General features: G+C 67.7%; 62 protein-coding genes and 1 tRNA gene (2 of these 63 cut by a window edge). 57 read left to right on the forward strand and 6 right to left on the reverse strand.

Annotation, left to right across the window (positions count from 1 at the left end):
- The 6 genes from C8250_RS25405 to C8250_RS25430 form a co-directional block, all read left to right on the forward strand.
- On the forward strand, window positions 1–198 hold the final stretch of the coding sequence (locus C8250_RS25405; protein ID WP_138352873.1) for a MaoC family dehydratase N-terminal domain-containing protein. Its footprint begins 255 nt before the window's first position; 198 of the gene's 453 nt are visible here — the last part of the coding sequence; its start codon lies beyond the left edge, outside the window; the stop codon is at window positions 196–198.
- 5 nt (window positions 199–203) lie between these two features.
- The gene (locus tag C8250_RS25410; RefSeq protein ID WP_138352874.1) at window positions 204–638 is read left to right on the forward strand and encodes a MaoC family dehydratase; all 435 of its coding nucleotides are present in this window, start codon (window positions 204–206) and stop codon (window positions 636–638) included.
- A 90-nt stretch (window positions 639–728) separates the two neighbouring features.
- On the forward strand, window positions 729–1,349 hold the full coding sequence (locus C8250_RS25415; protein WP_232484678.1) for a TetR/AcrR family transcriptional regulator: 621 nt from the start codon (window positions 729–731) through the stop codon (window positions 1,347–1,349).
- 125 nt (window positions 1,350–1,474) lie between these two features.
- Window positions 1,475–2,941, forward strand: a complete 1,467-nt coding sequence (locus C8250_RS25420; RefSeq protein WP_138352875.1) for an MFS transporter — start codon at window positions 1,475–1,477, stop codon at window positions 2,939–2,941.
- A gap of 81 nt (window positions 2,942–3,022) precedes the next feature.
- On the forward strand, window positions 3,023–4,078 hold the full coding sequence (locus tag C8250_RS25425; protein WP_138352876.1) for a UDP-N-acetylmuramate dehydrogenase: 1,056 nt from the start codon (window positions 3,023–3,025) through the stop codon (window positions 4,076–4,078).
- A 170-nt stretch (window positions 4,079–4,248) separates the two neighbouring features.
- Window positions 4,249–5,424 (forward strand): hypothetical protein, encoded by a 1,176-nt coding sequence (locus C8250_RS25430; protein ID WP_138352989.1) that lies wholly within the window; start codon window positions 4,249–4,251, stop codon window positions 5,422–5,424.
- Here C8250_RS25430 and C8250_RS25435 read toward each other — a convergent pair.
- From C8250_RS25435 to C8250_RS25445, 3 genes are all read right to left on the reverse strand, one after another.
- Complete coding sequence (locus tag C8250_RS25435) at window positions 5,378–6,478, reverse strand: low temperature requirement protein A (protein WP_138352877.1); 1,101 nt, start codon at window positions 6,476–6,478, stop codon at window positions 5,378–5,380. The genes C8250_RS25430 and C8250_RS25435 overlap by 47 nt on opposite strands.
- A gap of 85 nt (window positions 6,479–6,563) precedes the next feature.
- Window positions 6,564–7,583: an adenosine deaminase gene (locus tag C8250_RS25440; protein ID WP_138352878.1), complete on the reverse strand. Its 1,020-nt coding sequence runs from the start codon at window positions 7,581–7,583 to the stop codon at window positions 6,564–6,566.
- A 117-nt stretch (window positions 7,584–7,700) separates the two neighbouring features.
- Window positions 7,701–8,939 (reverse strand): pyridoxal phosphate-dependent aminotransferase, encoded by a 1,239-nt coding sequence (locus C8250_RS25445; RefSeq protein WP_138352879.1) that lies wholly within the window; start codon window positions 8,937–8,939, stop codon window positions 7,701–7,703.
- A 182-nt stretch (window positions 8,940–9,121) separates the two neighbouring features.
- Here C8250_RS25445 and C8250_RS25450 point away from each other — a divergent pair.
- From C8250_RS25450 to tuf, 14 genes are all read left to right on the forward strand, one after another.
- Window positions 9,122–9,194: transfer RNA gene (locus C8250_RS25450), tRNA-Trp, on the forward strand.
- 97 nt (window positions 9,195–9,291) lie between these two features.
- Window positions 9,292–9,570, forward strand: coding sequence for a preprotein translocase subunit SecE (gene secE, locus C8250_RS25455; RefSeq protein ID WP_138352880.1), 279 nt, complete (start codon window positions 9,292–9,294; stop codon window positions 9,568–9,570).
- A gap of 71 nt (window positions 9,571–9,641) precedes the next feature.
- Complete coding sequence (nusG, locus tag C8250_RS25460) at window positions 9,642–10,547, forward strand: transcription termination/antitermination protein NusG (protein WP_138352881.1); 906 nt, start codon at window positions 9,642–9,644, stop codon at window positions 10,545–10,547.
- 145 nt (window positions 10,548–10,692) lie between these two features.
- Window positions 10,693–11,127, forward strand: a complete 435-nt coding sequence (gene rplK / locus C8250_RS25465) for a 50S ribosomal protein L11 (RefSeq protein ID WP_138352882.1) — start codon at window positions 10,693–10,695, stop codon at window positions 11,125–11,127.
- Between the two features lie 77 nt (window positions 11,128–11,204).
- Window positions 11,205–11,927 carry a 50S ribosomal protein L1 gene (gene rplA / locus C8250_RS25470; RefSeq protein WP_138352883.1) on the forward strand — a complete coding sequence of 241 codons (723 nt, stop codon included), beginning with the start codon at window positions 11,205–11,207 and terminating at the stop codon, window positions 11,925–11,927.
- 422 nt (window positions 11,928–12,349) lie between these two features.
- Window positions 12,350–12,910, forward strand: coding sequence for a 50S ribosomal protein L10 (gene rplJ / locus C8250_RS25475; protein ID WP_138352884.1), 561 nt, complete (start codon window positions 12,350–12,352; stop codon window positions 12,908–12,910).
- A gap of 84 nt (window positions 12,911–12,994) precedes the next feature.
- Complete coding sequence (gene rplL, locus C8250_RS25480; protein WP_138352885.1) at window positions 12,995–13,375, forward strand: 50S ribosomal protein L7/L12; 381 nt, start codon at window positions 12,995–12,997, stop codon at window positions 13,373–13,375.
- 536 nt (window positions 13,376–13,911) lie between these two features.
- Window positions 13,912–17,397, forward strand: coding sequence for a DNA-directed RNA polymerase subunit beta (gene rpoB / locus C8250_RS25485; RefSeq protein WP_138352886.1), 3,486 nt, complete (start codon window positions 13,912–13,914; stop codon window positions 17,395–17,397).
- A gap of 95 nt (window positions 17,398–17,492) precedes the next feature.
- Window positions 17,493–21,392 (forward strand): DNA-directed RNA polymerase subunit beta', encoded by a 3,900-nt coding sequence (locus tag C8250_RS25490; protein ID WP_138352887.1) that lies wholly within the window; start codon window positions 17,493–17,495, stop codon window positions 21,390–21,392.
- 197 nt (window positions 21,393–21,589) lie between these two features.
- Window positions 21,590–22,063, forward strand: coding sequence for a DUF1707 and DUF4190 domain-containing protein (locus C8250_RS25495; RefSeq protein WP_138352990.1), 474 nt, complete (start codon window positions 21,590–21,592; stop codon window positions 22,061–22,063).
- Between the two features lie 295 nt (window positions 22,064–22,358).
- Window positions 22,359–22,730, forward strand: a complete 372-nt coding sequence (rpsL, locus tag C8250_RS25500; RefSeq protein WP_138352888.1) for a 30S ribosomal protein S12 — start codon at window positions 22,359–22,361, stop codon at window positions 22,728–22,730.
- Window positions 22,731–22,732: 2 nt separating this feature from the next.
- The gene (gene rpsG, locus C8250_RS25505) at window positions 22,733–23,203 is read left to right on the forward strand and encodes a 30S ribosomal protein S7 (protein ID WP_138352889.1); all 471 of its coding nucleotides are present in this window, start codon (window positions 22,733–22,735) and stop codon (window positions 23,201–23,203) included.
- A 38-nt stretch (window positions 23,204–23,241) separates the two neighbouring features.
- A complete protein-coding gene (gene fusA / locus C8250_RS25510) occupies window positions 23,242–25,377 on the forward strand; it encodes an elongation factor G (protein WP_138352890.1) in 2,136 nt (711 codons plus the stop codon).
- A gap of 184 nt (window positions 25,378–25,561) precedes the next feature.
- Window positions 25,562–26,755 carry an elongation factor Tu gene (gene tuf / locus C8250_RS25515; protein ID WP_138352891.1) on the forward strand — a complete coding sequence of 398 codons (1,194 nt, stop codon included), beginning with the start codon at window positions 25,562–25,564 and terminating at the stop codon, window positions 26,753–26,755.
- 273 nt (window positions 26,756–27,028) lie between these two features.
- Here the strand turns inward: tuf and C8250_RS25520 are convergent, their stop codons facing one another.
- Complete coding sequence (locus C8250_RS25520) at window positions 27,029–29,122, reverse strand: PIG-L family deacetylase (protein WP_138352892.1); 2,094 nt, start codon at window positions 29,120–29,122, stop codon at window positions 27,029–27,031.
- Window positions 29,123–29,251: 129 nt separating this feature from the next.
- On the opposite strand from C8250_RS25520, the gene C8250_RS25525 reads away from it, so the two are divergent.
- Entirely contained in the window at window positions 29,252–30,550 is a 1,299-nt protein-coding gene (locus C8250_RS25525; protein ID WP_198357082.1) for an MFS transporter, read from the forward strand.
- The gene (locus C8250_RS25530) at window positions 30,547–31,566 is read left to right on the forward strand and encodes a PD40 domain-containing protein (RefSeq protein ID WP_138352893.1); all 1,020 of its coding nucleotides are present in this window, start codon (window positions 30,547–30,549) and stop codon (window positions 31,564–31,566) included. The genes C8250_RS25525 and C8250_RS25530 overlap by 4 nt, the downstream gene beginning before the upstream one ends.
- A gap of 35 nt (window positions 31,567–31,601) precedes the next feature.
- Here C8250_RS25530 and C8250_RS25535 read toward each other — a convergent pair whose 3' ends face one another.
- A complete protein-coding gene (locus C8250_RS25535) occupies window positions 31,602–33,182 on the reverse strand; it encodes a N,N-dimethylformamidase beta subunit family domain-containing protein (protein WP_138352894.1) in 1,581 nt (526 codons plus the stop codon).
- A 480-nt stretch (window positions 33,183–33,662) separates the two neighbouring features.
- On the opposite strand from C8250_RS25535, the gene rpsJ reads away from it, so the two are divergent.
- From rpsJ to truA, 32 genes are all read left to right on the forward strand, one after another.
- Entirely contained in the window at window positions 33,663–33,971 is a 309-nt protein-coding gene (rpsJ, locus tag C8250_RS25540; protein WP_138352895.1) for a 30S ribosomal protein S10, read from the forward strand.
- Window positions 33,972–33,984: 13 nt separating this feature from the next.
- Window positions 33,985–34,629 (forward strand): 50S ribosomal protein L3, encoded by a 645-nt coding sequence (gene rplC / locus C8250_RS25545; RefSeq protein ID WP_138352896.1) that lies wholly within the window; start codon window positions 33,985–33,987, stop codon window positions 34,627–34,629.
- A 4-nt stretch (window positions 34,630–34,633) separates the two neighbouring features.
- Complete coding sequence (gene rplD, locus C8250_RS25550; protein ID WP_138352897.1) at window positions 34,634–35,311, forward strand: 50S ribosomal protein L4; 678 nt, start codon at window positions 34,634–34,636, stop codon at window positions 35,309–35,311.
- Window positions 35,311–35,646 carry a 50S ribosomal protein L23 gene (gene rplW, locus C8250_RS25555; protein WP_138352898.1) on the forward strand — a complete coding sequence of 112 codons (336 nt, stop codon included), beginning with the start codon at window positions 35,311–35,313 and terminating at the stop codon, window positions 35,644–35,646. Before rplD ends, rplW begins: the two co-directional genes overlap by 1 nt.
- A 39-nt stretch (window positions 35,647–35,685) precedes the next feature.
- On the forward strand, window positions 35,686–36,522 hold the full coding sequence (rplB, locus tag C8250_RS25560) for a 50S ribosomal protein L2 (RefSeq protein WP_138352899.1): 837 nt from the start codon (window positions 35,686–35,688) through the stop codon (window positions 36,520–36,522).
- A gap of 12 nt (window positions 36,523–36,534) precedes the next feature.
- Window positions 36,535–36,816, forward strand: coding sequence for a 30S ribosomal protein S19 (gene rpsS / locus C8250_RS25565; protein WP_138352900.1), 282 nt, complete (start codon window positions 36,535–36,537; stop codon window positions 36,814–36,816).
- 43 nt (window positions 36,817–36,859) lie between these two features.
- The gene (gene rplV, locus C8250_RS25570; RefSeq protein ID WP_138352992.1) at window positions 36,860–37,207 is read left to right on the forward strand and encodes a 50S ribosomal protein L22; all 348 of its coding nucleotides are present in this window, start codon (window positions 36,860–36,862) and stop codon (window positions 37,205–37,207) included.
- Window positions 37,207–38,046: a 30S ribosomal protein S3 gene (gene rpsC, locus C8250_RS25575; RefSeq protein ID WP_138352901.1), complete on the forward strand. Its 840-nt coding sequence runs from the start codon at window positions 37,207–37,209 to the stop codon at window positions 38,044–38,046. The genes rplV and rpsC overlap by 1 nt, the downstream gene beginning before the upstream one ends.
- A 4-nt stretch (window positions 38,047–38,050) precedes the next feature.
- Window positions 38,051–38,470, forward strand: a complete 420-nt coding sequence (gene rplP, locus C8250_RS25580; RefSeq protein ID WP_138352902.1) for a 50S ribosomal protein L16 — start codon at window positions 38,051–38,053, stop codon at window positions 38,468–38,470.
- Window positions 38,470–38,697: a 50S ribosomal protein L29 gene (gene rpmC / locus C8250_RS25585; RefSeq protein ID WP_138352903.1), complete on the forward strand. Its 228-nt coding sequence runs from the start codon at window positions 38,470–38,472 to the stop codon at window positions 38,695–38,697. Before rplP ends, rpmC begins: the two co-directional genes overlap by 1 nt.
- Window positions 38,697–38,981 (forward strand): 30S ribosomal protein S17, encoded by a 285-nt coding sequence (gene rpsQ / locus C8250_RS25590; protein WP_138352904.1) that lies wholly within the window; start codon window positions 38,697–38,699, stop codon window positions 38,979–38,981. The genes rpmC and rpsQ overlap by 1 nt, the downstream gene beginning before the upstream one ends.
- Before the next feature lie 97 nt (window positions 38,982–39,078).
- Window positions 39,079–39,447, forward strand: coding sequence for a 50S ribosomal protein L14 (rplN, locus tag C8250_RS25595; RefSeq protein WP_073492414.1), 369 nt, complete (start codon window positions 39,079–39,081; stop codon window positions 39,445–39,447).
- Between the two features lie 3 nt (window positions 39,448–39,450).
- Entirely contained in the window at window positions 39,451–39,774 is a 324-nt protein-coding gene (rplX, locus tag C8250_RS25600) for a 50S ribosomal protein L24 (RefSeq protein ID WP_138352905.1), read from the forward strand.
- The gene (gene rplE, locus C8250_RS25605) at window positions 39,774–40,331 is read left to right on the forward strand and encodes a 50S ribosomal protein L5 (RefSeq protein WP_138352906.1); all 558 of its coding nucleotides are present in this window, start codon (window positions 39,774–39,776) and stop codon (window positions 40,329–40,331) included. Before rplX ends, rplE begins: the two co-directional genes overlap by 1 nt.
- 2 nt (window positions 40,332–40,333) lie before the next feature.
- On the forward strand, window positions 40,334–40,519 hold the full coding sequence (locus C8250_RS25610) for a type Z 30S ribosomal protein S14 (RefSeq protein ID WP_073492416.1): 186 nt from the start codon (window positions 40,334–40,336) through the stop codon (window positions 40,517–40,519).
- Between the two features lie 220 nt (window positions 40,520–40,739).
- Window positions 40,740–41,138, forward strand: coding sequence for a 30S ribosomal protein S8 (rpsH, locus tag C8250_RS25615; RefSeq protein WP_138352907.1), 399 nt, complete (start codon window positions 40,740–40,742; stop codon window positions 41,136–41,138).
- 21 nt (window positions 41,139–41,159) lie between these two features.
- Window positions 41,160–41,699 (forward strand): 50S ribosomal protein L6, encoded by a 540-nt coding sequence (rplF, locus tag C8250_RS25620; protein WP_138352908.1) that lies wholly within the window; start codon window positions 41,160–41,162, stop codon window positions 41,697–41,699.
- A gap of 2 nt (window positions 41,700–41,701) precedes the next feature.
- Window positions 41,702–42,085, forward strand: a complete 384-nt coding sequence (gene rplR, locus C8250_RS25625; RefSeq protein WP_138352909.1) for a 50S ribosomal protein L18 — start codon at window positions 41,702–41,704, stop codon at window positions 42,083–42,085.
- 43 nt (window positions 42,086–42,128) lie between these two features.
- Complete coding sequence (gene rpsE / locus C8250_RS25630) at window positions 42,129–42,731, forward strand: 30S ribosomal protein S5 (protein WP_138352910.1); 603 nt, start codon at window positions 42,129–42,131, stop codon at window positions 42,729–42,731.
- The gene (rpmD, locus tag C8250_RS25635; protein ID WP_138352911.1) at window positions 42,731–42,913 is read left to right on the forward strand and encodes a 50S ribosomal protein L30; all 183 of its coding nucleotides are present in this window, start codon (window positions 42,731–42,733) and stop codon (window positions 42,911–42,913) included. Before rpsE ends, rpmD begins: the two co-directional genes overlap by 1 nt.
- Before the next feature lies 1 nt (window position 42,914).
- The gene (gene rplO, locus C8250_RS25640) at window positions 42,915–43,379 is read left to right on the forward strand and encodes a 50S ribosomal protein L15 (protein WP_138352912.1); all 465 of its coding nucleotides are present in this window, start codon (window positions 42,915–42,917) and stop codon (window positions 43,377–43,379) included.
- A gap of 316 nt (window positions 43,380–43,695) precedes the next feature.
- Entirely contained in the window at window positions 43,696–45,009 is a 1,314-nt protein-coding gene (gene secY, locus C8250_RS25645) for a preprotein translocase subunit SecY (RefSeq protein ID WP_138352913.1), read from the forward strand.
- Window positions 45,009–45,668 carry an adenylate kinase gene (locus C8250_RS25650; protein WP_138352914.1) on the forward strand — a complete coding sequence of 220 codons (660 nt, stop codon included), beginning with the start codon at window positions 45,009–45,011 and terminating at the stop codon, window positions 45,666–45,668. Before secY ends, C8250_RS25650 begins: the two co-directional genes overlap by 1 nt.
- 90 nt (window positions 45,669–45,758) lie before the next feature.
- Complete coding sequence (map, locus tag C8250_RS25655; protein WP_138352915.1) at window positions 45,759–46,595, forward strand: type I methionyl aminopeptidase; 837 nt, start codon at window positions 45,759–45,761, stop codon at window positions 46,593–46,595.
- 287 nt (window positions 46,596–46,882) lie between these two features.
- Entirely contained in the window at window positions 46,883–47,104 is a 222-nt protein-coding gene (gene infA, locus C8250_RS25660) for a translation initiation factor IF-1 (protein WP_014047798.1), read from the forward strand.
- A 59-nt stretch (window positions 47,105–47,163) separates the two neighbouring features.
- Window positions 47,164–47,277 (forward strand): 50S ribosomal protein L36, encoded by a 114-nt coding sequence (gene rpmJ, locus C8250_RS25665; RefSeq protein ID WP_003956441.1) that lies wholly within the window; start codon window positions 47,164–47,166, stop codon window positions 47,275–47,277.
- Window positions 47,278–47,450: 173 nt separating this feature from the next.
- Window positions 47,451–47,831 (forward strand): 30S ribosomal protein S13, encoded by a 381-nt coding sequence (gene rpsM, locus C8250_RS25670; protein WP_138352916.1) that lies wholly within the window; start codon window positions 47,451–47,453, stop codon window positions 47,829–47,831.
- Window positions 47,832–47,930: 99 nt separating this feature from the next.
- Window positions 47,931–48,335 carry a 30S ribosomal protein S11 gene (gene rpsK / locus C8250_RS25675; RefSeq protein WP_138352917.1) on the forward strand — a complete coding sequence of 135 codons (405 nt, stop codon included), beginning with the start codon at window positions 47,931–47,933 and terminating at the stop codon, window positions 48,333–48,335.
- A gap of 26 nt (window positions 48,336–48,361) precedes the next feature.
- Entirely contained in the window at window positions 48,362–48,988 is a 627-nt protein-coding gene (gene rpsD / locus C8250_RS25680) for a 30S ribosomal protein S4 (RefSeq protein WP_138352918.1), read from the forward strand.
- 116 nt (window positions 48,989–49,104) lie between these two features.
- The gene (locus C8250_RS25685) at window positions 49,105–50,127 is read left to right on the forward strand and encodes a DNA-directed RNA polymerase subunit alpha (RefSeq protein ID WP_033177813.1); all 1,023 of its coding nucleotides are present in this window, start codon (window positions 49,105–49,107) and stop codon (window positions 50,125–50,127) included.
- 152 nt (window positions 50,128–50,279) lie between these two features.
- The gene (gene rplQ, locus C8250_RS25690; RefSeq protein ID WP_138352919.1) at window positions 50,280–50,798 is read left to right on the forward strand and encodes a 50S ribosomal protein L17; all 519 of its coding nucleotides are present in this window, start codon (window positions 50,280–50,282) and stop codon (window positions 50,796–50,798) included.
- Between the two features lie 106 nt (window positions 50,799–50,904).
- Entirely contained in the window at window positions 50,905–51,750 is an 846-nt protein-coding gene (gene truA / locus C8250_RS25695; RefSeq protein ID WP_138352920.1) for a tRNA pseudouridine(38-40) synthase TruA, read from the forward strand.
- A 10-nt stretch (window positions 51,751–51,760) separates the two neighbouring features.
- On the opposite strand, the gene C8250_RS25700 is transcribed toward truA, so the two are convergent.
- Entirely contained in the window at window positions 51,761–52,984 is a 1,224-nt protein-coding gene (locus C8250_RS25700) for a hypothetical protein (protein ID WP_187144983.1), read from the reverse strand.
- 124 nt (window positions 52,985–53,108) lie between these two features.
- Between C8250_RS25700 and C8250_RS25705 the strand changes: the two genes are divergently transcribed.
- The 3 genes from C8250_RS25705 to rpsI all read left to right on the forward strand — a co-directional run.
- On the forward strand, window positions 53,109–54,728 hold the full coding sequence (locus tag C8250_RS25705) for an ATP-binding cassette domain-containing protein (RefSeq protein ID WP_138352921.1): 1,620 nt from the start codon (window positions 53,109–53,111) through the stop codon (window positions 54,726–54,728).
- Window positions 54,729–55,007: 279 nt separating this feature from the next.
- Complete coding sequence (rplM, locus tag C8250_RS25710) at window positions 55,008–55,451, forward strand: 50S ribosomal protein L13 (RefSeq protein ID WP_138352922.1); 444 nt, start codon at window positions 55,008–55,010, stop codon at window positions 55,449–55,451.
- 42 nt (window positions 55,452–55,493) lie between these two features.
- Window positions 55,494–55,818, forward strand: the 5' portion of a protein-coding gene (gene rpsI, locus C8250_RS25715) for a 30S ribosomal protein S9 (RefSeq protein WP_138352923.1). 224 nt of this gene lie beyond the right edge of the window; the window shows 325 of its 549 coding nt (coding positions 1–325); the start codon lies at window positions 55,494–55,496; its stop codon lies beyond the right edge, outside the window.

The following is a 55,818-nucleotide window of genomic DNA, read 5'->3' on the forward strand; positions in this document are numbered from 1 at the left end:
CACGGCGACCAGCGGTTCGTCCACTCGCGCCCGGTGCGTGCCGGGGACCGGCTCACGGTCGTCTCGCACATCGATTCGATCAAGTCCCTCGCGGGGAACGACGTCCTGTCGGTCCGTGGTGAGGTGCACGACGAGAACGGTGAGCATGTCGTGACGGCGTACACGATGCTCGTGGCCCGCGCGCAGGAAGGGGTGTGATCCGGATGACAGCGAAGATCTCCTACGACGAGGTCGAGGTCGGCACCGAGCTCCCGGCGCAGACGTTTCCTGTGAGCCGCGCCACGCTCGTGCGGTACGCGGGTGCGTCCGGTGACTTCAACCCGATCCACTGGAACGAGCGGTTCGCGAAGGAGGTCGGACTGCCGGACGTCATCGCGCACGGCATGTTCACGATGGCCGCCGCGATCCGTGTGGTCACCGACTGGGTCGGCGACCCGGGTGCGGTCGCCGAGTACGGCGTCCGGTTCACCAAGCCCGTCGTCGTCCCGGACGACGACAAGGGCGCGGTGATCGAGGTCTCGGCCAAGGTCGCGGTCAAGCTGGACGACGAGGCCCGCACGGTCCGCGTGGACCTGGTGGCCACCGCCGCCGGCCAGAAGGTGCTGGGCCTGTCCCGCGCCGTCGTCCGACTGGCCTGAACACGCTCCGGAACGGGAGGGCTTCCTCGGAAAGGAAGTCCTCCCGTTTTCCGCTTGACGAAGTTAGTTAGTGGTCACTACCTTAGAGACATGGCGAAGACGAGCATGCGGATGAGCGCGGAGGACCGGCGCGAGAGTGTCACCCGCGCCGCGATGACCGAGTTCGCCAAGGGCGGTTATTTCGGAACGTCCACGGAAGCGATCGCCCGCCGGGTCGGGGTCTCGCAGCCGTATCTGTTCCGGCTGTTCCCCACCAAGGTGGATCTGTTCAAGGCCGCCGCGAACCGCTGTTTCGACCGCACCATCGCCACCTTCGAGCAGGCCGCGGAGGGCCTGGAGGGGGAGGGCGCGCTGGAGGCCATGGGGCAGGCCTACGGCGAGATGATCGAGGAGGACCGTGATGTCCTGCTCATGCAGATGCAGCTCTACGTCGCCGCCGCGGCGTCGGGCGACGGTGACGTGGCCGAGCTGGTCCGCCGCCGGTGGCTCGACATGTGGGACATGGTGCGCGCCCGCACCGGTCTCGACGACGAGTGGATGAACAAGTTCTTCTCGACCGGGATGCTGATCAACACGCTGGTGTCGCTGGGGATCCCCTCGGACGACCGCTGCTGGTTGGGCTTCCCGTTCGACGAGTCGACCGAGCAGGCGGAGCCGGCCGAGTCGAACAAGTCGGCCGGGCCGGCTGATCCGGCAGAGCCGGCCGCCTGACCCCCCGGACCCCCCTGACCCCCGGGATCGCCGGACCTCCGGCGGACAGCAGCAGATCAGCGCAGATCGCCGCACACGTGTACCCACAGAAGTTAGTGACTGATAACTAATCCCCGGGAGGGGTCATGCAGGAGCAGGAGCACCAGCAGCAAGAGGCAGGACAGGAGAAGGGACCCCGGCGCGGTACCGCCGTATGGGCCCTGATCATCACCAGCCTCGCCGGCTTCATGGCGAGCCTCGACAACCTCGTCGTCACCACCGCGCTGCCCTCCATCCGCAAGGACCTCGGCGGGGCGCTCGAAGACCTCGAATGGACGGTGAGCGCCTACACCCTCACCTTCGCGGTCCTCCTGATGTTCGGCGCCGCCCTCGGCGACCGGTTCGGCCGCCGCCGGCTCTTCACCGTCGGCCTCGGGCTGTTCACCGCGGCCTCCGCCGCCGCCGCGCTCGCCCCCGGCATGGGCGAGCTGATCGCCGCCCGCGCCGCCCAGGGCGTCGGCGCCGCGATCATGATGCCGCTGACCCTCACCCTGCTCTCCGCCACCGTCGCGCCGGAGCGCCGCGGTATGGCGTTCGGCATCTGGAGCGCGGTCAACGGTCTCGCCGTCGCCACCGGCCCGCTCATCGGAGGCACCCTCACCGAGCACTTCTCCTGGCAGTGGATCTTCTGGCTGAACGTGCCGATCGGGCTGCTCCTGCTGCCCCTCGCCCGGCTCCGCCTGAACGAGAGCCGCGGCCCGAACTCCCGGCTGGACGTCCCCGGCACCGCGCTCGCCAGCGCCGGCCTCTTCGGCATCGTCTACGCCCTCATCCGCGGCAACGCCGACGGCTGGACCAGCCCCTCCGTCCTGACCGGGCTGATCGCCGGCGCCGCGCTCATAGTCGCCTTCGTCGCCTACGAGAACCGTGCCGCGCACCCCATCCTGCCGATGCGGCTCTTCCGCAACCGCGCCTTCAGCGCGGTGAACGCGGCCAGCCTGCTGATGTTCCTGGGCATGTTCGGCTCGATCTTCCTGCTCAGCCAGTTCATGCAGAACGTGTCCGGCTACTCGCCGATGGAAGCCGGCGTCCGGATGCTCCCCTGGACGGCCATGCCGATGATCGTCTCGCCCATCGCGGGCATCCTCTCCGACCGCATCGGCGGCCGCCCGATCATCGCCGCCGGGCTGGCGCTCCAGGCCGTGGGCCTCGCGCTCTTCGCCCTCGTGGTCACGACGGACGTCTCCTACACGGCCCAGCTGCCCGCGCTGATCATCAGCGGTATCGGGATGGCGATGTACTTCGGCCCCACCGCCAACGTCGTGATGTCCAGCGTCCGCCCCGAGGAACAGGGCATCGCCTCCGGCGCCAACAACGCCTTCCGTGAGCTCGGCGGCGCCCTCGGCGTCGCGATCCTCGCCTCCGTCTTCTCCTCCCAGGGCGGCTACGAGTCCGCCGGCCGCTACGTGGACGGCCTGGTGCCCGCACTGTGGGTCGGCGCGGTCGCGGTCGGCCTCGCGGCGGTCGCCGCGGTGCTCATCCCGAGGCGGCGCAAGGCGACGGCCACCCCGGCCGACGCCCAGCCGCAGCGCACCCTGGAGCCGGTCGCCTGACCGGCGGGGAGCACGCGGAGAGAACACCCCCTGGGGACCGGCCGACCGGTCACCGGGGGGTGTCCCCGTAGGGTGGACGGCGTGCACGTAACCCACGACACCCCCCTCGCCCCCCTGACGACCTTCCGGCTCGGCGGCCCCGCGGCCCGCCTCGTGACGGCCACCACCGACGCCGAAGTCGTCGAGGTGGTCCGCGCGGCGGACCGCGCCGGCACGCCGCTCCTGGTGATCGGCGGCGGCAGCAACCTCGTCATCGGGGACGCCGGATTCGACGGCACCGCGCTGCGCATCGCCACCACCGGCTTCACCCTCGACGGCACGGCGCTGGAACTGGCGGCCGGCGAGGTGTGGAGCGACGCGGTCGCCCGGACCGTCGAGGCCGGCCTGGCCGGTGTCGAGTGCCTGGCGGGCATCCCCGGATCCGCCGGGGCGACGCCGATCCAGAACGTGGGGGCGTACGGGCAGGACGTCTCGGCGACCGTCACCGAGGTCGTCGCGTACGACCGCCGCAGTGGCGAGACGGTGACGATCCCCGCCGCCGACTGCGGCTTCGCCTACCGCGACAGCCGATTCAAGGCCGACCCGGAGCGGTACGTCGTGCTGCGGGTGCGCTTCGGCCTGGAGGACGCCGGCGGGCTGTCGGCGCCGGTGAAGTACGCGGAAGTGGCCCGCGCCCTGGGCGTCGAGGCCGGCGACCGGGTCCCGGTGGCCACCGCCAGGACGACGGTGCTGGCGCTGCGCGCCGGCAAGGGGATGGTGCTGGACGCGGCCGACCACGACACCTGGTCGGCGGGTTCGTTCTTCACCAATCCGATCCTGACGGAGCGGGAGTTCGCGGAGTTCGTGAGCCGGGTGCACGACCGGCTCGGCGCGGACACCGAACCGCCCGCCTACCCCGCGGGGGACGGCCTGCGGAAGACGTCGGCTGCCTGGCTGATCGACCGCGCCGGGTTCGCCAAGGGGTACGGGGACGGCCCGGCCCGCATCTCCGGGAAGCACACCCTGGCGCTGACCAACCGCGGCCAGGCCAAGACCGAGGACCTGCTGGCCCTCGCCCGTGAGGTCCGCGACGGAGTGCGATCCGCCTTCGGAGTCACGCTCGTCAATGAACCGGTCATGGTCGGAACCCGTCTGTGAAGCAGGGAAGAGTCTCGGAGAGACCTCCCGGCGGTTTCCGCGCGGGCTGGTGACGAGGTCCGAGAGAGGGAATTGCCGCCCCGGCGAACGCAGTTGACGGAAGCTGACGGTAAGGGCGGAATGTGCGCAGGGCGGGGACGACCAGGGCCGCGACCGGAGCCACCGACGGGGTGGCGGCGTGGTTCGGCCGGTGGCCCGTCCGGCGGCACACCGTGGCCCTCACGCTCTGGACCGTCTGCTGGTTCGTGGTCACGTCCCGCAACGGCGGCGTCTCCTGGCACTACCTGAGGACCGGTGGCCGGCTGCTGACCGGCGGCGGCCCGGGCGGCGGGCTCGCGATCTACCAGAACCACCCGGAGCTGCAGATCGGCCCGGTCAGCTTTCTGACCGCCGCGCTCTTCGAGCCCTTCCCGCCGGGAGTGGGGGAGCGGCTGGCCGAGGCGTTCATGTCGGGCCTGGGCCTGTACATGCTGGTCGTGGTGGGCCGCACGGCCGCGGACTTCTACGCCGGCACCGGCATCAACCACCGCAGGCTGCAGCAGCGGGTGCTCATAGCCGGGCTGGCCTTCATCCCGATGTGGGTGGAGGTCTCGGTGCGGTTCGCGCACCTGGACGACGTACTGGCGCTGTTCTTCACCGCCCTGGCGGTGCGCGCCCTGGTCCGCGGCCGGCCGGCCGCCGTCGGCATCCTGCTGGCGCTGGCCGTGGACTCCAAGCCCTGGGCGCTGTCCTTCCTCCCGCTGCTGCTGGCGCTGCCGCGCGCGCACTGGCGCTGCGCCGCCTGCTGGCTGGTGGCCCTCGTCGCGGTGGCCTGGCTGCCGTTCTACGTCACCCACCTCGGCTCGGCCGCCGCCGCGCGGTTCGCGATCCCCAACCAGCCCGCGTCCGCGCTGCGCTGGTTCGGGGTGGCCGATGCCGTCACCCCCGGCTGGGACCGTCCCGCGCAGGCCCTGCTGGGCCTCGCGCTCGGCACGGTGGCGGTGCTGCGCGGCCGCTGGCCGGCCGTCGTGCTGCTCGGCGCGGACGCCAGGATCGCCCTCGACCCGAGCGTCTACACGTACTACAGCGCGTCGGTCCTGCTCGGGACGCTGCTGTGGGACGCGGTCGGGCAGCGCCGCCTGGTGCCCTGGTGGAGCTGGATCGCGCTGCTCTCGCTCTACGGGAGCGCGCTGCTGGTCCCGTCGGAGTCGGCGCAGGGGCTGATCCGGCTCTCGTTCGCGGCCGTGTCGGCGGCGTACGTCCTGCTGTGGCCCATGAAGAAGCGGACGAGACCCCGGGCGGGCGGCCGGCGCGCCGCCGCTACAGGGAGCCGGCGCGGCGCACCCGCTCCCATTCGAGGACGTTGAGGGCGGCTATGAGCAGCGCGAGCAGCCCGAGCGCGCCCACCGCGGGCAGCCGCGCCGCGAGCGGCAGCACGGCGAGGACGACGGCGGAGGCCGCCAGCCGCGTCGTCGACCACAGGCGGAACATCCGCCACCGGGTGTAACCGAAGACGGCCAGGAAGAGCGCGCAGCCCCCGAAGAGCAGCCCGGCCACGCCCGTGCCGAGCCGGGCCGCCGGGTGCGCGACCGCGTCGTGCATGCCGACCGCCACCGCGATCACCCCGCCGAGGAATCCGACGTGGGCGTAGGACAGCACCTCGCGGATGGTGTCGGTCTGCCGGTCGGAGGTGGCCAGGGCGTGCTGGATGGCGCTCGCCGCGAACGCGAAGTACACCCACCACAGGCCGGCCGCGAGGGTGAAGGCCGCCGCGACGGCGGTGAGCTCGGCCGCGTCCAGGTGCGCGGCAGCGGACGCCGGGGCGCCGATCGCCACGATCGACTCACCGAGCGCCACGATCAGGAACAGCCCGAAACGTTCCGGCAGATGCCCGGGGTGGAACCGCACCCGGGACAGCCGGCGGCGCAGCAGGAACGGCATCGACAGGTCGATCAGCGCGGCCGACCCCCACAGGGCGGTGCGCGCCGGGCCGTCGAGGAAGCCGCCCGCCAGCAGCATCGGTCCGGTGAGGCAGGCGCCGACGGCGAAGGCGCTGAGCCGTACGTCCTGCCAGCGCAGCACCAGCGCCCAGAGCACCAGCCGGGCCGCCCAGTACGAGGCCCCGTAGAGCACTCCGCGCCCGTCGTAGGCCAGCGGCAGCGCCAGCCCCATGAACAGCGCGCTGAGTCCGACGGCGAAGATCCCGATCCGGTCCAGCGGATTGTCGACGTCCTGCCGGTTGGCGTGCAGGGACATCCCCACCCAGGCCCAGTACGGCGGCACGAACACGATGAGCGCCCGCCCGACGCCCGCCCAGGAGTGGTCCTCGTGCAGCAGCGCGCTCACCTGCGTGATCGCGAACACGAACACCAGGTCGAAGAACAACTCCGCCCAGGTGACCCGCTTTTCGGCCTCGGCCATCCCCGCCCCCGTAACACTCACCGCCCCGACGGCGCACGACTGTACTGCGGGGGCCGGGCCGTCGAGTAAACCGTCCGGCGGGCGGTCAGGCCGGCAGCGCCAGCCAGTCCTCGATGCCGGCCAGCAGCCGCTCCCGTACCTCCGGCGGCGCCGCCGAGCCCCGTACCGACTGCCGGGCCAGCTCCGCCAGCTCCTCGTCCGTGAAGGCGTGCGAGTCCCGGGCGATCTCGTACTGCGCGGCGAGCCGGGAGCCGAAGAGCAGCGGGTCGTCGGCGCCCAGCGCCATCGGTACGCCCGCGTCGAAGAGCGTGCGCAGCGGCACGTCCTCCGGCTTCTCGTAGACGCCCAGCGCCACGTTGGACGCCGGGCAGACCTCGCAGGTGATCTGCCGCTCGGCGAGCCGTCTCAGCAGCCGCGGGTCCTCGGCGGCCCGTACGCCGTGCCCCACGCGCCCCGCGTGCAGGTCGTCGAGGCAGTCGCGGACGCTGCTGGGCCCGGCGAGCTCACCGCCGTGCGGGGCGGCGAGCAGCCCGCCGTCCCGGGCGATGGCGAAGGCGCGGTCGAAGTCGCGGGCGAGCCCGCGGCGCTCGTCGTTGGAGAGACCGAAGCCGACGACGCCCCGGTCGGCGTAGCGCACCGCGAGCCGGGCGAGGGTGCGGGCGTCGAGCGGGTGCTTCATGCGGTTGGCGGCGACGATGACGGCCATCCCGACGCCGGTGTCCCGGGAGGCGGTCGCCACCGCGTCCAGGATGATCTCCATGGTCGGGATGAGGCCGCCCAGCCGGGGTGCGTAGGACGTCGGGTCGACCTGGATCTCCAGCCACCCGGAGCCGTCCCTGGCGTCCTCCTCGGCGGCCTCATGGACCAGCCGCTGGATGTCCTCGGCGGTGCGCAGACACGAGCGCGCGCTGTCGTAGAGCCGCTGGAAGCGGAACCAGCCCCGCTCGTCGGTGGCCCGCAGTTTCGGTGGTTCGCCCGAGGTCAGCGCCTCGGGGAGGTGCACACCGTGCTGGTCCGCGAGGTCCAGCAGGGTCTCGGACCGCATGGAGCCGGTGAAGTGCAGATGGAGATGGGCCTTGGGGAGCAGACGGACATCACGTGCCATCCGAAGATCCTGCCGTACGGGTGACGCTGTCCGGTACCGGTTTCACCGAACGGGGACTTGCCCGAAAACAGAAACGGGCCCCCGGCAGCAGCCGGGGGCCCGTCAGAGGGAGAGCCGTCAGTCGCGGGCCTCGCCGAGCAGCTTCTGGATCCGGGAGACGCCCTCGACCAGGTCCTCGTCACCCAGTGCGTAGGAAAGCCGCAGGTAGCCGGGGGTGCCGAAGGCCTCACCCGGGACCACGGCGACCTCGACCTCGTCCAGGATGAGGGCCGCCAGCTCGACCGAGGACGCCGGGCGCTTGCCGCGGATCTCCTTGCCGAGCAGCTCCTTCACCGAGGGGTAGACGTAGAACGCGCCTTCGGGAGTGGGGCACACCACACCGTCGATCTCGTTCAGCATCCGCACGATGGTCTGCCGCCGCCGGTCGAAGGCGGTGCGCATCTCGGCGACCGCGTCCAGGTTCCCGGAGACCGCGGCCAGCGCGGCGATCTGGGCGACGTTGCTGACGTTGGAGGTGGCGTGCGACTGGAGGTTCGTCGCGGCCTTGATGACGTCCTTGGGGGCGATCATCCACCCGACGCGCCAGCCGGTCATGGCGTACGTCTTGGCGACGCCGTTCACCACGATGCACTTGTCGCGCAGCTCGGGAAGGACCGCCGGCAGCGAGGTGAAGGTCGCGTCACCGTAGACGAGGTGCTCGTAGATCTCGTCGGTGAGCACCCACAGGCCGTGCTCGACGGCCCAGCGGCCGATCGCCTCGGCGTCGGCCGCGCTGTAGACGGCGCCGGTCGGGTTGGACGGCGAGACGAAGAGCACGACCTTGGTCCGCGGGGTGCGGGCCGCCTCCAGCTGCTCGACCGTCACCCGGTAGCCGGTCGTCTCGTCCGCGACGACGTCGACGGGCACGCCGCCCGCGAGCCGGATCGACTCGGGGTAGGTGGTCCAGTACGGCGCCGGGACGATGACCTCGTCGCCCGGGTCGAGGATCGCGGCGAAGGCCTCGTAGATGGCCTGCTTGCCGCCGTTGGTGACCAGCACCTGGGAGGCGTCGACCTCGTAGCCCGAGTCGCGCAGCGTCTTGGCGGCGATGGCGGCCTTGAGCTCCGGCAGCCCGCCGGCCGGGGTGTAGCGGTGGAACTTCGGGTTGCGGCACGCCTCCACCGCGGCCTCGACGATGTAGTCGGGGGTCGGGAAGTCGGGCTCGCCGGCACCGAAGCCGATGACCGGACGCCCGGCGGCCTTGAGGGCCTTCGCCTTGGCGTCCACAGCGAGTGTCGCGGACTCGGAGATCGACCCGACGCGGGCCGACACCCGACGGTCGGAGGGGGACTGTACGGGGGGAGTGGCAGCGGTCATGAGTGCATGGTCCCAGACGGCGTACCGCCCCGGCACCGCGGTTTGCGGAGTGGACACCCCGGTGTTTACGGAGTGGACGGCGGGGCCTGCGGCGGAGCCGTTCGACGACCGGCCTGTGAACACGTACACTCATCCGTCGATGGCCCTCTCGCGAACTGCGGTACGTTGAGGGGCGTCTTCAAAGGGTCGTAGCTCAATTGGTAGAGCACTGGTCTCCAAAACCAGCGGTTGGGGGTTCAAGTCCCTCCGGCCCTGCTAAACGCGTCCTCACCAGGATGCGGGCAGGTAATTGCACTCGCCGTACCGCGCGACGGGCGCGGTATGGCCACGACCCGGAGTCAGGTGAAGACGAGTGACTGAAATCACGGACTCCATCGAGGTCCCTGAGCCTGACGCATCCCAGGACAAGAAGGCCCGCCGCGGAGGTAAGCGCGGAAAGAAGGGCCCCCTGGCCCGTCTCGGCCTCTTCTACCGGCAGATCGTCGCCGAGCTCCGCAAGGTCGTCTGGCCTTCGCGTCACGACCTCACGACGTACACGAGCGTCGTAATTGTCTTCGTTGTCGTCGTCATCGGGCTTGTGTCCGTGATTGACTTTGGCTTCGCGAAGCTCGTCTCGTACGTCTTCGGATGATCCTGCGGACGACGCCCCTGCGGCGCCTTTCCGCATGTTCCACCCCTTGAAGTCAGGAAGAAGCAGTCACCGTGTCTGACCCGAACGTGTACGACGCCGACGAGTCCGTCGAGGGCGACGACACTGCGCTCGACATCGTCGAGGCAGCCGACGGCGACATCGACCAGGCCGAAGCTGCCGATGAAGCCGCGGGCGAAGCCGCCGAGCAGGCCGCCGTCCACGTCATCGACGAGACCGGTGCGGCAGTCGCCGAGGACGCCCAGGACGAGACCGAGGCGGCCGTCGACGAAGAGGCCGACGCCGTGCTTGCCGAGGCCGACGCCGAGCTGGCCGAGGACGCCGAGCCCGTCGAGGAGCCGGAGCCGGTCGACCCCGTCGCCGCCTTCCGCGAGGAACTCCGCACTCTGCCCGGCGAGTGGTACGTCATCCACACGTACGCCGGCTACGAGAACCGCGTGAAGTCCAACCTGGAGCAGCGCGCCGTCTCGCTGAACGTCGAGGACTACATCTACCAGGCAGAAGTGCCCCAGGAAGAAGTAGCCCAGATCAAGAACGGCGAGCGGAAGACGGTCAAGCAGAACAAGCTTCCCGGCTATGTGCTCGTCCGCATGGACCTGACGAACGAGTCGTGGGGTGTCGTCCGCAACACGCCGGGCGTCACCGGCTTCGTGGGCAACGCGTACGACCCGTACCCGCTGACGCTGGACGAGATCCTCAAGATGCTCGCTCCCGAGGTCGAGGCGGCCGCCGAGGCCGCCGCCGCCGCGGACGGCACGGGTCCGGCCCGCAAGATCGAGGTCCAGGTGCTGGACTTCGAGGTCGGCGACTCGGTCACCGTCACCGACGGCCCGTTCGCGACGCTGCAGGCGACGATCAACGAGATCAACCCGGATTCGAAGAAGATCAAGGGCCTCGTCGAGATCTTCGGCCGTGAGACCCCGGTCGAGCTCAGCTTCGACCAGATCCAGAAGAACTGACTTTTTTACACGTCCGACCAGGTCAGACCGGATTTCATCGCCGGTCTGGCCTGTTTGGTTTCAGGCCACGCCGCGATACCCGTTATCGTGGTGCGGTATGCCTGCTAGCAGGCGAAACAACTCTCACTAGGACCCGGAGAGAGCAATGCCTCCCAAGAAGAAGAAGATCACGGGGCTTATCAAGCTCCAGATCAACGCGGGCGCGGCCAACCCCGCCCCGCCCGTCGGCCCCGCACTGGGCCAGCACGGCGTCAACATCATGGAGTTCTGCAAGGCCTACAACGCCGCGACCGAGTCGCAGCGTGGCATGGTCGTGCCGGTGGAGATCACGGTCTACGACGACCGCTCCTTCACCTTCATCACCAAGACTCCGCCGGCCGCGAAGCTGATCCTCAAGGCCGCGGGCGTGGAGAAGGGCTCCGGCGAGCCGCACGTCAAGAAGGTCGCGAAGCTCACCGCCGCTCAGGTGCGTGACATCGCCACCGTCAAGATGCCGGACCTGAACGCCAACGACCTGGACGCCGCGTCGAAGATCATCGCCGGCACCGCCCGTTCCATGGGCATCACGGTCGAGGGCTGACACCCACCCCGAAGCACGTCTGTGGAAGGGCCGCGCGCGGTCCGTACCACGACTCCACTCACCATTGAGGAGCAGCAGTGAAGCGCAGCAAGACTCTCCGCGCTGCGGACGCGAAGATCGACCGGGAGAAGCTCTACGCCCCGCTCGAGGCCGTCCGTCTCGCCAAGGAGACCGCAGCGACGAAGTTCGACTCGACCGTCGAGGTCGCCATGTGCCTGGGTGTCGACCCGCGCAAGGCCGACCAGATGGTCCGCGGCACCGTGAACCTCCCCCACGGCACCGGCAAGACCGCCCGGGTCCTGGTCTTCGCGACCGGTGACCGTGCCGAGGCCGCGCGTGCCGCCGGCGCCGACATCGTCGGCTCCGACGAGCTCATCGAAGAGGTGGCCAAGGGCCGCCTCGACTTCGACGCCGTCGTCGCCACCCCGGACCTCATGGGCAAGGTCGGCCGCCTCGGCCGCGTGCTCGGTCCCCGTGGCCTGATGCCGAACCCGAAGACCGGCACCGTGACCCCGGACGTGGCCAAGGCCGTGACCGAGATCAAGGGCGGCAAGATCGAGTTCCGCGTCGACAAGCACTCGAACATGCACTTCATCATCGGCAAGGTGTCGTTCGATGACGCGCAGCTGGTCGAGAACTACGGCGCGGCCCTGGACGAGCTCCTTCGTCTGAAGCCGTCCGCCTCCAAGGGCCGGTACATCAAGAAGGCCGTCATCAGCACCACGATGGGCCCCGGTATCCCGGTGGACCAGAGTCGTACCCGCAACCTCCTCGTCGAAGAGGACCCGGCCGCCGTCTGATTCTGACGACGCCGCCGCGTACGCGACTCGGGCCGGGCCCCGCTCCTCTCCGGAGCGGGGCCCGGCCTGTCAGCTGTCCCGGCCCTGTACGCCCCTGTCCCGCCCGGACGGGGGCGCCGGCGCCCCCACGGCGTTCCGGCCCGAACGCGGCCGCTGAGCGGCCCGTTGAGGCGATTTGCCGGATCGCGACCCGTTCGCGTACGCTACCGAAGAAGCCAAAGACCGCTGGTCGCTGCTGTGCCCTCGTTGAGGAGCGCGGCGGCCGAAGGATCCGCTAGCTGCGGACGACCCGCTCAGGTTGCTGTGGAAGAACTCCTGGAATTCATTCTGGTTGAGTAACGCCCCGTGCGCCTGCGCCGGGGCGTTCGTGTTGCCCAGCCCCTTCCGTGCGGTCCGAATCACCCGGAAGGAGGCCGAGACTCATGGCGAGGCCCGATAAGGCTGCTGCGGTTGCCGAGCTGACGGACAAGTTCCGCAGCTCCAATGCCGCAATGCTGACCGAGTACCGCGGTCTCACCGTGGCGCAGCTCAAGACGCTGCGCCGTTCGCTCGGTGAGAACGCTCAGTACGCCGTGGTGAAGAACACGCTGACCAAGATCGCGGCCAACGAGGCCGGGATCAGCACGCTGGACGACCTGTTCGCAGGTCCGACGGCGGTTGCCTTCGTCACCGGTGACCCGGTGGAGTCGGCGAAGAGTCTGCGTGACTTCGCCAAGGACAACCCCAACCTCATCATCAAGGGCGGTGTCCTTGACGGTAAGGCGCTGACCGCTGATGAGATCAAGAAGCTCGCGGACCTCGAGTCCCGCGAGGTTCTGCTCGCCAAGGTGGCCGGTGGCATCAAGGCGTCGATGGCCAAGGCCGCGGCGACTTTCCAGGCCCCGCTCACGGAGTTCGTCCGCACTGCGGACGCGCTTCGCGCCAAGGTCGAGCAGGGCGGTGCCGGTACGCCGGCTCCCGCCGAGGCCGAGGTGGCGGAGTAACTCTCCGCCCCTGGTCGCAGCGGGCGCCTCACGCCCGCCTTCATGTACACCCGGCACCTGCCGAATAGTGGAAGGACGCCAATCATGGCGAAGCTGTCCCAGGAAGAGCTGCTCGCGCAGTTCGAGACCCTGACCCTCATCGAGCTCTCCGAGTTCGTCAAGGCGTTCGAAGAGAAGTTCGACGTCAAGGCTGCCGCCCCGGTCGCCGTCGCCGCCGGTGGCGCTGCCGCCGTCGCGGACGCCCCGGAGGAGCAGGACGAGTTCGACGTCATCCTCACCGGTGCCGGCGAGAAGAAGATCCAGGTCATCAAGGTTGTGCGTGAGCTCACCTCGCTGGGTCTGAAGGAGGCCAAGGACCTCGTCGACGGCGCTCCGAAGCCGGTCCTCGAGAAGGTCACCAAGGAGGCCGCCGAGAAGGCTGCCGAGTCCCTCAAGGCCGCTGGCGCGGGCGTCGAGGTCAAGTAAGTCCCAGCCCCTCTCCAGGGGGCTGAACAGCCGCAGGGCGGCCACCCGAAAGGGTGGCCGCCCTCGGTCGTTCCCGGGGTCCTCCAGGGGACCTGTAGCCGCCCGGGGGTAAGGTGATCATCCCCGCCGGGCCAGGGGGGCCGTGCGGATCTCCGGGGGGCTGAGGCCTTGACGAACCGCACGCGGCGCGCAATTCTCAGGACGCGTCGTAAGTTCGATCCGGGGTCCGAGGCATGGATCGACCGCGATGCGGGAATGCCTAGCGTCAAGCACAGATCCGGTGCCGAGACCGGGTCGACAACAGTGGCGAGGGGGCAATGATTCGGTACTCCGAATCTCTGCCTGGACATCAGTGTGCCGAGTGGCTACACTGACCCTTTGCGCTGCCTGTTAGCTGTAGCCTGGCCCGTCACCAGGGACAGCCCCAAGCCTGAGCACTGAATGAAGAGATGTCCCGCTTTGAGGACATCCCTGTGTGCTCGGGGGCGGACACCGGTATGCGCGTAGTGAGTCCGAGCCCTCGGAAGGACCCCCTCTTGGCCGCCTCGCGCAACGCCTCGACTGCCAATACGAACAACGGTGCCAGCACTTCACCGCTGCGCATCTCTTTTGCGAAGATCAAGGAACCCCTCGAGGTACCGAACCTCCTCGCGCTGCAGACCGAGAGCTTTGACTGGCTGCTCGGCAACGCCGCGTGGAAGGCTCGTGTCGAGGCGGCTCTGGAAAGTGGCCAGGACGTCCCCAGGAAGTCGGGTCTGGAAGAGATCTTCGAGGAGATCTCTCCGATCGAAGACTTCTCCGGGTCGATGTCGCTCACCTTCCGCGACCACCGTTTTGAGCCTCCGAAGAACTCGATCGACGAGTGCAAGGAGCGCGACTTCACGTACGGCGCTCCGCTCTTCGTCACCGCCGAGTTCACCAACAACGAGACCGGCGAGATCAAGTCGCAGACGGTCTTCATGGGCGACTTCCCGCTCATGACCAACAAGGGCACCTTCTGCATCAACGGCACCGAGCGTGTCGTCGTGTCGCAGCTGGTCCGCTCGCCGGGCGTCTACTTCGACTCCTCGATCGACAAGACGTCCGACAAGGACATCTTCTCGGCGAAGGTCATCCCGTCCCGCGGTGCCTGGCTCGAGCTCGAGATCGACAAGCGCGACATGGTCGGTGTCCGCATCGACCGCAAGCGCAAGCAGTCGGTCACCGTGCTCCTGAAGGCTCTCGGTTGGACGACCGAGCAGATCCTGGAGGAGTTCGGCGAGTACGAGTCGATGCGCGCCACCCTGGAGAAGGACCACACCCAGGGCCAGGACGACGCGCTGCTCGACATCTACCGCAAGCTGCGTCCGGGCGAACCGCCGACCCGCGAGGCCGCGCAGACGCTGCTCGAGAACCTCTACTTCAACCCGAAGCGCTACGACCTCGCGAAGGTCGGCCGCTACAAGGTGAACAAGAAGCTCGGCAGCGACAAGCCGCTCGACGCCGGCGTGCTGACCACGGCCGACGTTCTCGCGACCATCAAGTACCTGGTCAAGCTGCACGCCGGTGAGACCGAGACCGTGGGCGAGGACGGCCGCAACATCGTCGTCGAGACCGACGACATCGACCACTTCGGCAACCGTCGTCTGCGCAACGTCGGCGAGCTCATCCAGAACCAGGTCCGTACCGGCCTGGCTCGTATGGAGCGCGTCGTCCGCGAGCGGATGACCACCCAGGACGTCGAGGCGATCACGCCGCAGACCCTGATCAACATCCGGCCGGTCGTCGCCTCCATCAAGGAGTTCTTCGGCACCAGCCAGCTGTCCCAGTTCATGGACCAGACGAACCCGCTGTCGGGCCTGACCCACAAGCGTCGTCTGTCCGCGCTGGGCCCGGGTGGTCTCTCCCGTGAGCGCGCCGGCTTCGAGGTCCGTGACGTTCACCCGTCGCACTACGGCCGCATGTGTCCGATCGAGACCCCGGAAGGCCCGAACATCGGCCTGATCGGCTCGCTCGCCTCCTACGGCCGGGTCAACGCCTTCGGCTTCGTGGAGACCCCGTACCGCAAGGTCGTCGAGGGCATCGTCACCGATGACGTCGACTACCTGACGGCCGACGAGGAGGACCGCTTCGTCATCGCGCAGGCAAACGCGCCGCTGACGGACGACAACCACTTCGAAGAGGCCCGAGTCCTGGTCCGCCGCCGTGGCGGCGAGATCGACTACATCCCCGGCGCCGACGTCGACTACATGGACGTCTCGCCGCGCCAGATGGTGTCGGTCGCGACCGCGATGATCCCGTTCCTCGAGCACGACGACGCCAACCGCGCGCTCATGGGATCGAACATGATGCGCCAGGCGGTGCCGCTCATCAAGAGCGAGGCCCCGCTGGTCGGCACCGGCATGGAGTACCGCTGCGCGGTCGACGCCGGTGACGTCATCAAGGCCGAGAAGGACGGTGTGGTCCAGGAGGTCTCCGCGGACTACGTCACGGTCGCCAACGACGACGGCACCTACACCACCTACCGGGTGGCGAAGTTCAGCCGCTCGAACCAGGGCACGTCCTTCAACCAGAAGGTCGTCGTCGACGAGGGCGCTCGCGTCGTCGCCAACCAGGTCCTGGCCGACGGCCCCTCCACCGACGAGGGCGAGATGGCCCTCGGCAAGAACCTCCTCGTGGCATTCATGCCGTGGGAGGGCCACAACTACGAAGACGCGATCATCCTCAGCCAGCGGCTGGTCCAGGACGACGTCCTCTCCTCGATCCACATCGAGGAGCACGAGGTCGACGCCCGTGACACCAAGCTCGGCCCGGAGGAGATCACCCGGGACATCCCGAACGTCTCCGAAGAGGTCCTCGCGGACCTCGACGAGCGCGGGATCATCCGCATCGGTGCCGACGTCGTCGCCGGCGACATCCTGGTCGGAAAGGTCACGCCCAAGGGCGAGACCGAGCTGACCCCGGAGGAGCGCCTGCTCCGCGCGATCTTCGGCGAGAAGGCGCGCGAAGTGCGCGACACCTCGCTGAAGGTGCCGCACGGCGAGACCGGCAAGGTCATCGGCGTCCGCGTCTTCGACCGCGAAGAGGGCGACGAACTGCCGCCGGGCGTGAACCAGCTGGTCCGCGTCTACGTCGCACAGAAGCGCAAGATCAACAACGGTGACAAGCTTGCCGGCCGTCACGGCAACAAGGGCGTCATCTCGAAGATCCTGCCGGTCGAGGACATGCCGTTCCTGGAGGACGGCACCCCGGTCGACATCATCCTCAACCCGCTGGGTGTCCCGTCCCGAATGAACCCGGGACAGGTCCTGGAGATCCACCTCGGCTGGCTCGCCCAGCAGGGTTGGGACACCTCCGGGATCACCACCGAGTGGGCCCGCCGGCTGGAGTCCATCGGTGCCGACAAGGTGCCCCCGGGCTCCAACGTCGCCACCCCGGTGTTCGACGGTGCGCGCGAGGACGAGATCACCGGCCTCTTCGAGGCCACGATCCCGAACCGCGACGGCGACCGGATGGTGCTGCCCTCGGGCAAGGCCCGGATGTTCGACGGCCGCTCCGGCGAGCCGTTCCCGGACCCGATCTCGGTCGGCTACATGTACATCCTGAAGCTCCACCACCTGGTGGACGACAAGCTCCACGCCCGCTCCACCGGCCCGTACTCCATGATCACGCAGCAGCCGCTGGGTGGTAAGGCGCAGTTCGGTGGACAGCGATTCGGTGAAATGGAGGTGTGGGCCCTTGAGGCATACGGTGCCGCCTACGCGCTCCAGGAGCTGCTCACGATCAAGTCTGACGACGTGCTCGGCCGCGTGAAGGTCTACGAGGCGATCGTCAAGGGCGAGAACATCCCCGAACCCGGCATTCCCGAGTCCTTCAAGGTGCTCATCAAGGAAATGCAGTCGCTCTGCCTCAATGTGGAGGTGCTGTCCTCGGACGGTATGTCCATCGAGATGCGCGACACGGACGAGGATGTCTTCCGCGCTGCGGAAGAGCTCGGTATCGACCTGTCCCGGCGTGAGCCGAGCAGCGTCGAAGAGGTCTGACGGGCCTGGTCGGGGCTCCCTCACCGGAGTCCCGGCCGCCCCGGACCGTTCAGACCATGTTTGACACTCGACCCTGAAAGAGGGATTGACGACAAGTGCTCGACGTCAACTTCTTCGACGAGCTGCGGATCGGCCTCGCCACCGCGGACGACATCCGGACCTGGTCGCACGGCGAAGTAAAGAAGCCGGAGACCATCAACTACCGCACGCTCAAGCCGGAAAAGGACGGGCTCTTCTGCGAGAAGATCTTCGGCCCGACCCGGGACTGGGAGTGCTACTGCGGTAAGTACAAGCGTGTCCGCTTCAAGGGCATCATCTGCGAGCGCTGCGGCGTCGAGGTAACTCGCGCCAAGGTGCGTCGTGAGCGGATGGGCCACATTGAGCTGGCCGCTCCCGTGACCCACATCTGGTACTTCAAGGGCGTTCCGTCGCGGCTGGGCTACCTGCTCGACCTCGCCCCGAAGGACCTCGAGAAGGTCATCTACTTCGCCGCCTACATGATCACGTGGGTCGACGACGAGCGCCGTACGCGCGATCTGCCCTCCCTCGAGGCGCAGGTCTCCGTCGAGCGCCAGCAGGTCGAGAACCGCCGGGATTCCGATGTCGAGAACCGACAGAAGAAGCTCGAAGCGGACCTCGGCGAGCTGGAGGCCGAGGGTGCCAAGGCCGACGTGCGCCGCAAGGTGCGCGAAGGTGCCGAGCGTGAGATGAAGCAGCTCCGTGACCGCGCCCAGCGCGAGATCGACCGCCTCGACGAGGTGTGGGCCCGCTTCAAGAACCTCAAGGTCCAGGACCTCGAGGGCGACGAGCTGCTCTACCGCGAGCTGCGCGAGCGCTTCGGTACGTACTTCTCCGGATCGATGGGTGCCGCGGCGCTGCAGAAGCGCCTCGAGACCTTCGACCTCGAGGAGGAGGCCGAGCGTCTCCGCGAGATCATCCGTACCGGCAAGGGTCAGAAGAAGACCCGTGCGCTCAAGCGCCTCAAGGTCGTCTCGGCGTTCCTGCAGACCACCAACAAGCCCAACGGCATGGTGCTGGACTGCGTCCCGGTCATCCCGCCGGACCTGCGTCCGATGGTGCAGCTGGACGGTGGCCGCTTCGCGACCTCCGACCTGAACGACCTGTACCGCCGTGTGATCAACCGCAACAACCGCCTCAAGCGTCTCCTTGACCTCGGTGCCCCCGAGATCATCGTGAACAACGAGAAGCGGATGCTGCAGGAGGCCGTCGACGCGCTGTTCGACAACGGCCGCCGTGGTCGCCCGGTCACCGGTCCCGGCAACCGCCCGCTGAAGTCCCTGAGCGACATGCTCAAGGGCAAGCAGGGTCGTTTCCGTCAGAACCTGCTCGGCAAGCGAGTCGACTACTCGGCCCGTTCGGTCATCGTCGTCGGCCCGCAGCTCAAGCTGCACCAGTGCGGTCTGCCGAAGGCCATGGCGCTGGAGCTCTTCAAGCCGTTCGTGATGAAGCGCCTGGTGGACCTGAACCACGCGCAGAACATCAAGTCGGCCAAGCGCATGGTCGAGCGCGGCCGCACCGTCGTCTACGACGTCCTCGAAGAGGTCATCGCAGAGCACCCGGTGCTGCTGAACCGTGCACCGACCCTGCACCGCCTCGGCATCCAGGCCTTCGAGCCCCAGCTGGTCGAGGGCAAGGCCATCCAGATCCACCCGCTCGTCTGCACCGCGTTCAACGCGGACTTCGACGGTGACCAGATGGCCGTGCACCTGCCGCTGTCGGCAGAGGCGCAGGCCGAGGCCCGCATCCTGATGCTGTCCTCGAACAACATCCTGAAGCCGGCCGACGGTCGTCCCGTCACCATGCCGACCCAGGACATGGTGCTGGGTCTGTTCTTCCTCACCACCGAGCCGGAAGAGCGCGTGCTCATCGGCGAGGGCCGGGCGTTCGGTTCCACCGCCGAAGCGATCATGGCGTTCGACAACCGCGAGCTGTCGCTCCAGTCGAAGGTCGACATCCGCTTCCCGGTCGGCACCGTCCCGCCGCGTGGCTGGACCCCGCCCGCCCAGGAAGAGGGCGAGCAGGGCTACCAGGTCGGCGACACGTTCCGGCTGCGGACGTCCCTGGGACGCGCGCTCTTCAACGAGCTGCTGCCCGAGGACTACCCGTTCGTCGACTACGCGGTCGGCAAGAAGCAGCTCTCCGAGATCGTCAACGACCTCGCCGAGCGGTACCCGAAGGTCATCGTGGCGGCGACGCTCGACAACCTGAAGGCGGCCGGCTTCCACTGGGCCACCCGTTCCGGCGTCACCGTGGCCGTCACGGACATCGTCGTCCCCGAGGCCAAGAAGGCCATCGTCAAGGGGTACGAGGAGCAGGACGAGAAGGTCCAGAAGCAGTACGAGCGCGGCCTGATCACCAAGGACGAGCGCACGCAGGAGCTCATCGCGATCTGGACCAAGGCGACCAACGAGGTTGCCGAGGCGATGAACGCGAACTTCCCCAAGACGAACCCCATCTTCATGATGGTTGACTCGGGTGCCCGAGGAAACATGATGCAGATGCGTCAGATCGCCGGTATGCGTGGTCTGGTGTCGAACGCGAAGAACGAGACCATCCCGCGTCCCATCAAGGCCTCGTTCCGTGAGGGCCTGTCCGTGCTGGAGTACTTCATCTCCACCCACGGTGCCCGTAAGGGTCTCGCGGACACCGCCCTGCGTACCGCCGACTCGGGTTACCTGACCCGTCGTCTGGTGGACGTCTCGCAGGACGTCATCATCCGCGAGGAGGACTGCGGTACCGAGCGCGGCCTCAAGCTGCAGATCGGTGCGCGCGGCGAGGACGGCGTCCTTCGTAAGACGGACGACGTCGAGACCAGCGTCTACGCCCGCATGCTCGCCGAGGACGTCGTCATCGACGGCAAGGTGATCGCGCCGGCCAACGTCGACCTGGGCGACGTGCTCATCGACCAGCTGATCCAGCACGGTGTCGAGCAGGTCAAGACCCGCTCGATCCTCACCTGCGAGTCCACGGTCGGCACGTGTGCCTTCTGCTACGGACGCTCGCTGGCCACCGGCAAGCTGGTGGACATCGGTGAGGCCGTCGGTATCATCGCGGCCCAGTCGATCGGTGAGCCCGGTACCCAGCTGACGATGCGTACCTTCCACACCGGTGGTGTGGCGGGTGACGACATCACGCAGGGTCTGCCGCGTGTCGTCGAGCTCTTCGAGGCCCGTGTCCCCAAGGGTGTCGCCCCGATCTCCGAGGCTGTCGGCCGGGTCCGCATCGAGGAGACCGAGAAGACGAAGAAGCTCGTCGTCACCCCGGACGACGGCAGCGAGGAGATCGCTTACCCGATCTCCAAGCGGTCCCGTCTGCTGGTGGGCGAGGGCGACCACGTCGAGGTCGGCCAGAAGCTGACCGTGGGTGCCACCAACCCGCACGACGTGCTGCGTATCCTCGGCCAGCGCCAGGTTCAGATCCACCTGGTGGCCGAAGTGCAGAAGGTCTACAACAACCAGGGCGTGTCGATCCACGACAAGCACATCGAGATCATCATCCGGCAGATGCTCCGCCGTGTGACGATCATCGAGTCCGGCGACGCCGAGCTGCTGCCCGGCGAGCTGGTCGAGCGCGGCCGCTTCGAGACCGAGAACCGTCGTGTGGTCTCCGAGGGCGGTCACCCCGCCTCCGGTCGTCCGCAGCTGATGGGTATCACCAAAGCCTCGCTGGCGACCGAGTCCTGGCTGTCGGCCGCCTCCTTCCAGGAGACGACCCGAGTGCTGACCGACGCGGCGATCCACGCCAAGTCGGACTCGCTGCTCGGCCTGAAGGAGAACGTCATCATCGGTAAGCTCATCCCGGCCGGTACGGGTCTGGCCCGTTACCGGAACATCCGGGTGGAGCCCACCGAGGAGGCGAAGGCAGCGATGTACTCGGCCGTCGGTTACGACGACATCGACTACTCGCCCTTCGGCACCGGCTCCGGCCAGGCCGTTCCCCTGGAGGACTACGACTACGGGCCCTACAACGGCTGAGTCGTGTCCCGCAGAGTCTGATCCGCAAGGCGGCCGTCCCCTCCCGGGATGGCCGCCTTGCGGCTTTTCGCGGAACTTCGCACGGGCGCCGCGCGTCCGTCAGTATGGAGAGACCATTCCGAGGCGGGGAGGTGTCGCGCGTGTCACTCGATCCGTGGGGCAACGGGCGGCTGCCGCAGTCCGGCCAGGTACCTGGCATGCTGGCGGCCGACGCCGACCGGGAGCGCACGGTGGACGTCCTGAAGGCCGCCTTCGCGGAGGGGCGTCTGCAGCAGCAGGAGTACGAGCACCGGATGTCCACCGCCTACCAGGCGCGTACCTACGGTGAGTTGCAGCTGCTGGTGCGCGACCTCCCACAGGGGCCGTCGCCGATGTCGGTACAGATGTCCCCACCGATGGGATACGTGCCGCGGACCTTCCTGCCGGCCCCGCCGCGCACGAACACCTCCGCCATCGCCTCGTTCGTCTGTGGTCTGGCGGGCACCTTCACCCTCGTGACGGCGATTCCGGCGGTGATCCTCGGGCACAAGGCCCGCAAGGAGATCCGCGGCACCGGCGAGGCGGGGGACGGATTCGCCGTCGCCGGCCTGGTGTTGGGCTGGATCGTCTCCGGATTCCTCGGTCTCATCCTGTTCTTCGTGATGATCGGGATGGTCTTCGGTTCCGGCTGAGAGTTCGAGCCCGACGGGCGGCGTGTCCTGCGCTGATGCATTTGTTTTGACCGGAGCCGATGCGATAGGTACGATCTGACCTTGTGCCTGGGGTGTGCCCGGGTCCTTGCGCGTGCCCCCAGCCTCTGGCCGGGGGAGGTTACCGATACCGCGTGGGGATACCGAGGCCGCGACACCCGACATACGTACGTTCCCTGCTCCACGGGGACGTGCGGGGTCCGCGACACACCCGACCGCGTGGGTCGGTGCCCCAGGTTAGTTTTATCGAGATCGGCACACAGAAACCGGAGAAACGGTGCCTACGATCCAGCAGCTGGTCCGGAACGGCCGGCAGGACAAGGTCAAGAAGAATATGACACCCGCGCTGAAGGGTTCCCCTCAGCGCCGCGGTGTTTGCACGCGTGTGTACACGACCACCCCGAAGAAGCCGAACTCGGCGCTTCGCAAGGTGGCCCGTGTGCGTCTGACCAGTGGGATTGAGGTCACCGCCTACATTCCGGGCGAGGGCCACAACCTCCAGGAGCACTCCATCGTGCTCGTGCGTGGCGGTCGTGTGAAGGACCTGCCGGGTGTTCGCTACAAGATCATCCGCGGCTCCCTGGACACCCAGGGCGTCAAGAACCGCAAGCAGGCCCGCAGCCGCTACGGCGCCAAGAAGGAGAAGTAAGCATGCCTCGTAAGGGTCCTGCCCCGAAGCGCCCGGTCATCATCGACCCGGTCTACGGATCTCCTCTGGTGACCTCGCTGGTCAACAAGATCCTCCTGCACGGCAAGCGTTCCACCGCCGAGCGGATCGTTTACGGCGCCCTCGAGGGCCTCAAGGAGAAGACCGGTACCGACCCGGTCATCACCCTGAAGCGCGCTCTTGAGAACATCAAGCCGACTCTGGAGGTCAAGTCCCGCCGCGTCGGCGGTGCGACCTACCAGGTGCCGGTCGAGGTTCGCCCCGCCCGTGCCTCCACGCTCGCGCTGCGCTGGCTCGTGGGTTACTCCCGCGCCCGCCGTGAGAAGACCATGACCGAGCGCCTGATGAACGAGCTGCTGGACGCCAGCAACGGTCTCGGCGCCTCTGTCAAGCGTCGCGAGGACACGCACAAGATGGCCGAGTCGAACAAGGCCTTCGCGCACTACCGCTGGTAGTCACTACCCACATCGAGACCGAGAGAAGACCGAGCCTAATGGCCACCACTTCGCTTGACCTGGCCAAGGTCCGCAACATTGGGATCATGGCCCACATCGACGCGGGCAAGACGACGACCACCGAGCGGATCCTGTTCTACACCGGCGTCTCGTACAAGATCGGTGAAGTCCACGACGGCGCAGCCACCATGGACTGGATGGAGCAGGAGCAGGAGCGCGGCATCACGATCACGTCGGCCGCGACGACCTGCCACTGGCCGCTGAACGATGTCGATCACACGATCAACATCATCGACACCCCGGGGCACGTCGACTTCACGGTCGAGGTGGAGCGTTCGCTCCGCGTCCTCGACGGTGCCGTCACGGTGTTCGACGGTGTCGCCGGTGTTGAGCCGCAGTCCGAGACCGTTTGGCGTCAGGCGGACCGCTACGGCGTTCCGCGCATCTGCTTCGTCAACAAGCTCGACCGGACCGGTGCCGAGTTCCACCGCTGCGTCGACATGATCGTGGACCGCCTCGGTGCGGTTCCGCTGGTCATGCAGATCCCCATCGGCACTGAGATGGACTTCAAGGGCGTCGTCGACCTCGTCGCCATGAAGGCGATGGTGTGGTCCGCCGAGGCCACCAAGGGCGAGATGTACGACACTGTCGACATCCCGAGCACGCACGTCGAAGCCGCCCAGGAATGGCGCGGCAAGCTCCTCGAGACCATCGCGGAGCACGACGACGAGATGATGGAGCTGTTCCTCGAGGGCCAGGAGCCCAGCGAAGAGCAGCTGATGGCCGCGATCCGTCGCGCCACCATCGCCTCGACCGACTCGGAGCACCAGGGCAAGCCGACCTTCACGCCGGTGTTCTGTGGCAGCGCGTTCAAGAACAAGGGCGTACAGCCCCTGCTCGACGCCGTGGTCCGTTACCTGCCCTCCCCCCTGGACATCGAGGCCATCGAAGGCCACGACGTCAAGGACTCGTCGGTAGCCGTGAAGCGCCAGCCGTCCGAGGACGAGCCGTTCTCCGGTCTTGCTTTCAAGATCATGAGCGACCCGCACCTCGGCAAGCTCACCTTCGTCCGGGTTTACTCGGGCCGCCTCGAGACCGGCACCTTTGTGCTGAACTCGGTGAAGGGCAAGAAGGAGCGCATCGGCAAGATCTACCGTATGCACGCGAACAAGCGTGAGGAGATCCCGACGGCGGGCGCCGGCGACATCATCGCCGTCATGGGCCTGAAGCAGACCACCACCGGTGAGACGCTGTGCGACGAGAAGCAGCCGGTCATCCTGGAGTCCATGGACTTCCCGGCCCCGGTCATTCAGGTCGCCATCGAGCCCAAGTCCAAGGGTGACCAGGAGCGTCTGGGTATCGCGATTCAGCGTCTCGCTGAGGAAGACCCCTCGTTCCAGGTTCACTCCGACGAGGAGACCGGCCAGACCATCATCGGTGGTATGGGCGAGCTCCACCTCGAGGTGCTGGTCGACCGCATGAGGCGCGAGTTCCGCGTCGAGGCGAACGTCGGCAAGCCCCAGGTCGCATACCGCGAGACGATCCGCAAGACTGTCGACCGGATCGACTACACGCACAAGAAGCAGACTGGTGGTACCGGCCAGTTCGCGAAGGTACAGATCTCGATGGAGCCCATCGAGGGCGGCGACGCCTCGTACGAATTCGTGAACAAGGTCACCGGTGGCCGCATCCCCCGTGAGTACATCCCCTCGGTGGACGCCGGCGCCCAGGAAGCCATGAAGTTCGGCATCCTGGCCGGTTACGAGATGGTGGGTGTTCGCATCACCCTTCTCGACGGTGGCTACCACGAGGTCGACTCCTCCGAGCTCGCCTTCAAGATCGCCGGTTCGCAGGCGTTCAAGGAGGGTGCTCGCAGGGCGAGCCCCGTACTGCTCGAGCCGATGATGGCCGTTGAGGTCACCACGCCCGAGGACTACATGGGCGACGTCATCGGCGACCTGAACTCCCGCCGTGGCCAGATCCAGGCCATGGAGGAGCGCAGCGGCGCCCGTGTCATCAAGGGTCTCGTGCCCTTGTCGGAGATGTTCGGCTACGTCGGAGACCTCCGCAGCAAGACCTCGGGTCGCGCAAGCTACTCGATGCAGTTCGACTCCTACGCCGAGGTTCCGCGGAACGTCGCTGAGGAGATCATCGCGAAGGCCAAGGGCGAGTAGCGCTCAATTTTCGCAGTGTTGCTCAACCCTTAGGCTTGATAGCAGGCATCGGGGCATTCGTCGCAATCCACCGGGGCTTCGGCCCTGAGAAGCGTGGCGGATTCCCCGGCAGCCCGCATTCCAGCAAAGATCACCTGGCGCCGATGAAGCAAGGCGTACAGAACAACTCCCCAGGAGGACCCCAGTGGCGAAGGCGAAGTTCGAGCGGACTAAGCCGCACGTCAACATCGGCACCATCGGTCACATCGACCACGGTAAGACGACGCTGACCGCGGCGATTACCAAGGTGCTGCATGACGCGTACCCGGACCTGAACGAGGCCTCGGCCTTCGACCAGATCGACAAGGCTCCTGAGGAGCGCCAGCGCGGTATCACGATCTCGATCGCGCACGTCGAGTACCAGACGGAGTCGCGTCACTACGCGCACGTCGACTGCCCCGGTCACGCGGACTACATCAAGAACATGATCACGGGTGCGGCGCAGATGGACGGCGCCATCCTCGTTGTCGCCGCGACCGACGGCCCGATGCCGCAGACCAAGGAGCACGTGCTCCTGGCCCGCCAGGTCGGCGTTCCGTACATCGTCGTGGCCCTGAACAAGGCCGACATGGTGGACGACGAGGAGATCCTGGAGCTCGTCGAGCTCGAGGTCCGTGAGCTCCTCTCCGAGTACGAGTACGCGGGCGACGACCTTCCGGTCGTGCGCGTGTCGGCGCTCAAGGCTCTTGAGGGCGACAAGGAGTGGGGCGCGAAGCTCCTCGAGCTCATGGCGGCCGTCGACGAGGCGATCCCGACTCCGGCTCGTGACGTCGAGAAGCCGTTCCTGATGCCGATCGAGGACGTCTTCACGATCACCGGTCGTGGCACCGTCGTCACCGGTCGTATCGAGCGTGGTGTCCTCAAGGTCAACGAGACTGTCGACATCATCGGCATCAAGGAGACCAAGACCACCACCACGGTCACCGGTATCGAGATGTTCCGCAAGCTGCTCGACGAGGGCCAGGCGGGCGAGAACGTCGGTCTGCTCCTCCGTGGCATCAAGCGCGAGGACGTCGAGCGCGGCCAGGTCATCATCAAGCCGGGTTCGGTCACGCCGCACACCGAGTTTGAGGCCCAGGCCTACATCCTGTCGAAGGACGAGGGTGGCCGTCACACCCCCTTCTTCAACAACTACCGTCCGCAGTTCTACTTCCGGACGACCGACGTGACCGGCGTTGTGACCCTCCCCGAGGGCACCGAGATGGTCATGCCGGGCGACAACACCGCCATGACGGTCGCGCTGATCCAGCCGATCGCCATGGAAGAGGGCCTGAAGTTCGCCATCCGCGAGGGTGGCCGTACCGTGGGCGCCGGCCAGGTCGTCAAGATCACCAAGTGATCTGACGCTTAGGGCCTGTCCGGCCGGTCTGGGTCGGATAGGCCGCGGCGTCTGGTGCGTGCGATCGCAAGGCGCCGGAGCGTCCTGATAGCGGAGCTATCCGGTCGTTTCGGCAACGCAGCGAGCGTGCGTGCCAGGCGTCGCGGGCCCGGCCTGGGCTGGCCGGACAGGTCCTGGCGAGCATCACACCAAGGGCCCTGTCCCACCGTTCGCGGTGGGGCAGGGCCCTTGGCCTTTTTCCAGAACGTATCTGCGGGGAGGTCCCCCGGGCGGTTACGCCGTGGACTGCGTCTCGGCCCGCCACACCCACGGGGTCGCGGCGAAGTCCAGGCCGACCACGTACGCCCGGCCGTCGGCGCCGTGCAGCAGCGTGGGGGTGCCGACCGGGAGCGCGAAGGGCGGCCGCTTGAGCGGCCGGCCGGGCTGCGTGGTGTCCACGAGCTTGACGGTGCCGTCGAGCTCCTTGCCGAGCAGCAGCAGGCCGCGGTGCCCGCTGCGGGCCGGCGCGGCGCCGACCGCGACATCGGCGTAGCCGCCGTACCCGCTCAGTTGCGCGGGCGTCAGCACGCCGTCCCGTGACGCCGTGCCGTCGACCGTGCGCAGTACCAGCTCGCCGGTCACCGGCCGCCGGTAGGCGACCGTGAGGGAGCCGTCGGGGGCGAGCGCCGCGGACGGGGGCTCACCGGGCTGCGGCATGCCCTTCAGCGCCTGGAAGGCCATCGGCTGCCCGGGCGCGGGCTGCGTCCAGTGGTGGACGGTCTCGCGGCCGGCGGCGAAGACATGGATCCGCGCCTGGCCGTCGAGCACCACCGCCAGGCCGTCCTGCACCTCGTCGCCGCCGAGGTCACGCCAGTCGCCCCACTTCCCGCCGGGCTCCCTGACCTTGGTCCAGACACCCTTGGCGGCGCTGCGGACGAAGAGGTGGACCCGCCCGTCGGGGGTGGAGATCGCGACCGGGCAGCCGATCCGGCGGCCGTTGTCCTCGGTGCGCTCGGGGTTGCCCATACCGGTCCAGGCCCGGAACGCGCCGTCGGGGGAGCTCTGTTCCAGCAGGACGATCTCGCGTGAGTTGTGCCCGCCCTGGCCCTGCAGGGAGGAGAACCGCAGGGCGAACAGCAGCCGGCGGCCCGTGGTGTCCTTCACGGCGGCCAGCGCGGGGGCCAGCGGCCCGCCGCCGAGGTCCTGGGGATCGCTCCACTGGCCGCTGCCGGGGGCGCTCTCCTGCCAGCGCACGGCCCGGGTGCCGAGGACGCTGAACGCCTCCAGCCGGCCGTCGGCGCCGGTGAACGTCGCGGGCCGGGCGCCGGGGTAGCGGTAGTGGGTGGAACGGACCCAGCCCTTGGGGTTGGTCAGCGGGGTGTTCTGGCCGACTCCGTAGTCCCCGCAGCCGGCGGCGTTGCCGCAGTCCCACTCCGGATCTCCGCCGTACGGCAGGAGGTACTCGTTCTTCTCCCGGACCACGGACTGCGGGAGATTGCGGGGCCAGCGCTGGTTGTAGTAGCCGCGGTAGGAGGTGGTCACGAACCGCGGCACGTCACCGTCCGCCTTCGCGCTGTCGGCCACCCACTGGGCGAGGGCCTTCCAGGCGAAGAGCGCGGCGGGCGTGTGGTCGCGGTGGTCGGAGTAGCCGTTCTGGTCGCTGTTCTGGTGGTGGGCCGCGTCGTGCACCTGGATGTCGGGATCGGGGTCCAGGGTCTGCACGAGGGTCGGCTGGTAGCGCTCCAGCAGCGCGGCCAGCGAGTCCACCAGGGTCCGGTGGCTCACCTTGGTGGACCTTCCGACGGGGGAACCGGTGGCCACCACGGTGTCCAGGGTGATGCCGGGGACCGCCCACAGATGGGGGAGTCCCATCAGGTTCGGGTTCCCCTCGCCCATCGACAGGTTCACGAAGACCAGATCGGCCCGGCGCTCACCGTTCGCCAGCTGGTCGAGCTCGACGGTGAGGCCGCCGGTGAGCCGCAGCGCGGAATGGCGCCACGGGGTGAACTTGTCGAGGCCGAGCATGGTCGCGTACGCCTGGCGCAGCCCCTGGTGCCGGGCGGAGGAGTACGCCTGCCGGTTGGCCTTGGGCGTGGGGGTGCGCGGCGCGTGGTTCACGCCCACGGACTCGCCCGCCGTCACGTAGACCGAGACCACCGGGACGCCGCTGCGCACGGCGTGCAGGGTGTCGGGGTTCATGAAGTACAGGTCGTCGTCCGGGTGCGCGAGGACCTGGAGGAGCAGCGGCTTGGCGCCGGGCCGGTAGGCCTGGACCGCGCTCGGGTCGGAACCGGTGACCGGTTTCGCGTCGGACGGCGTGCTGGTGCAGCCGGCTGCCGCGGCCGCGGTTGCTAGGGCTGTGGCGACAAGTAGTTCCCTGCGGGACAACCTTCGCCTCGTAGAGACGCTCACAACAGATAGGAGCGTTCGGACGGCTCCGAGGTTGCGTGCGAGAACCTGCACGCCGGCTGACCTAGGGTGGTCCGTCGGGTTACCAGGGCGTTAAGGGAGCGATGCGTGTATCTGTCGGAGACCCGGGCGAGTGACAAGGCCCGGTCCGAGGGCGAACGTCCGGGCCGCCGCCGGGGACTGCGCGGTCTGGTGTCGGCGAACGTCTTCGCGCTCGGGATGACGAGCCTGATCACCGACATCTCCTCGGAGATGGTCACCGCGGTCCTTCCCGTGTACCTGGTGACCGGACTCGGTCTGAGCATGCTGCAGTTCGGCTTCCTGGACGGCGTGTACTCGGGGTCGACGGCCCTGCTGCGGATCGTCGGCGGCTACCTCGCCGACAAGTTCACCGCACGCAAGGCCGTGGCGGGCTCCGGCTACCTCATGTCGGCGGTGACGAAGCTGGGATTCCCCCTGGTGGGCGCCTCGGTGCCGGGCATCGGGATGATGATGGCCGTCGACCGGGCGGGCAAGGGGATCAGAACCGCCCCGCGGGACGCGCTGATCTCGCTGTCCACCCCGCCGGAGTCGCAGGGCCGGGCGTTCGGCGTGCACCGGGCGATGGACACCGTCGGCGCCTTCATCGGCCCGGTCATCGCCTTCGCCCTGATGTCGATGATGAGCACCTCGCTGGGCACCGCGTACGACGCCGTGTTCGTGGTGAGCTTCTGCATCGGCGCGATCGGCGTGGTGGCCCTCGCGCTGTTCGTAAGGGACCCGTTCACGCGGAAGAAGACCGCCCGGGTCGCGGTCTCGCTCCGCGCCGGGCTGGGGATGCTCGGCAACGCGGCGTTCCGGCGGGCCTGCATCGGGGCCTGCCTGCTCGGCCTGGCGACGGTCTCCGACGCGTTCATCTACCTGGCGCTGCAGAACCGCACCGACCTGGCGATCTCCTGGTTCCCGCTGCTCCCGCTGGGCACGACCGGGGTGTACCTGCTGGCGGCGGTGCCGCTGGGCGGGCTGGCCGACCGGATCGGCCGCTGGAAGATCTTCCTGGCCGGGCACGCCTGCCTGATCGGCGCCTATCTGCTGATCGGCGGCGTCCTGGACCTGCGGGGCACGGCCCTGATCCTCATCGTCCTGGCCCTGCACGGGCTGTTCTACGCGGCGACCGACGGCGTCCTGATGGCGCACGCCGGGCCGCTGATCCCCGAGGAGCTGCGCACCAGCGGGCTGTCCGTGCTGCAGACCACCCAGACCCTGGGCCGTTCCGTCTCCTCCGTGGCGTTCGGCGCCGCCTGGATGCGCTGGGGCCCGGAGAACACCATCCAAGGATTCACCGTCGCTCTGACGGCCGCCGTGCTGCTGTGCATGGTGCTGCTGCGGCCGGGTGCCGCCCACGGTCCCGAGGTGGCCGACGTATGAAGAACCGGATCATAGTTTTCGCGGTGTGCGTGGCCGTGCTGGCCTCGGTGGCCATCGGGTACACGGTGTACGCCCTGCAGCGCGACAAGGCCCGCGCCGGGGGCGGTGAGGGAGTGCGCCCGGTCGCCGGCGCCGTCGACCTCACCCCGGGCGGCAGTGCCCGGCTGATCTTCCGCGACACCGCCAAGGGCCCCGGCTTCGGCCGGCTGGCCGAGGTGCGGGTGGGCAGCCCCGGCGGCGGCCGGAAGGTCGACACGCAGGCCTGCGAGCGCAGCTACGCGGCGGCCGGCCGGCTGCTCTGCCTGGCCGGCCAGAACGGCCTGGTGGTGCACCACTACGCGGAGCTGCGCGACAGCCGGATGAAGCTGCTCAAGCGGATCCAGCTGCCCGGCCTGCCCAGCCGCGCCCGGCTCTCCGCCGACGGCCGGATGGCGGCCTGGACGGCGTTCGTCTACGGGGACTCGTACACCTCGGCCGGCTTCTCCACCCGCACCGGCATCTACGACTCGCGCACCGACACGGTGGTGCCGACCCTGGAGACGTTCGAGGTCCGGCGGAACGGCAAGGACTTCACACCGCCGGACCGGAACTTCTGGGGGGTGTCGTTCCTGAAGGACGACAACACCTTCTACGCGACGCTGGGCAGCTCCTCCAGCGGCGGAACGTTCCTGGTCCGCGGCGACTTCGCGGCCCGCACCATGACCGTGTTGCGGGAGAACGTCGAGTGCCCGTCGCTCTCCCCCGACGGCACCCGGCTGGTCTTCAAGAAGAAGATCTCCGACGACCCGTCCAAGCCGTGGCGGCTGTACGTGCTGGACCTGGCGACCCTGCGGGAGACGGCGCTCGCCGAGACCCGCAGCGTGGACGACCAGGGCGACTGGCTGGACGACCGCACCATCGCCTACTCCCTGCCGACCGGCAGCAGCGCCTTCGACGTGTGGAAGCAGCCCGCGGACGGTTCGGGCCGGCCTGAGCTGATGGTGTCGGGCGCCTACGGGCCGAGCGTGGTGCGCTGAGCGCTCCCCGCCCGCCCGGCCACAGGCCCTCAGTCTCAGTGCGCGAAGGACATCCTGCTGGGCGGTGAGACGTACCGGGCGTAGTTGTCCTGCGCCGGGTACGTACGGCCCGCCGGTCCGGCGGCGAAGACCCGCAGGATGTTCTCGGAGACCTGGCGGGCGAACTCCCCGGACGCCTCGGGCACCCGCTGCTCGCCGGCCTGGTCCCGGCAGCCGGTGTTGCCGTACACGCTGCAGGCCCAGCTCATGGTGCCGGTGGCGAAGACCCCGGCGCCCGAAGGCACCGTGTAGTAGGCGGCGTTGGCCCGGGTCTTCGCGCCGCGGCAGGTCAGCGGGGAGTCCCCGACGACCTGGATCGGGCGCGGCACCGGGACGCCGGCCATCAGCCGGTCCGACTCCACGCCGACCAGTCCGATGTACTTGCTGCCGGCCCTGGCGCCGGTGCCGCGGAACATCCACGCGTCCGGGTCGGTGACGACGAACGGCGCGTAGACCGGGTTGCACTCGTACAGCACGCCGGTCAGGACGCTCTCCGGGCGCGGGTCGGGCGGCAGCCGCCACTGCTGGGTGGCCTGGCTGGGGTCCTTGAGGATCATCGGGTCCTCGGCGGGGTCCTTGTAGACCACCACCACGCGGTCCTTGCCCAGCGAGCTGGGCTCCAGCCGTATGTGCCGGTAGGCGGCGTTGGAGGAGAAGAAGGCGATGTTCACGCCGGCGTCGCGGATCGTGAGGGTGTTGTCGCGCATGCCCGCCGACCAGTACTCGTCGTGCCCGGGGAAGATCACCGCACGGGCGCCGCGGAACAGCTCCGCCGAGTTGTCGAGGTCGGTGTCGGTCTCGTAGGCGAGCGGTATGCGCATCCGCTCCGCGATGCTGAGCATCGGCAGCTCGTACCAGTTGAAGGGCGAGCCCTTGCCGTCGTACGGCCGGTCGAAGCCGGCCTTGCGCGAGCGCTTGTCGTAGCCGGGTCCCGTGGTGCCGCGGGAGTCGCCGTAGACATTGGTGCCGCCGCCCCACTTGTTGTACGCGGCCCAGGTGGTGACCGCGTTCACGAACACGGTGCGGCCGACGGTGGAGGTGGAGCGGATCGTCAGCGTCACCCAGCGGTCGTGGCCCTGGCTGGAGACGAGCTTCAGCAGATAGCTGCCCTGCGGCCAGTTCCTGGTGCTCACCGTCAGGGACGGCTTCCAGGGCGCGCTGATCAGGTATATGCCGGGCACCGTCTTCGGGCCCGCCTGCCGCTCACCGGGCCGGGATGCCGACGACCAGACCTTGCGGCCCTGCTTCCCCTGGTACCAGCCCATCCGGTACGCCTCGACGCGGAAGCTCCTGGCGGTGGTGGAGACGAACAGCCGAAACGATTCTCCTGAGGTGACGCTCACGTGGTCGGCGAAGCCCTCGATCGCGTCGGACGGCCCCGGGTCGCGCAGCCGCCAGGCGGTGCTGCCGGGCCGCCGGTTCTCCTCCGTCACCGACCAGTTGTCCATGTCGAGCGGCGGGGCGGCCTGGGGAGTCCTGGCGGGCGGGGTCAGCGCTCCGGTGCCGGGGGTGCCGCACGCGCCGGCGAACAGCGCGAGGACGACCGTGAGCAGTACCAGACGGGGCAGCCTCTTCAACGAACACTCTTTCTCGTCCGACGTGTCCCCGCCATGTCAGGGAACTCCGCAGATGAGGACCGTCCGGGGGAGCCTTTGGTTGCTCCGCCTGCCCAGGTGGTAGTGTCACCGGCTCGATTGGCGTGGAGTGTGCCCCATATGGCACACTAGCCAAGTTGCTCGGTCGAGCGCCGATGCTGCGCGCCTCCCGTCGGGAGGACCGGAAGCGAGTCCCACAGTACTCGTCGTCATGATCCGCCTCTTGGTGGCATGACGGACGTACGGGAATCTTCCGGGAAGCGTTAGTGCGGTTCCGGCCAGGCACCCGGTGGGAGTCTTCACCACATCCTGCGGTCAGAGCGCCGCGCTTCCTTCTCCGAGGGATTTCCGCTTGCGGAAATTTATGAGAAGGGGTGCGACACGCCCGACCGCGTGGGTCGGCGGAGAGTCACTACCGACCGGGTTCCAGAGCGTTACGAGACAAAGGACTACGGAGTAGCCATGGCGGGACAGAAGATCCGCATCCGGCTCAAGGCGTACGACCACGAGGTCATCGACTCCTCGGCGAAGAAGATCGTCGAGACGGTGACGCGTACTGGTGCGCACGTCGCAGGCCCGGTGCCGCTGCCCACTGAGAAGAACGTGTACTGCGTCATCAAGTCGCCGCACAAGTACAAGGATGCGCGCGAGCACTTCGAGATGCGCACCCACAAGCGGCTCATCGACATTCTCGACCCCACGCCGAAGACGGTTGACTCGCTGATGCGTCTCGACCTCCCGGCTGGCGTCGACATCGAGATCAAGCTCTGAGGTGACGCGCGAGATGGCTAAGAGCATTAAGGGCGTCCTGGGCGAGAAGCTCGGCATGACGCAGGTCTGGGACGAGAACAACCGCATTGTGCCGGTGACCGTCATCAAGGCCGGCCCGTGTGTCGTGACCCAGGTCCGCACCAACGACGTCGACGGCTACGAGTCGGTTCAGATCGCCTTCGGCGAGATTGACCCGCGCAAGGTGAACAAGCCCCTCAAGGGTCACTTCGCCAAGGCCGACGTAACCCCGCGCCGCCACCTGGTGGAGCTTCGTACGCCTGACGCCGGCGAGTACACGCTGGGCCAGGAGATCACCGCTGCGACCTTCGAGTCCGGTGTCAAGGTCGATGTGACCGGCACCAGCAAGGGCAAGGGTTTCGCCGGTGTCATGAAGCGTCACAACTTCAAGGGTCTCGGCGCTGGTCACGGCGTTCAGCGCAAGCACCGTTCCCCCGGCTCCATCGGTGGCTGTGCCACCCCGGGTCGTGTCTTCAAGGGCATGAAGATGGCCGGCCGGATGGGTGGAGAGCGTGTGACCACACAGAATCTGACCGTCCACGCCGTTGACGCGGAGAAGGGCCTGCTCCTCATCAAGGGAGCGGTACCTGGTCCGAACGGCGGCCTCATCCTGGTCCGTACCGCGGCCAAGGGGGCTTGAGGATATGAGCACCATTGACATCCTGTCGCCCGCGGGCGACAAGACCGGGAGCCTTGAGCTTCCCGCCGAGATCTTCGACGCCAAGGTCAGCATTCCGCTGATCCACCAGGTCGTCGTGGCGCAGCTCGCTGCCGCCCGTCAGGGCACGCACAGCACCAAGCGTCGCGGCGAGGTCCGCGGTGGTGGGCGCAAGCCTTACCGCCAGAAGGGCACCGGCCGCGCCCGCCAGGGTTCGACCCGCGCTCCGCAGTTCGCGGGCGGTGGCGTCGTCCACGGTCCGAAGCCGCGTGACTACTCCCAGCGGACGCCGAAGAAGATGATCCGGGCCGCCCTCCTCGGCGCCCTGACCGACCGGGCGCGTCACTCCCGCATTCACGTCGTTTCCGGCGTGATCGAGGGCACGACGCCTTCCACGAAGTCCGCCAAGACGCTGTTCGGCAAGATCTCGGAGCGTAAGAACGTGCTCCTGGTCGTCGAGCGCGCTGACGAGGCCGCGTGGCTGTCCGCCCGCAACCTGCCCCAGGTCCACATCCTGGAAGCCGGTCAGCTGAACACCTACGACGTGCTCGTCTCCGACGAAGTGGTCTTCACGAAGGATGCCTTCGAGCGTTTCGTGGCGGGTCCCGCCGCGTCCGCCAAGGCCGTTGCCTCCGAGGATGAGCTCGAAGGGAACGACGCCTGATGAGTGAGACCAAAACCGCCGCGGTCGTCACCAGCAAGACCTTCACGGACCCCCGTGACATCCTGGTCAAGCCGGTGGTTTCCGAGAAGAGCTACGCGCTCCTGGACGAGAACAAGTACACGTTCATCGTCGCGCCGGGCAGCAATAAGACCCAGATCAAGCAGGCCGTCGAGGCGGTCTTCTCGGTCAAGGTCACCGGGGTCAACACGATCAACCGGCAGGGTAAGCGCAAGCGCACCAAGACCGGTTTCGGCAAGCGCAAGGACACCAAGCGCGCCATCGTGACCCTCGCTGAGGGCGACCGAATCGACATCTTCGGCGGCCCGGTCTCCTAACGGAGTCCGTGTCGTCCGATATCGGACGAGGACTGAGAAATGGGTATCCGCAAGTACAAGCCGACGACGCCGGGCCGTCGTGGCTCCAGCGTCGCCGACTTCGTCGAGATCACGCGGTCCACGCCGGAGAAGTCGCTGGTCCGCCCCCTGCACAGCAAGGGCGGGCGTAACAGCTCGGGTCGCATCACTGTTCGCCACCAGGGTGGCGGTCACAAGCGTGCTTACCGAGTCATCGACTTCCGTCGTCATGACAAGGACGGCGTTCCGGCGAAGGTCGCTCACATCGAGTACGACCCGAACCGCACCGCACGCATCGCGCTGCTGCACTACGCAGACGGCGAGAAGCGCTACATCATTGCCCCGGCCAAGTTGAGCCAGGGCGACCGGGTTGAGAACGGCCCCACGGCCGACATCAAGCCGGGCAACAACCTCCCGCTGCGCAACATCCCGGTGGGTACGACCATCCACGCTATCGAGCTGCGTCCCGGCGGCGGTGCGAAGATCTCCCGTTCCGCGGGTGCTTCGGTCCAGCTGCTGGCGAAGGAGGGCTCCATGGCCACCCTTCGTATGCCGTCCGGTGAGGTCCGCCTGGTCGACGTCCGCTGCCGCGCCACTGTTGGCGAGGTCGGCAACGCCGAGCAGTCGAACATCAACTGGGGCAAGGCCGGCCGTATGCGCTGGAAGGGCGTCCGCCCGACCGTCCGCGGTGTCGCGATGAACCCTGTCGACCACCCGCACGGTGGTGGTGAGGGTAAGACCTCCGGTGGTCGCCACCCGGTCTCCCCGTGGGGTCAGAAGGAGGGTCGTACTCGCTCGCCGAAGAAGGCAAGCAGCAAGTACATCGTCCGCCGCCGCAAGACGAACAAGAAGCGCTAGGAGCAGGTTTAGATGCCGCGCAGTCTCAAGAAGGGGCCCTTCGTCGACGACCACCTCATCAAGAAGGTGGACGTACAGAACGAGGCAGGCACCCACAACGTCATCAAGACCTGGTCCCGCCGCTCCATGATCATTCCGGCGATGCTGGGCCACACGATCGCGGTGCACAACGGCAAGATCCACGTCCCGGTGTTCGTCACCGAGTCCATGGTCGGCCACAAGCTCGGCGAATTCTCGCCGACCCGCACGTTCCGCGGCCACGTCAAGGACGACCGCAAGACGAAGCGTCGCTGATCGGCGGAGTGCGAAGACTATGACTGACACCGAAGGGACAACCATGGAAGCCAGGGCCCAGGCGCGGTACATCCGCGTCACGCCCATGAAGGCCCGCCGCGTGGTGGACCTCATCCGTGGCATGAATGCCACGGAGGCTCAGGCGGTCCTGCGTTTCGCCCCGCAGGCCGCGAGCGTGCCGGTGGGCAAGGTGCTTGACAGCGCCATTGCCAACGCCGCGCACAACTACGACCACTCCGATGCCGAGTCTCTCGTCATCACTGAGGCGTATGTCGACGAAGGTCCGACCCTGAAGCGGTTCCGTCCGCGTGCCCAGGGCCGTGCCTACCGGATCCGCAAGCGGACCAGCCACATCACCGTGGTCGTCAGCAGCAAGGAAGGGACCCGGTAATGGGCCAGAAGGTTAACCCGTACGGGTTCCGGCTCGGAATTACCACGGACTTCAAGTCTCGTTGGTACGCCGACAAGCTGTACAAGGACTACGTCAAGGAAGACGTCGCCATCCGCAAGATGATGACGCAGGGCATGGAGCGCGCCGGCATCTCGAAGGTTGAGATCGAGCGCACCCGTGACCGCGTGCGTGTGGACATCCACACCGCGCGTCCCGGCATCGTCATCGGCCGTCGTGGTGCCGAGGCCGACCGCATCCGCGGCGACCTGGAGAAGCTGACCGGCAAGCAGGTGCAGCTGAACATCCTCGAGGTCAAGAACCCCGAGATGGACGCTCAGCTGGTGGCCCAGGCCGTCGCCGAGCAGCTCTCCTCGCGTGTCTCCTTCCGTCGTGCCATGCGTAAGAGCATGCAGGGCACCATGAAGGCCGGCGCCAAGGGCATCAAGATCCAGTGCGGTGGCCGTCTCGGCGGCGCCGAGATGTCCCGCTCTGAGTTCTACCGCGAAGGCCGTGTGCCGCTGCACACCCTGCGCGCCAACGTGGACTACGGCTTCTTCGAGGCCAAGACCACCTTCGGCCGCATCGGTGTGAAGGTGTGGATCTACAAGGGCAACGTCAAGAACATCGCAGAGGTTCGCGCCGACAACGCCGCGGCCCGTGCGGGCAACCGCCCGTCGCGTGGTCCCGGCGCCGGTGGAACCGACCGTCCGCAGCGCCGCGGTGGCGAGCGCGGCGGCCGCGGCCGTAAGCCCCAGACGGACGGCGGTTCGGCTCCCAAGGCCGAGGCCCCCGCCGCTGTCGAGGCTCCGGCTGCGGACACTCCCGGAACGGAGGCCTGACCCAATGCTGATCCCCCGCAGGGTCAAGCACCGCAAGCAGCACCACCCGAAGCGCTCGGGCATGGCCAAGGGCGGCACCGAACTCGCGTTCGGTGAGTACGGCCTGCAGGCCGTCACCCCGGCCTATGTGACGAACCGGCAGATCGAGTCCGCTCGTATCTCCATCACCCGTCACATCAAGCGCGGCGGCAAGGTCTGGATCAACATCTACCCGGACCGTCCGCTGACCAAGAAGCCTGCTGAGACCCGCATGGGTTCCGGTAAGGGTTCGCCGGAGTGGTGGATCGCGAACGTCAAGCCCGGTCGGGTGATGTTCGAGCTGTCCTTCCCGAACGAGAAGGTTGCCAAGGAGGCGCTCACCCGCGCCGCCCACAAGCTTCCGATGAAGTGCCGCATTGTGCGGCGCGAGGCAGGTGAATCGTGATGGCGGCCGGCACCACTAAGGCCACCGAGCTGCGCACGCTGGGCGACGAGGAACTCCTCGCCAAGCTGAGCGAAGCCAAGGAGGAGCTGTTCAACCTCCGCTTCCAAGCGGCCACGGGACAGCTCGAGAACAACAACCGGCTCAAGGTCGTCCGCAAGGACATCGCCCGGATCTACACCTTGATGCGCGAGCGCGAGCTGGGCATCGAGACGGTGGAGAGCGCCTGATGAGCGAGAAGAATGTGACTGAGACCTCCGAGCAGCGCGGCTTCCGCAAGACCCGTGAGGGCCTTGTGGTCAGCGACAAGATGGACAAGACCGTAGTGGTCGCCGTCGAGGACCGTGTGAAGCACGCCCTGTACGGCAAGGTCATCCGGCGCACCAACAAGCTCAAGGCGCACGACGAGCAGAACGCTGCCGGCATCGGCGACCGTGTCCTCCTCATGGAGACCCGGCCGACCTCTGCCACCAAGCGCTGGCGCGTCGTGGAGATCCTCGAGAAGGCCAAGTAATCCCTGAGGGCTTTCCCTCAGGACCGTTCCGTCAGGCTCGGTAGGGGCGGGGCAACCCGCCCCTACCGGGAACCGACGCGACAAACAGGAGATAGACGTGATCCAGCAGGAGTCGCGACTGCGGATCGCCGACAACACTGGTGCGAAGGAAATCCTTTGCATCCGTGTTCTCGGTGGTTCGGGTCGCCGCTACGCGGGAATCGGTGACGTCATCGTTGCCACCGTCAAGGACGCGATCCCCGGTGGCAACGTGAAGAAGGGCGAGGTCGTCAAGGCGGTCATCGTCCGGACCGTCAAGGAGCGCCGTCGCGCAGACGGCTCGTACATCCGGTTCGACGAGAACGCCGCCGTCATTCTGAAGAACGACGGCGACCCCCGCGGCACCCGTATCTTCGGCCCGGTGGGCCGTGAGCTGCGCGAGAAGAAGTTCATGAAGATCGTTTCTCTCGCGCCGGAGGTGCTGTAACCGATGAAGATCAAGAAGGGCGACCTGGTCCAGGTCATCACCGGTAAGGACCGCGGCAAGCAGGGCAAGGTCATTGTGGCCTACCCCACTGAGAGCCGTGTCCTCGTCGAGGGTGTCAACCGGGTCAAGAAGCACACCAAGGCCGGCCAGTCCGACCGCGGTAGCAAGACCGGTGGGATCATCACGACCGAGGCCCCGATTCACATCAGCAATGTTCAGCTGATCGTGGAGAAGGACGGCAAGAAGGTCGTTACCCGCGTCGGTTACCGCTTCGACGACGAAGGCAACAAGATCCGCGTTGCCAAGCGGACGGGTGAGGACATCTGATGACTGCCACCACCACGCCGCGTCTGAAGACGCGCTACCGCGAGGAAATCTCGGGCAAGCTGCACGAGGAGTTCTCTTTCGAGAACGTCATGCAGATCCCGGGTCTGACCAAGATCGTGGTCAACATGGGTGTGGGCGACGCCGCCCGCGACTCCAAGCTGATCGAGGGCGCGATTCGCGACCTCGCCACGATCACCGGCCAGAAGCCGCAGGTCACCAAGGCCCGCAAGTCCATCGCGCAGTTCAAGCTGCGTGAGGGCCAGCCGATCGGCGCCCACGTCACCCTCCGCGGTGACCGTATGTGGGAGTTCCTGGACCGCGTGCTGTCACTCGCACTGCCGCGTATCCGTGACTTCCGCGGCCTGTCGCCGAAGCAGTTCGACGGCCGGGGCAACTACACCTTCGGTCTCACGGAGCAGGTCATGTTCCACGAGATCGACCAGGACAAGATCGACCGGGTCCGGGGCATGGACATCACCGTGGTTACCACGGCGACCAACGACGACGAGGGTCGTGCCCTGCTTCGTCACCTCGGCTTCCCGTTCAAGGAGATGTGACCGTGGCGAAGAAGGCTCTGATCGCTAAGGCCGCTCGCAAGCCCAAGTTCGCTGTGCGCGGTTACAACCGCTGCCAGCGCTGTGGCCGGCCGCACTCTGTCTACCGCAAGTTCGGCCTCTGCCGCGTGTGCCTTCGTGAGATGGCTCACCGTGGCGAGCTGCCGGGCGTGACCAAGAGCTCCTGGTAGATCCGGTTCCCTTCGGGGAATCCGGTGACCAGGAACTCTCGGTAAGCATCTGGACGGCAGGATGCCCTCCCCGTCTGCCGTAAGGTAGAGGGGTTGGGCGCCCTGTCGCCCATGACCGACTTACTACGCCGTAGGTCCCCGCGCCGCACCCGTCCCGACTTTGCTCGGGGAGAAGGATGGCGCAATGGAAACCCCGGCGAGAGAGGCCTAGGGCCAACTCATGACCATGACCGACCCCATCGCAGACATGCTCACCCGTCTGCGTAATGCGAACTCGGCGTATCACGATGACGTCGTGATGCCGTTCAGCAAGATCAAGTCGCACATCGCGGAGATCCTCCAGCAGGAGGGTTACATCACCGGCTGGAAGGTCGAGGATGCCGAGGTTGGCAAGAACCTCATCCTCGAGCTGAAGTTCGGTCCGAGCCGTGAGCGCTCGATCGCCGGCATCAAGCGCATCAGCAAGCCGGGCCTTCGGGTCTACGCAAAGTCCACCAATCTGCCCAAGGTGCTCGGCGGCCTGGGCGTGGCGATCATCTCCACGTCCCACGGTCTCCTCACCGGCCAGCAGGCCAGCAAGAAGGGCGTAGGTGGGGAAGTCCTCGCCTACGTCTGGTAATCGGGAACAGGAGGCATTGCAATGTCGCGCATCGGCAAGCTGCCCATCCCGGTTCCCGCCGGCGTGGACGTCACCATCGACGGCCGTACGGTCTCGGTGAAGGGCCCCAAGGGTTCCCTTTCCCACACCGTCGCTGCCCCGATCGATGTCGCCAAGGACGAGACCGGCACGCTCATCGTGTCGCGTCCTAACGACGAGCGTGTTTCGAAGGCCCTGCACGGCCTGTCCCGCACGCTGGTGGCGAACATGATCACTGGCGTGACCGCGGGTTACAGCAAGGCGCTCGAGATCAACGGCGTCGGCTACCGCGTCCAGGCGAAGGGCTCCAATCTGGAGTTCGCCCTGGGCTACAGCCACCCCGTCGTGATCGAGCCGCCGGAGGGCATCTCGTTCAAGGTGGAGTCGCCGACCAAGCTGAGTGTCGAGGGAATCGACAAGCAGAAGGTCGGCGAGGTAGCCGCGAACATCCGCAAGCTGCGGAAGCCCGACCCGTACAAGGGCAAGGGTGTTAAGTACGCGGGCGAAGTCATCCGCCGCAAGGTCGGAAAGGCTGGTAAGTAGCCATGGCATACGGTGTGAAGATCGCCAAGGGCAAGGCTTACAAGGGCGCGGCTCTCAAGCGTCGCCACATCCGCGTCCGCAAGCGGATCTCGGGCACGGAGGCGCGTCCGCGTCTCGTCGTGACCAGGTCCAACCGCGGCATCGTGGCGCAGGTTATCGACGACCTCGCGGGGCACACCCTCGCGTCGGCGTCGACCCTCGACCCGTCCATCCGTGGCGGCGAAGGCGACAAGTCCTCCAAGGCGAAGCAGGTCGGCCAGCTCGTGGCCGAGCGTGCCAAGGCCGCGGGTATTGAGACTGTCGTATTCGACCGTGGCGGCAATCAGTACGCAGGGCGCATTGCCGCCCTTGCGGACGCCGCCCGCGAAGCCGGACTCGAGTTCTGAGTTCGTCCCGCAGCTAGCGGATCAACGAAGAGAGGTAATTCCAATGGCTGGACCCCAGCGCCGCGGCAGCGGTGCCGGTGGCGGCGAGCGGCGTGACCGTAAGTCTGGGCGGGACGGCCAGCAGGCCGAGAAGACCGCCTACGTCGAGCGTGTTGTCGCGATCAACCGCGTCGCCAAGGTAGTCAAGGGTGGTCGTCGCTTCAGCTTCACCGCGCTGGTCGTGGTGGGCGATGGTGACGGCACCGTCGGTGTCGGTTATGGCAAGGCCAAGGAAGTTCCGGCCGCCATCGCCAAGGGTGTCGAGGAAGCGAAGAAGAACTTCTTCAAGGTTCCCCGCATCCAGGGCACCATCCCGCACCCGATCCAGGGCGAGAAGGCCGCGGGCGTCGTTCTGCTCAAGCCTGCTTCCCCCGGTACCGGTGTTATCGCCGGTGGCCCGGTGCGCGCCGTACTCGAGTGCGCCGGTATCCACGACGTTCTGTCCAAGAGCCTCGGCTCGGACAACGCGATCAACATCGTGCACGCCACGGTGGCCGCGCTTCAGGGCCTTCAGCGCCCCGAGGAGATCGCTGCCCGTCGTGGCCTGCCGCTGGAGGACGTCGCGCCCGCAGCTCTGCTGCGTGCACGTGCCGGGGTGGGTGCCTGATGGCTCGCCTCAAGGTCACGCAGATCAAGTCCTACATCGGTAGCAAGCAGAACCACCGTGACACCCTGCGTTCGCTCGGGCTCAAGCGCCTGAACGACGTGGTGGTCAAGGAGGACCGTCCGGAGATTCGCGGAATGGTCCAGACCGTCCGCCACCTCGTCACGGTCGAGGAGGTTGACTGACATGGGTGCTGAGAACCCGCAGAACCCCCTGAAGGTCCACAACCTGCGTCCCGCCCCGGGTGCCAAGACCGCCAAGACCCGTGTGGGTCGTGGCGAGGCGTCCAAGGGTAAGACCGCTGGTCGTGGTACCAAGGGCACGAAGGCCCGTTACCAGGTTCCGGCTCGCTTTGAGGGTGGGCAGATGCCCCTCCACATGCGCCTGCCGAAGCTCAAGGGCTTCAAGAACCCGTTCCGCGTCGAGTTCCAGGTCGTGAACCTGGACAAGCTCACCGCCCTCTACCCCGAGGGTGGAGAGGTCACGGTGGCCGATCTGGTCGCCAAGGGCGCGGTACGTAAGAACCAGCTCGTCAAGGTGCTCGGCACCGGCGAGATCACCGTGGCGCTGCAGGTTTCGGTTGACGCCGTCTCCGGCTCCGCCAAGGAGAAGATCGCTGCTGCCGGCGGCACCGTCACCGAGCTCATCTGAGTCTCGGCGACTGCTGCTGACAGCGACCGAATCGGGCCCGTTCCTCCTCGGAGGGACGGGCCCGATTCGGTAGCAGGCACCGAAGGACAAACTGCGCAAGTACGACCCTGACGTGTCTCTACCGGGTGGCGATCGCCAACTGGGGGAGACACGCGCTTCATACGGACCGCCACGCGCTGTTAGAGTCCGTTGGGTCGACTGGCGAAACTGCCCGCAGACTGTCCTCGCGCCCCATCCCGGCCGGTGATCCGCCGTCCGTGACAGACCATCTCGACCGACCCTTCCGCCCTGCTGCGCGGAAGGTGCAGGAGGCACCGTGCTCACCGCGTTCGCCCAGGCGTTCAAAACGCCTGACCTGCGCAAGAAGCTGCTGTTCACGCTGGGCATCATGGTGCTGTTCCGGCTCGGGGCGCACGTCCCGGTGCCAGGGGTGGACTACAAGGTCGTCAACGCGTGCATCAAGGACGCGGGCGGCGGGCAGGGCCTCTTCAGCCTGGTCAACCTCTTCAGCGGTGGTGCACTGCTCCAGCTGACCATCTTCGCGCTCGGGATCATGCCGTACATCACGGCGAGCATCATCCTGCAGCTGCTGACCGTGGTGATCCCACGCCTCGAAGCCCTCAAGAAGGAGGGCCAGGCGGGCACCGCGAAGATCACGCAGTACACCCGATACCTGACCGTGGCGCTGGCGATCCTGCAGGGCACCGGCCTGGTGGCCACCGCCCGCGGCGGCAGCCTCTTCTCCAGCTGCACCCAGCGCTACGACATCATCTCCAGCAAGTCGATCTTCACCACCGTCACGATGGTGGTCACGATGACCGCCGGTACCGTGATGATCATGTGGCTCGGCGAGCTGATCACCGACCGCGGCATCGGCAACGGTATGTCGATCCTGATGTTCGTCTCGATCGCGGCCGGCTTCCCGGGCGCCCTGTGGTCCATCAAGAGCTCCGGCAAGATCATGGGCGGCTGGTTCGAGTTCTTCATCGTCATCCTGATCGGCCTGGTGATGGTGGCCCTTGTGGTCTTCGTCGAACAGGCGCAACGCAGGATCCCGGTGCAGTACGCGAAGCGCATGATCGGCCGGCGGTCCTACGGCGGAACGTCCACGTATATCCCGCTCAAGGTGAACCAGGCGGGTGTGATTCCCGTCATCTTCGCCTCGTCGTTGCTCTACATTCCGGCCCTCGTCGTTCAGTTCAGCGGGTCGACAGCACCGTGGGCCCAGTGGGTCAGCGTCAACCTGACCAAGGGCGATCACCCCGCCTACCTGGCCGCTTACTTCCTGCTGATCGTCTTCTTCGCCTTCTTCTACGTCGCGATCTCGTTCAACCCCGAGGAAGTCGCCGACAATATGAAGAAGTATGGTGGCTTCATCCCGGGCATCCGGGCCGGTCGACCTACTGCTGAATACCTGAGCTACGTGTTGAACAGGATCACGTGGCCGGGATCGCTGTATCTGGGGCTCATCGCTCTCGTTCCCACCGTTGCCATCGCCTTGTTCAACGGCAGCACCAACTTCCCGTTCGGCGGGACCAGCATCCTGATCATCGTGGGTGTCGGCCTGGAGACCGTGAAGCAGATCGAGAGCCAGCTCCAGCAGCGCAACTACGAAGGGTTCCTCCGCTGATGCGAATCGTCCTCGTCGGGCCGCCTGGGGCCGGCAAGGGTACGCAGGCTGCGTTCCTCGCCAAGAACCTGTCGATCCCGCACATCTCGACGGGCGACCTCTTCCGCGCGAACATCAGCCAGGGCACCGCCCTGGGCAAGCAGGCGAAGTCCTACATGGACGCCGGCAACCTGGTGCCCGACGAAGTGACCATCGGGATGGCGAAGGACCGGCTCGACGAGCCGGACACCGAGGGCGGCTTCCTGCTCGACGGTTTCCCGCGCAACGTCCACCAGGCCGAGGCGCTCGACGCCTTCCTGGTCGAGCGCGGTATCGCGCTCGACGGGGTCCTGGACCTGGAGGTCCCGGAGGACGAGGTCGTCAAGCGCATCGCCGGCCGGCGCACCTGCCGCAAGGACACGGCGCACACGTTCCACATCACGTACAAGAAGCCCGAGGTCGAGGGTGTGTGCGACGAGTGCGGCGGCGAGCTCTACCAGCGTGACGACGACTCCGAGGCGACCGTGCGCAACCGCCTCGCCGTCTATCACCGGGAGACCGAGCCGATCATCGACTACTACCGGCAGCAGGACCTGGTGGCGACGATCTCGGCGCTCGGTCCGGTCGCGGAAGTCACCCAGCGGGCGATGGACGCACTGAAGAGCAACAAGAGCGCGTAGTACCCACACGTACACAGGTCGGCCGCGGTGCCCAGGTGGCACCGCGGCCGTACTGTTTGAGTGACGACTTTTTCAGAGAGGGCCACAGGCATGGTCGAGATCAAGACCCCGGAGCAGATCGCCAAGATGCGCGAGGCGGGGTTGGTCGTCGCGGCCATCCACCGGGCGTGCGGCGAGGCCGCGGTTCCGGGCGTGAGCACCAAGGAGCTCGACGAGATCGCCGCGAAGGTGATCGCCGAGCACGGTGCCAAGCCGAACTTCCTCGGGTACGGCGGCTTCACCGGCAACATCTGCACCTCGGTCAACGATGTTGTGGTGCACGGCATCCCGGACCGGGAGACCGTCCTGAAGGACGGCGACCTCATCTCCATCGACGCGGGCGCCATCATCGACGGCTGGCACGGCGACGCGGCCTTCACGGCCTTCGTGGGCACCGGTCACGCTCCGGAGCTCATCGAGCTCAGCCGGGTGACCGAGGAGTCCATGTGGGCCGGTATCGCCGCGATGAAGAAGGGCAACCGGCTCTCCGACGTCTCGGCGGCGATCGAGGGCTACATCCGCCGCCAGCCGCGGCCGGCGTCCGGCAAGTACGGCATCGTCGAGGAGTACGGCGGCCACGGCATCGGCTCCGAGATGCACATGGACCCGCATCTGCTGAACTACGTCAACAAGAAGCGCGGCCGGGGCATCAAGCTGGTGCCGGGTGTCTGCCTGGCGATCGAGCCGATGGTCACCCTCGGCACCCCGCACACCCACGTCCTCGAGGACGAGTGGACGGTCAAGAGCGACGACGGGTCCTGGTCCAGTCACTGGGAGCACTCGATCGCGCTGACCGAGCAGGGCCCGCTGGTGCTCACCGCCGTCGACGGCGGCAAGGCGAAGCTGGCGGAGTACGGGATCACGGCGGCCCCCGACCCGCTCGGGTGAGCCGAGGCCCGGCGGACGGGGTCGGACGCAGCCGCTCGAAGCTTGTGAGGCGCTCCGGCGCCGAGCCCGCGAGAGCGGCGTGAAGAGGATTCGACCCGCTCGGGTGAGTCCGGACGATCGTCGGACGCTGTTGGGCCGGGTGGAGTAACGATCACCCAACGTGGGCATCTACCCCGGATTCGTCATTCCGGGGTGCCTGCCGTAGACTGACACGTCGGCTCATGTATACCCGCACGTCTGCGTGATTTACCTGAGCCGATCAAGGTAGCCGATTCGAAGGGCGAAGCGTGGCCAAGAAGCAAGGTGCCATCGAAATCGAGGGCACCGTGATCGAGTCTCTCCCGAACGCGATGTTCCGGGTGGAGCTCCAGAACGGTCACAAGGTCCTCGCGCACATCAGTGGCAAGATGCGTATGCACTACATCCGCATCCTTCCCGATGACAGGGTCGTTGTGGAGCTGTCTCCCTACGACTTGACGCGCGGACGGATCGTCTACCGCTACAAGTAGATCTCGCTGCTGCCCCGCTCCCGTGGGGCGATGGCACGACCCGGAGAACCTGACATCACATGAAGGTCAAGCCGAGCGTCAAGAAGATCTGCGACAAGTGCAAGGTGATCCGCCGTCACGGTCGGGTCATGGTCATCTGCGACAACCTGCGCCACAAGCAGCGCCAGGGCTGACGCACGACCTGCAACTCGCAGTTCTTCCCGCGACGCACACACAGTAATTACGCAGTCACCCGTCCCGGTACGCCGGGACGACACCTTCGGCGGGGGCCGAGGACCCGGAACGTACCTCGTACGGCGGCCGGGAACGGTACTGCGGAAGACCTCCGAATCAACAGGAGCCATGAATGGCACGCCTTTCCGGCGTTGACCTCCCGCGTGAGAAGCGCGTGGAGATCGCCCTCACCTACGTCTTCGGCATCGGTCGCACCCGTGCCCAGGAGACCCTGAAGAACACTGGTGTGAACCCCGACATCCGCGTTCGCGACCTTGCCGAGGAAGACCTCGTCAAGCTCCGCGACTACGTGGACGCCAACTTCAAGACCGAGGGTGACCTCCGTCGCGAGGTGCAGGCCGACATCCGCCGCAAGGTGGAAATCGGCTGCTACCAGGGTCTGCGTCACCGTCGTGGCCTTCCGGTCCACGGTCAGCGCACGCACACCAACGCTCGTACCCGTAAGGGTCCGCGTCGCGCCATCGCCGGTAAGAAGAAGCCGGGCAAGAAGTAGTCCTAGCGGACGCAACTGCGGTGCCGCCGGGGGGCGACCCCGGATCTCCGCAGAAGAAAGCGGTTCGCTCAGGACCGACCACCTCCACGGGAGTAATACATGCCTCCGAAGGGCCGTCAGGGCGCAGTCAAGAAGGTGCGCCGCAAGGAAAAGAAGAACGTCGCTCATGGGCACGCCCACATCAAGAGCACGTTCAACAACACGATCGTCTCGATCACGGACCCCTCGGGCAACGTGATCGCTTGGGCCTCTGCCGGCCATGTCGGCTTCAAGGGCTCGCGCAAGTCGACTCCGTTCGCCGCACAGATGGCTGCCGAATCGGCTGCCCGTCGCGCGCAGGAGCACGGCATGCGCAAGGTCGACGTCTTCGTCAAGGGTCCCGGCTCCGGCCGTGAGACCGCGATCCGCTCCCTCCAGGCCACTGGCCTCGAGGTCGGCTCGATTCAGGACGTCACCCCCACTCCGCACAACGGATGCCGCCCGCCCAAGCGCCGCCGCGTCTGACCACCTGAAGTAGGAGACAAGACAATATGGCGCGTTACACCGGGGCCGACTGCAAGCGTTGCCGTCGGGAGAAGCAGAAGCTGTTCCTCAAGGGCAGCAAGTGCGAGAGCGCAAAGTGCCCGATCGAGATCCGTCCTTACCCCCCGGGTGAGCACGGCCGCGGGCGCACCAAGGACAGCGAGTACCTCCTTCAGCTTCGCGAGAAGCAGAAGTGTGCCCGTATCTACGGTGTACTCGAGAAGCAGTTCGTGAACTACTACAAGGAAGCGAACCAGAAGTCCGGCAAGACCGGTGAGAACCTTCTGCGCATCCTTGAGATCCGTCTCGACAACGTGGTCTACCGGGCCGGCTTCGCCAAGTCCCGCGACCACGCCCGTCAGCTGGTTCGTCACGGACACATCACCGTGAACGGCCGCAAGACCGACATCCCGTCGGCTCGCGTGGCTGTGAACGACATCGTCGAGGTTCGTGAGTCCTCGCGTCAGATGACCCCGTTCGTGGTCGCTGCCGCCGAGGCCGGCGAGAAGACCGTGCCCGCGTGGCTCGAGTCGATCCCGTCGAAGCTCCGGATCCTCGTGCACTCGCTGCCCGAGCGGCCTGTTATCGACACGCAGGTCCAGGAGCAGCTGATCGTGGAGCTCTACTCCAAGTAGTCCTTGGAGCGAAAGCTCAGCGATACGGGCGGCAGAACCCAACCGGGTCCTGCCGCCCGTACCCTTGCAGTACCCCTCGGCATCAAATAGCGGATGCCGATGACTGGAGGAACATCATGCTTATCGCTCAGCGTCCGTCGCTGACCGAAGAGGTCGTCGACGAATTCCGCTCCCGGTTCGTGATCGAGCCGCTGGAGCCGGGCTTCGGCTACACCCTCGGAAATTCCCTTCGCCGCACGCTTCTCTCCTCGATCCCCGGTGCCGCTGTCACCAGCATCCGGGTCGACGGCGTTCTGCACGAGTTCACCACCGTGCCGGGCGTCAAGGAGGACGTGACCGACGTCATCCTCAACATCAAGCAGCTCGTCGTCTCCTCGGAGCACGACGAGCCCGTCGTGATGTACCTGCGCAAGCAGGGCCCGGGTGTCGTCACCGCCGCCGACATCGCGCCCCCGGCCGGTGTCGAGGTGCACAACCCCGACCTGGTTCTGGCCACCCTGAACGCCAAGGGCAAGCTGGAGATGGAGCTGACCGTCGAGCGCGGTCGCGGCTACGTCTCCGCCGTCCAGAACAAGCAGCAGGGCCAGGAGATCGGCCGTATCCCGGTCGACTCCATCTACAGCCCGGTGCTCAAGGTCACGTACAAGGTCGAGGCGACCCGTGTCGAGCAGCGCACCGACTTCGACAAGCTGATCGTCGACGTCGAGACCAAGCAGGCCATGCGCCCGCGCGACGCCATGGCGTCGGCCGGTAAGACCCTGGTCGAGCTGTTCGGCCTGGCCCGCGAGCTCAACGTCGACGCCGAGGGCATCGACATGGGCCCGTCCCCGACGGACGCCGCTCTGGCCGCCGATCTGGCGCTGCCGATCGAGGAGCTCGAGCTCACCGTTCGTTCGTACAACTGCCTCAAGCGCGAGGGCATCCACTCCGTGGGTGAGCTCGTCGCCCGCTCCGAGGCCGACCTGCTCGACATCCGCAACTTCGGTGCGAAGTCGATCGACGAGGTCAAGGCGAAGCTGGCCGGCATGGGCCTGGCCCTCAAGGACAGCCCGCCCGGATTCGACCCCACCGCCGCCGCCGACGCCTTCGGCGCCGACGACGACGTGGACGCCGGCTTCGTGGAGACCGAGCAGTACTGATCCGACTCCGTCGCGGAGGCGGGCCCGACCGCGGTTCACCCCGCTGGTCCCCGCCTCCGCGCGGTTCGGCAAGGACTTCTGGCAGGCACACGCCCGTCGGACACTGACACCGGTACCTGATCCGGCCGGTGCAGAAAAGAAGGAGAAAGACCATGCCTCAGCCCGCCAAGGGTGCCCGTCTGGGCGGCAGCGCCGCGCACGAGCGTCACCTGCTCGCGAACCTTGCGAAGGCGCTGTTCGAGCACGGCCGCATCACCACCACCGAGGCCAAGGCGCGTCGTCTGCGTCCGGTCGCGGAGCGCCTCATCACCAAGGCGAAGAAGGGCGACATCCACAACCGTCGCCAGGTGCTGGCCACCATCACCGACAAGAGCATCGTGCACACGCTCTTCACGGAGATCGGCCCGCGCTACGAGAACCGCCCCGGTGGTTACACGCGTATCACCAAGATCGGCAACCGTCGTGGCGACAACGCCCCGATGGCGGTCATCGAGCTGGTCGAGGCCCTGACCGTGGCCCAGGCCGCCACCGGTGAGGCCGAAGCCGCGACGAAGCGCGCGGTGAAGGAAGACACCCTCAAGAAGGACGACGCCGTCGAGGCGAAGTCCGACGAGGTCGTCGAGGACGCCAAGCCGGCCGAGAAGGCCGACGAGGAGTCGAAGGACGCCTGATCCAGGCGTTCGGCGTACTACGGACGGGCCCGCTCCCAGCTTCTGGGGGCGGGCCCGTTCCGCATGCACGGCATGATCAGCACCATCGGCACGAGAGGACCGCACGGTGAGCGACGAGGTGGAGCCCGGTTTCGTACGGGTGCGGCTGGACCTGTCGTACGACGGGGCCGAATTCTCCGGCTGGGCGAAGCAGCGGACCCGGCGCACCGTGCAGGGCGACCTGGAGGCGGCGCTGCAGACCGTCATGCGGCTGCGGGAACCGGTCTCCCTGACGGTGGCCGGCCGCACGGACGCGGGAGTGCACGCGCGCGGCCAGGTCGCGCACCTGGACCTGGCCGAGGACGTGTGGGCCGAGCACGGCGAGAAGCTGCTCAGACGGCTCGCAGGCAAGCTGCCGCAGGACGTGCGGGTGTGGCGGGTCGCCGTGGCCCCGCGGGCCTTCAACGCCCGGTTCTCGGCCGTCTGGCGGCGTTACGCGTACCGGGTCGGCGACCAGCAGGCCGGGGTCGACCCGCTGCTGCGCGGGCACGTGCTGTGGCACGACCGGCCGCTGGACGTGGACCTCATGAACGAGGCGGCAGGGAAGCTGCTGGGCGAGCACGATTTCGCGGCGTACTGCAAGAAGCGCGAGGGTGCGACGACCATCCGCAAGCTGCTCGATCTGCACTGGGAGCGCACGCCCGACGGGATCGCCGTCGCGACCGTGCGGGCCGACGCGTTCTGCCACAACATGGTGCGGGCGCTGGTCGGCTCCATGCTGCTGGTCGGGGACGGGCACCGGCCGGCGGAGTTCCCCGGCGAGGTGCTGGCCGCCGGGGTCCGCAACTCCGCGGTCAATGTGGTGCGCCCGCACGGGCTGACGCTGGAGGAGGTCGGCTACCCGGCGGACGACCAGCTCGCGGCCCGCAACCTGCTGGCCCGCAATCTGCGGACGCTGCCCGGCTGCCTCTGAGCGGCCGCCGTCAGTTCCCGGCGGCCGTGTCGCGCGCCGCCGCGTCCTTGCCGCGCTGCACGATGCGCTCGAAGGCGAAGTTCGACGCGTCGATCCCGGCCTGCTTGGACGCGGTGTCGGCGCTGGTCGCGGTCGTGCCGTTCTTGGGCCCGGAGATCGTGTAGTAGGCGTAGCGGCCGACCGCGTTGGAGGTCGTCCAGCAGGACACGTTGTGGCAGAACGCGGCGACTCCGCCGCCGTTCAGCGGCAGCAGGAAGTGCAGGGTGGCCTTGGCCTTGTCGGCCGGCGCCTTGTCGTCGAAGACCGCGACGCCGACGGTGACCGCCGAGCCGCCCAGCACGTACGTCGCCCGGATCACCTGGCGGCAGTGGTTCTGCGGCAGCGCGGTGGCGAGGCCGTCGGTGGCCGCCGCGGCGCAGCTCGTCGTCTGGGTGCCGGCGGTCCTGGTGTACGTGCGGCCCGCGATGGTCATCAGCTTGCCGGGGAAGAGGGTCTCCGCGCTGATGGGGGCGGTGTCCTTCTTGGCCGTGGAGATGTAGTCCAGCGGGTTCTTCGGGGGCGGCGGCGCGACCGAGGAGAAGGACGGCTCGGGCGGCAGCGGCTGGGAGGGCGCCGTGGTGGTGGGGCCCGCCTTCGGCTTGCCGTCGCTCTTGTTGGACGCCACGACGGCGGCCGCGACGATCCCCGCGACGGCCACCGCGGCGAGCGCTCCGCCACCGACCATGAACAGCTTGCGGCGCTTCGCCGCGGCCTCGCGCTGCGCGGCGAGCGCTCCCCAGTCGGGGGCGTTGGACTGCGGGGCCTGCGGGAAGGCGCCGGGGCCGGCCGCCGGGCCCTGCGACTGCTGGGGGAAGGCCGGCGGGGCGCCGGCGGCGCCGAGGCCGCTCGTCGGCGGGGCCCAGGCGGGAGCCTGCGGTGCGCCGGGGTCGCCCTGCGGGGGCTGCTGGGCCTGCTGCTGAGCCCGCTCGGGCTGTTGGGCGCCGGCCGGGGGCCGGGCCTGTGCTCCGGGGCCGTACGGGTCCGGCTGCGCCGGTGCCTGCGGTGCCGTGCCGTCGGGTATCCGCGGTGGCTGCGGGGCGCCCGCCGCGGGCGGCCCGGCCTGGTAGGGGAGCGGCCGGGACGGGATGACCCGCCCCTCCAGCACCTCGCGCCGGCCCTCGCCCCCGGACTCGGGCGGGGTGGGCGCCGTGAAGCCCTGGCGCGGGTCGTGGGGAGGCGTGGGCCCATCAGTCATGACGCGCATCATATTCGGCGAACGGGTGACGCGGACGCCCGATCCGGGCGGTCCCGGGCACCGCTGTCCGGGTGCTGGAAATCGGTTTGGGCCCGGGCCCTGGCAGGGGCGAGAATCCAGAGCTATGGGACATGTAGAGGCGGCACACCTGGAGTACTACCTTCCGGATGGACGGGTGCTGCTCGGCGACGTCTCGTTCCGGGTGGGAGAAGGCGCCAAGGTCGCTCTGGTCGGGGCGAACGGCGCGGGCAAGACGACCCTGCTGCGGCTGATCTCGGGAGAGCTCAAGCCGGACGGCGGCTCGGTGACCATCAGCGGCGGGCTCGGCGTCATGCCGCAGTTCGTGGGTTCGGTCCGGGACGACCGGACGGTCCGGGACCTGCTGGTCTCCGTATCGCGGGCGCGGATCAGGACGGCCGCGAAGGCCGTCGACGCGGCCGAGCTGGCGATCATGGCGCAGGACGACGAACCGGCCCAGATGGCCTACGCGCACGCGCTCAGCGACTGGGCGGAGGCGCACGGCTACGAGGCCGAGAACATGTGGGACATGTGCACCCTGTCCGCACTGGGCGTCCCGTACGAGCGGGCGCAGTGGCGCGAGGTCAAGACGCTCTCCGGCGGTGAGCAGAAGCGCCTGGTGCTGGAGGCCCTGCTGCGCGGCACCGACGAGGTGCTGCTGCTGGACGAGCCGGACAACTATCTGGACGTACCCGGCAAGCGCTGGCTGGAGGAACAGCTCGCGCAGACCAAGAAGACCGTGTTGTTCGTCTCCCATGACCGGGAGCTGCTGGCCCGCTCCGCCGAGCGCATCGTCAGCGTCGAGCCGGGGCCCGCGGGCTCCGACGTCTGGGTGCACGGCGGCGGCTTCGGCACGTACCACCAGGCGCGCAAGGACCGCTTCGCGCGGTTCGAGGAGCTGCGGCGCCGGTGGGAGGAAGAACACACCAAGATCAAACAGATGGTCTTCCGGCTGCGCCAGCAGGCCGCGATCAGTCCGGACATGGCGTCGCGGTACCACGCGGCCCAGACCCGGCTGAAGCGCTTCGAGGACGCGGGTGCCCCTCAGGAGCCGCCGCGCGAGCAGGACATCAAGATGCGGCTGCGCGGCGGCCGTACCGGGGTGCGGGCGGTGACCTGCGAGGGGCTGGAGCTCACGGGGCTGATGCAGCCGTTCGACCTGGAGATCTACTACGGCGAGCGGGTCGCGGTGCTCGGCTCCAACGGGTCGGGTAAATCACACTTCCTGCGGCTGCTGGCCGGCCAGGACGTCCGGCACACCGGTTCCTGGAAGCTCGGCGCCCGGGTGGTGCCCGGTCACTTCGCGCAGACCCACGCGCACCCGGAGCTGGAGGGGCGCTCGCTGGTCGACATCCTGTGGACCGAGAACGCGCACGACCGCGGCCGGGCGATGGGCGTGCTGCGCCGCTACGAGCTGGAACGGCAGGGCGACCAGAACTTCGGCAGCCTCTCCGGGGGCCAGCAGGCCCGCTTCCAGATCCTCCTGATGGAGCTGGCGGGTACCACCGCGCTCCTGCTGGACGAGCCGACGGACAACCTTGACCTGGAGAGCGCCGAGGCCCTCCAGGAGGGCCTGGAGGCCTACGACGGCACGGTGCTCGCGGTGACCCACGACCGCTGGTTCGCCCGGTCCTTCGACCGCTATCTGGTCTTCGGCTCGGACGGATTCGTCCGCGAGTCGACGGAGCCGGTCTGGGACGAGCGCCGGGTGGAGCGCAAACGGTAGGGCCGCGGGCGGTGACGACCAGGTGACGGACGGCTGACGACAAGCTCCTGACCAGGGCATTGGGCCGCGTTTTGACCCGTACGGTCGAAGCCGGGTATTCTGCGAGTTCGTTATGCGTATTGGCTTGCTCGTTCTCACGTGAGAGGCCCTTACGCCGGTCCGCCGGGCCGAACACCAGCGGCAGTACCGGGTTGCGTCCCCGAGTACCGCCAGGGCTGTCGTGATCGTCCGGGTGGCCTTGTCAGGACTCCACTCTCTGAAGAAGCGAAGGCTACGACCGTGCGTACGTTCAGCCCCAAGCCCGGCGATGTAACTCGCCAGTGGCACGTCATCGACGCGCAGGACGTTGTCCTGGGCCGTCTGGCCTCTCAGGCCGCGAACCTTCTCCGGGGCAAGCACAAGCCTGTGTACGCCCCGCACGTTGACACCGGTGACTTCGTCATCATCATCAACGCCGACAAGGTTCACCTGTCCGGCAACAAGAAGTCCCAGAAGATGGCCTACCGCCACTCTGGCTTCCCGGGTGGTCTGCGCTCCGTCCGTTACGACGAGCTGCTCGACAAGAACCCCGAGAAGGCCGTCGAGAAGGCCATCAAGGGCATGGTCCCGAAGAACACCCTGGGCCGTCAGATGCTCTCGAAGCTGAAGGTCTACGCGGGTGCCGAGCACCCGCACGCTGCGCAGCAGCCGGTCCCGTTCGTGATCAGCCAGGTCTCGCAGTAGTCCCGGCCACCAGCTACCAGCAGAAAGCATCTGAGGAGAATCGTGGCTGAGACCACTACCGAGGCCCCCGTCGTCGAGGCTGACGACACCACCGAGACCGTTGAGGCCTTCGGGTCCGAGGAGGCTCCTACGGAGTACACCTCGGAGTCCGAGGCTCCGGAGGAGTACACCTCCGAGTCTCTCGCGGGCCGCTTCGGCGACCCGCAGCCGGCAGCCGGCACCGGCCGCCGCAAGCAGTCCATCGCCCGTGTCCGCATCGTGCCGGGCTCTGGCAAGTGGAAGATCAACGGTCGCACCCTCGAGGGTTACTTCCCGAACAAGGTGCACCAGCAGGAAGTCAACGAGCCGTTCAAGCTCCTTGAGCTGG

Source organism: Streptomyces sp. So13.3 (assembly GCF_005860785.2).
In the GTDB taxonomy this organism is placed as follows: domain Bacteria; phylum Actinomycetota; class Actinomycetes; order Streptomycetales; family Streptomycetaceae; genus Actinacidiphila; species Actinacidiphila fildesensis.

Coding starts and splice junctions, on each gene's coding strand:
- C8250_RS25410 (WP_138352874.1), top strand. CDS start 204: ATGACAGCGAAGATCTCCTACGACGAGGTCGAGGTCGGCACCGAGCTC.
- C8250_RS25415 (WP_232484678.1), top strand. CDS start 729: ATGGCGAAGACGAGCATGCGGATGAGCGCGGAGGACCGGCGCGAGAGT.
- C8250_RS25420 (WP_138352875.1), top strand. CDS start 1,475: ATGCAGGAGCAGGAGCACCAGCAGCAAGAGGCAGGACAGGAGAAGGGA.
- C8250_RS25435 (WP_138352877.1), bottom strand. CDS start 6,478: ATGGCCGAGGCCGAAAAGCGGGTCACCTGGGCGGAGTTGTTCTTCGAC.
- C8250_RS25440 (WP_138352878.1), bottom strand. CDS start 7,583: ATGGCACGTGATGTCCGTCTGCTCCCCAAGGCCCATCTCCATCTGCAC.
- C8250_RS25445 (WP_138352879.1), bottom strand. CDS start 8,939: ATGACCGCTGCCACTCCCCCCGTACAGTCCCCCTCCGACCGTCGGGTG.
- rplK (WP_138352882.1), top strand. CDS start 10,693: ATGCCTCCCAAGAAGAAGAAGATCACGGGGCTTATCAAGCTCCAGATC.
- rplJ (WP_138352884.1), top strand. CDS start 12,350: ATGGCGAGGCCCGATAAGGCTGCTGCGGTTGCCGAGCTGACGGACAAG.
- rplL (WP_138352885.1), top strand. CDS start 12,995: ATGGCGAAGCTGTCCCAGGAAGAGCTGCTCGCGCAGTTCGAGACCCTG.
- C8250_RS25495 (WP_138352990.1), top strand. CDS start 21,590: ATGCTGGCGGCCGACGCCGACCGGGAGCGCACGGTGGACGTCCTGAAG.
- rpsG (WP_138352889.1), top strand. CDS start 22,733: ATGCCTCGTAAGGGTCCTGCCCCGAAGCGCCCGGTCATCATCGACCCG.
- fusA (WP_138352890.1), top strand. CDS start 23,242: ATGGCCACCACTTCGCTTGACCTGGCCAAGGTCCGCAACATTGGGATC.
- C8250_RS25530 (WP_138352893.1), top strand. CDS start 30,547: ATGAAGAACCGGATCATAGTTTTCGCGGTGTGCGTGGCCGTGCTGGCC.
- rpsJ (WP_138352895.1), top strand. CDS start 33,663: ATGGCGGGACAGAAGATCCGCATCCGGCTCAAGGCGTACGACCACGAG.
- rplC (WP_138352896.1), top strand. CDS start 33,985: ATGGCTAAGAGCATTAAGGGCGTCCTGGGCGAGAAGCTCGGCATGACG.
- rplD (WP_138352897.1), top strand. CDS start 34,634: ATGAGCACCATTGACATCCTGTCGCCCGCGGGCGACAAGACCGGGAGC.
- rplW (WP_138352898.1), top strand. CDS start 35,311: ATGAGTGAGACCAAAACCGCCGCGGTCGTCACCAGCAAGACCTTCACG.
- rplB (WP_138352899.1), top strand. CDS start 35,686: ATGGGTATCCGCAAGTACAAGCCGACGACGCCGGGCCGTCGTGGCTCC.
- rpsS (WP_138352900.1), top strand. CDS start 36,535: ATGCCGCGCAGTCTCAAGAAGGGGCCCTTCGTCGACGACCACCTCATC.
- rplV (WP_138352992.1), top strand. CDS start 36,860: ATGGAAGCCAGGGCCCAGGCGCGGTACATCCGCGTCACGCCCATGAAG.
- rpsC (WP_138352901.1), top strand. CDS start 37,207: ATGGGCCAGAAGGTTAACCCGTACGGGTTCCGGCTCGGAATTACCACG.
- rplP (WP_138352902.1), top strand. CDS start 38,051: ATGCTGATCCCCCGCAGGGTCAAGCACCGCAAGCAGCACCACCCGAAG.
- rpmC (WP_138352903.1), top strand. CDS start 38,470: ATGGCGGCCGGCACCACTAAGGCCACCGAGCTGCGCACGCTGGGCGAC.
- rpsQ (WP_138352904.1), top strand. CDS start 38,697: ATGAGCGAGAAGAATGTGACTGAGACCTCCGAGCAGCGCGGCTTCCGC.
- rplX (WP_138352905.1), top strand. CDS start 39,451: ATGAAGATCAAGAAGGGCGACCTGGTCCAGGTCATCACCGGTAAGGAC.
- rplE (WP_138352906.1), top strand. CDS start 39,774: ATGACTGCCACCACCACGCCGCGTCTGAAGACGCGCTACCGCGAGGAA.
- rpsH (WP_138352907.1), top strand. CDS start 40,740: ATGACCATGACCGACCCCATCGCAGACATGCTCACCCGTCTGCGTAAT.
- rplF (WP_138352908.1), top strand. CDS start 41,160: ATGTCGCGCATCGGCAAGCTGCCCATCCCGGTTCCCGCCGGCGTGGAC.
- rplR (WP_138352909.1), top strand. CDS start 41,702: ATGGCATACGGTGTGAAGATCGCCAAGGGCAAGGCTTACAAGGGCGCG.
- rpsE (WP_138352910.1), top strand. CDS start 42,129: ATGGCTGGACCCCAGCGCCGCGGCAGCGGTGCCGGTGGCGGCGAGCGG.
- rpmD (WP_138352911.1), top strand. CDS start 42,731: ATGGCTCGCCTCAAGGTCACGCAGATCAAGTCCTACATCGGTAGCAAG.
- rplO (WP_138352912.1), top strand. CDS start 42,915: ATGGGTGCTGAGAACCCGCAGAACCCCCTGAAGGTCCACAACCTGCGT.
- C8250_RS25650 (WP_138352914.1), top strand. CDS start 45,009: ATGCGAATCGTCCTCGTCGGGCCGCCTGGGGCCGGCAAGGGTACGCAG.
- map (WP_138352915.1), top strand. CDS start 45,759: ATGGTCGAGATCAAGACCCCGGAGCAGATCGCCAAGATGCGCGAGGCG.
- rpmJ (WP_003956441.1), top strand. CDS start 47,164: ATGAAGGTCAAGCCGAGCGTCAAGAAGATCTGCGACAAGTGCAAGGTG.
- rpsM (WP_138352916.1), top strand. CDS start 47,451: ATGGCACGCCTTTCCGGCGTTGACCTCCCGCGTGAGAAGCGCGTGGAG.
- rpsK (WP_138352917.1), top strand. CDS start 47,931: ATGCCTCCGAAGGGCCGTCAGGGCGCAGTCAAGAAGGTGCGCCGCAAG.
- rpsD (WP_138352918.1), top strand. CDS start 48,362: ATGGCGCGTTACACCGGGGCCGACTGCAAGCGTTGCCGTCGGGAGAAG.
- C8250_RS25685 (WP_033177813.1), top strand. CDS start 49,105: ATGCTTATCGCTCAGCGTCCGTCGCTGACCGAAGAGGTCGTCGACGAA.
- rplQ (WP_138352919.1), top strand. CDS start 50,280: ATGCCTCAGCCCGCCAAGGGTGCCCGTCTGGGCGGCAGCGCCGCGCAC.
- C8250_RS25700 (WP_187144983.1), bottom strand. CDS start 52,984: ATGACTGATGGGCCCACGCCTCCCCACGACCCGCGCCAGGGCTTCACG.
- C8250_RS25705 (WP_138352921.1), top strand. CDS start 53,109: ATGGGACATGTAGAGGCGGCACACCTGGAGTACTACCTTCCGGATGGA.